This is a genomic window from uncultured Roseovarius sp., assembly GCF_913057115.1.
In the GTDB taxonomy this organism is placed as follows: domain Bacteria; phylum Pseudomonadota; class Alphaproteobacteria; order Rhodobacterales; family Rhodobacteraceae; genus Roseovarius.
In genome coordinates this window covers 1-55,543 of the sequence record NZ_CAJXNN010000005.1, presented here as the reverse complement: position 1 = coordinate 55,543, position 55,543 = coordinate 1, and the positions used below count along the sequence as shown (strand labels likewise).

The window sequence follows — 55,543 nt, the reverse complement described above, 5'->3', positions numbered from 1 at the left end:
CCCCCGATGGGCTGCAAGTGGCGCTGGCCTTCATGCGCGACAAGCTGGGTTTGTAATCACGGCGCTTTAGGCATCTTGGATGCTTAGTGACGCCTTCAGCCAGTTCGCATAGTCGGTCAATGCGGCCTCGTTGCGCGAGCAATAGGTCCATTTCTGTTGCCGCTTGGCCTGAATGAAGCCGGCCCTTTTCAAAAGCTCGATATGTCGGCTCATGGTGGGTTGGCTCACCTCGAAATGCGCCGCCAAAAGGTGAACGCAAACGCCAAACTTTACAGGGTCGGCGGATTCTTGTGCCGAGAAATATCTGGCCGGATCGGTCAGCACGCGCAGCACCTCAATCCGGGTTTCATTGGCAAGTGCCTTGACTTGGTCTTCTCTGATCGACATGAATATAGACATATAGCAAATATGCTAATTGTCAATTGGAGATTCGCCATGCTTGACTTGAACGAACGGTTTTCCTTTCGGGGCCAATCCGTGGCTTGGGGTGCGATCGGTGAGGGCGCGCCGATTGTTTTGATCCATGGCTTTCCATGGTCTTCCCAGGCGTGGCGCAATATTGCGCCCTGGCTCGCTAAAACACACAAGGTCCATTACTTTGATATGCTGGGCACGGGCCTTTCGGAAAAAGGCGAAGGGCAAAAGGTGACGGAAAGCGTGCAGAGTGACCTTCTCGAAGCGTTGATCGGCCACTGGGGCCTGACGCGGCCACAGGTTGTCGGCCATGATTTCGGCGGGCTTTGCGCCCTGCGCGGGCATTTCGTAAATGGCATCGACTATGGCAAGCTGCACTTGGTCAACGCGGTGGCGGTGCTGCCCTCGGGGTCACCGTTCTATGCCCATGTCAGGCATCACGAAGCCGCCTTCGCGGGCTTGCCCGACTATGCGCATGAAGCCCTCTTTCGGGCCTATATCCAAGCTGCGGCGCATTACCCGCTGCGCGAAGAGGCGATCCAGACCTACTTTGCCCCATGGGCGGATGAAACGGGCAAGGCGGGTTTTTACCGGCAGATTGCCCAAGCCGACCTTGGCAATATCGAAGAGGTGGAAAAGCTATATGCAAAGCCCGATTTCGATGTGCATCTGATATGGGGCCTGCGCGATACCTTTATCCCCGAACACCAAGGACGTGCGGTGAAGAAACGGCTGAAAGCTGAAAGTTTTACCCCCATCCCTGACGCGGCGCATATGGTGCACGAAGACGCGCCTGCGGCGCTCTTGGGGGCCTTGACGCAGAACCTTTAGCGCTCCCGCCCCTCGTGGATTAGGCGCGCGGTATCAGATACGTACCGCGCGCTCTTCAAGCCCTAGACGGGCTTTCATCGCGAAGAAGGCCGCAAGGCCTGATAAGCGTCAGCCCAGTTTGCGCAACCGCTTGAACAGGCTTGAGGTGTCCCAGCGACCGCCGCCCATTTTCTGCACGTCTTTGTAGTACTGGTCGACCAGCGCCGTAACCGGCAGGGAGGCGCCGTTTTCATTCGCCGTGGCAAGGCAAATTCCCAGATCCTTGCGCATCCAGTCCACCGCGAAGCCATGCTCGAATTCATCGTCCAGCATGGTCTCATAGCGGTTGGCCATTTGCCAGCTTCCGGCGGCGCCTTGGCTGATCACCTCGACCACGGCGCGGCCATCCAGCCCCGATTTTTCCGCGAAGTGCAGCGCCTCGGACAGGCCTTGGACCAGCCCGGCAATGGCAATCTGGTTGCACATCTTGGTCATTTGTCCCGCGCCCGACTCGCCGATCCGGCGGCAGAGCTTGGCATAGACCTCCATGATCGGAAGGGCGGCGTCGAACGCCTGCTGGTCGCCGCCACACATGATCGAAAGATGACCGTTTTCGGCCCCCGCCTGACCGCCCGAGATGGGCGCATCGACAAAATTCAGCCCCGCCTCCTTGGCGGCAATATACATTTCTTCGGTGACCTTGGCCGAAACCGTGGTGTGATCGACCAGCACGGCGCCCTTGCTCATCCCGCCAAAGGCCCCGTCATCGCCCGTGCACACGCTGCGCAGGTCATCGTCATTGCCCACGCAGGTCATCACGAAATCCGCGCCCTCGGCGGCCTCTCGCGGGGTCGGGGCCATGCGCCCGCCATGCTGTGATACCCAGGCCTCGGCCTTGGACGCCGTACGGTTGTAGACACAGACGTCGTGGCCTGCCGCTTGCAGGTGGCCTGCCATCGGATAGCCCATCACACCAAGGCCAAGGAATGCCAGTTTCGTCATTGTCTCTCCCCTTTTCATTGTCTCGCCTCGGATTTCTGACTATCCCACGGAAGGATGCAAGGCAAATCAAGGGCATGCGAATGGCTGGTCTTTTTCGGTGGTTGGTGCGGATCACGGGCGGATTGATCCTTTTGGGGGTCGCGACCGTTCTGGTGCTCTATTTCCTGCTGTCGCGGTCCTTGCCGGATTACGACAAGACGCTTTCGGTGACAGGCATCGGCGCGCCGGTCGAGATCGTCCGCGACAACGCCAATGTGCCGCATATTTTCGGCCAGAGCGATGCCGACAGTTTTTATGGCCTTGGCTACGCCCATGCGCAGGACCGTCTGTGGCAGATGGTCATGCTGCGCCGCACGGTGCAGGGGCGCCTGTCCGAGGTCTTTGGCCCGCGCACCCTCCAGATCGACAAGACCTTGCGCCGCTTTGGTCTGTATCGTCTGGCGCGCGAGTCGGTGGCCGCCCAGGACGATCCGACACGCGCCGCGCTCGACGCCTATGCCGCGGGTGTCAACGCCCGCCTGCAGGAGATCAATACCGAGGCCCTGGGCCGCGGCGCGCCCGAGATGTTCATCTTCAACGCCCCCGTGGCCCCGTGGCAGCCGGCCGATTCGATTGCCATAATCAAGCTCATGGCGGTGCAGCTTTCGGCGCATCTGAGCAACGAGGTGCTGTTTGCCCGCGCCTCCCTGGCGCTCGATACGCCCGACCGGCTGGATGATATCATGCCGGTCGCACCGGGCAGTGGCATCGCCGCGCTTCCCGAATATGCGCAGCTCTTTCCCGGCGCGGGCGGCATGCGGATGGCGCGGGCCTCGGACATCACCGATCACCCGCTGTCGCCCTTCAAGAAGCGTGCCTTCGCGGGGGCATCGAACGCATGGGCCGCTGCCCCCACGCGGTCGGCCTCGGGCGGCACACTTCTGGCCAATGACCCGCACCTTGGGTTTTCGGCGCCCGCGATTTGGTATCTGGCGCGCCTGGAGCTGGAAGCCGGGGGCGTGATCGGCGGCACGATCCCGGGTATCCCGGCCATCATGGCAGGACGGTCGGCCAACCTGGGCTGGGGGGTCACCTCGTCCTACATGGACGACCAGGACCTCTATATCGAGAAGCTGAACCCGGAAAACCCGCAGGAATACCTGACACCAGAGGGGTACAAGCCCTTCCGTACCGAACGGTCGATCATTCGGATCAAGGATGCCGATCCGGTGACGATGACCCTGCGCTGGACGGAAAACGGCCCCGTCCTGCCCGGCTCGCACTACGATCTGGCCGAGGTCACACCGCCTGGGCATGTCGCCTCATTGGCCTGGACCGCGCTTTCGCCGCGCGACACGACCATGTCCTCGGCCATTGCCTTGATGAATGCGGCCACGATCGACGAGGCGCTGGAGGCCGCCAGGCTTTACGTTGCGCCGTCGCAGAACCTGACCTTGGTGGACGATGAGCGGGTGGCGCTCAAGACGATTGGCGCCATGCCGCGACGCCATGCCGACCACGAAAGCCGGGGGCGTATGCCCTCGCGCGGCTGGGTCAGCGACAACCGCTGGCAGGGCGTCAGCCCGTTTTCCGCCAATCCAGAATTCCGCGATCCGGCGGGCGGCCTTCTGGGCAATACCAACAACAAGACGGTCGACCGCCCCTTCCCGCTGCATGTCAGCTATCTTTGGGGCGACACGCAGCGGGTCTATCGCTGGCGGCGGCTGATGCAAAACCGCGAGGTGCACACCCGCGACAGTTTCATCGAGGCACAGCTTGATACGGTCAGCTTCACGGCCCGGTCGCTGCTGCCGCTGATCGGGGCCGACCTGTGGTTCACCGGCGAAGCCGCGCCCGAAGGCACCCCGGAACGACAGCGCCAGCGCGCGCTTGAACTGTTGTCGGAGTGGAACGGCGAGATGAACGAACACCTGCCCGAGCCGCTGATCTATGCCGCATGGTTGCGCGCCTTGCAGGAGCGGTTGATCCGCGACGATCTCGGGCCCCTGGCCGATGAGTTCAACCACCCCAACCCGCTTTTCATCGAACGGGTCTACCGGCGGAAGGACGGGGCCGAAGCGTGGTGCGATGTCAAGCAATCCTCACCCACCGAGACCTGCACCGATATCGCGCGCATGGCGCTCGACGATGCGCTTGTCTGGATCAGTGAAAACTATGGCACGGCGCTGGAATCGCTGCGCTGGGGCGATGCACACCAAGCCACCCATGACCATCAGGTGCTGGGCGATGTGCCCGTGCTGCGCTATTTCGTCAATATCCGGCAAAGCACCTCGGGTGGTGACAACACCTTGATGCGGGGCCGAACCAGTGGGCGGGACCCCGATCCATTCCAGAACGTGCATGGCGCGGGGTATCGCGGGGTCTATGATTTCGCCGATCCCGACAGCAGCGTGTTCATCACCTCGACCGGGCAATCGGGGCATTTCCTGTCACGGCATTACGATGACATGGCACAGCTTTGGCGGCGGGGGGAGTATATCCCCATGTCGCTCGACCCCGAACTTGCGCGTGCGGCCTCCGTGGGGGTGACGGTTCTGGAGCCGGTGGAGTAGGGCGAAGGCGCGCGGCTTTGCGGGGAAGTGGCGCGCTTGTCAAACATGGGTTCGGGGTGCAGGTTTCCCCGTACCGACAGATTTGGAAGGAGAGTCCGGTGCAGCCAGAAGACGATCGTGATACGCGGAATGCAATGTTCAGGGGGTTCATGCTGAAATGCCCGTCCTGCGGCAAGGGCAAGGTCCTCTCTGGATACCTGAAGGTCAAAGACGAATGCGGCTGTTGCGGGCAGGAACTTCATCACGCGAGCGTCGATGACGGGCCCGCCTATTTTACCCTATTGGTCGTCGTGGCGATGATTTTTCCAATGTTTGCTTTGATTTATGGCTTTTTCGAACCTGAACCGCTTCTGGTGGCCCTGTCGATGATGGCGCTGGCAACGGTGCTGGCGCTGTTTATCCTGCCGCGCGTGAAAGGCGTGTTCATCGGACTTCAGTGGGCGAAACGGCTTTACGGCTTTTGAATGCTTCGGATAGCCGAGCCAGCCCCTTGCAGTAAATGATGCAGGTGAGAACCCGCAGCGGGCTCAGAGCGCAATGACCGCTCCGGGCCCACTTTGACCGCTGCTGCATGTTGCACGAATGTCGGCCTATGTGTGATGACTGCGTCTTGCAGGTTGAGGCAGCCTTCATGAAATCATAAAGCGCCGCTAAGTAGCGCTTTTTATCCAAAGGACAGCATATGGAACCCACACAAATATGGACCGGCGTAAGTTTCGCAGCAGTAGTTCTCGGAATTCACGGTGCCTACTACGGCGCGCTGGCTGATACATGCCTCAAGATCGGCACTGAATTGTCGGATGCCTCGGAAGGCACCACCGGCTTTCAGGATGCGATAACACCGCCCTCATCGACAAACTTCCGAATAATCAACTGGCTTGCCACACTGCTGCTGGCAGGTGTTTCATGGTATTATATTGGCTTCGCTGGCATTGCGGTTTTCCTTGTGGTCCGTTTTGTCGCTTCTCTCGTGTCTGGTGCGTCATTTAAAACCGATCCGCCAAGAAAATACTTTTGCCGGATGGTCTATTCCTCAATGGGCAATCGCGAAGCTGATTATGCTAAGGCGGGCGACACCATGCGTTCAGAAGCCATGAACGACTTACGGACCCGTTTCGAGCGCAGCCATTTTGCCAAATGTCTGGCACAATAAAACAGCCAAGGTCGTCTCAACCCGCCATATTCCCAGCGCGCCCCGTCGTAGTATTGCCCGAAGCAGCCGTTGGTGCATGCGCAGCGAAATGGCGCTTCGTCCCACACAGCCAACATTCATCGCGTCCAACTCCCGAAGAAATCTTCGGGAGCCGGATCTTTGTCATCGTGTTGCCCTGGGCGGCTCTGCGCGCCGTGCTGCATCATTTATTGCAAAGGGCTGGATCGCCGAGACCTGAATTTTCCGAGGTTAGAGTCGGCGACCCGCCGCCGTTCGTAAGGGGCGCAGCCATGGCAACCGGGGGCCATCCCGGCCTGTTGTGACGCAGGCGGCCCAAGGTCCTGCTTGGCGCCGCGGCTTCGCCTCGGACCGCGGCTTTTCCCTCGGCTCCGCCCGTTCACGGCTCAAACGCTCCCCCCGGAGCCTTTGCCGGACTTCGCCCGGACCGCGGCTTCCCCCGGGGCTCCGCCCGTTCGGCCCTGAAACGCTCCCCCGGAGCGTTTCCAAGACGGGCCTCACCCCAAATACGGGGTGGGGTCGACGGAGTCGAAGCCTTCGCGCACTTCGAAGTGCAGCGCGGCGGTGCCATCGCGGCGGATCTCGGCCAGCTTATCGCCGCGGCTCACGCTGTCGCCTTTCTTCACCGCCACGTTGGCGACGTTGGAATAGACCGTCAGCAAGTTATCGGGGTGTTTGACCACGATGATCGGGATGCCGTTGGTATCCTCGGTGATCGCCGCCACGACGCCCGAGGCAGCGGCCTTGACCGATGTGCCGGGGCTGGCGGCGATGTCGATGCCGTCGTTCTTGCCCTTTGCATATTCACGAATGATATCGCCCTGAACCGGCATGCTCATGCGGGCATTGCTGGAGGCGGATTGAGATTGGCTTGCCCCCAGATCAGGCGCGGCGGTGGTCTCGACCGGTTCGGCGGCTGGCGCGGTGTCCTCTTTGGGCAATGGTTGTGACGCACTGGGCGGTTCGGGCGTGGGCGAACCTGTGCCCGGTGCCGTGACGGCGGCGTTCTGCCCCTCTTCGAAGCCCTCGGTCGTCTCCCCCGGAAGGGCGACGGGGATCAGCAGGAACTGTCCCTCGCGGACCGCGAAATCGCTGCCAAGGCCGTTCCATTCCGCAAGGCTGCGGACCGAGACATCGTAAAGCCGTGCTATGGTATAGGCGGTCTCGCCGCGCTCGACCTTGTGGCGGATCGGCTCTACCCCGGTTTGCGCGGGGGGCAGGGTGCTGCTTTCGACACGCTGTGAATCGGCCTCCTCGATGGCATTGCCGGCCAGCGAGGTGATATCGACGCCCTCGGGCGGTTGGATTGGGCCGCCTGCGGGTTCGGCGACGCGCGAGGGCAGGGCGACGATCTCGCCCTTGCGCAGGCGGTCGCCGGTCTGGATGCCGTTAAAGCGGGCGATTTCCTCGGCGTTGCCGCCGATCCGGGCGGCAAGGCTGGCCACGGTATCGCCGCGCCGGGCGACGGCCACTTGGTAGCCGGGGTAGGAAATAATCCCGCGTTGGTCGGCGGCGGGGCGGTCGGCGGTGGCGGTACGCGCCGCATCGGCGGTGTCCAGACGCCCGCCAATCCCGCCGCGCAGGTCAAGGTCAAGTGGCTCGTCGCAGGCCGTCAGCAGCAGGCAGGCGGCGGTGCCGGCCAGAATCGGAACGGGGCGAAAGGAAAGGGTCATCTCGATCTGGTCCTCATCACATGCCCCTTGTTGGCCGGGGCTTTTCAAACGTTTCTGTCGCTCAGCTATCGCGCCCAAGTCCTTCGACCAGCGGCACGAACCGAACGGGGCGCAATTCGTCATAGTCAAATCCATCTTCGTGTCGTGTGACACGGATCAGGCTTTGCACGGCGTCCGACTGCCCCACCGGCACCACCATGATACCGCCGATTTTCAATTGCGCCAATAGGGGGCCGGGTGGGTCTTCGGCGGCGGCGGTCACAAGGATTCGGTCAAAAGGCGCCTGATCGGGCAGGCCGAAACTGCCGTCGGCGGTGACGGCTGTGATATTGGTCAGGTCCATGGCGCGGAAAATCTCGCCTGCTTCGCGCACCAATCGCTTGTGCCGGTCCACGGTGTAAACCCGGCGGGCCAGCTGGCTGAGAATCGCCGCCTGATAGCCCGAGCCAGTGCCGACCTCCAACACCTTGTCGCGCGGGCTGACCTTCAACGCTTGGCTCATCAGGCCGACCACAGAAGGCTGCGAAATCGTCTGCCCGCAGGCGATGGGCAGCGGCATGTCCTCGTAGGCGCGTTCGGCGAAATAGCCGCGAATGAACGGGCCACGGTCGATCTTTTCCATCGCCGTCAGCACGCGGGCATCCGTCACGCCCTTCGATCGCAGGGCGAAAAGGAACTGCATCTTGCGTTCCGCGCTATCCTCGGCCCGTTCGCTCATTCGATTGCCTTGAGGGCCTCCATCACATCATGCGCCGTCAGGTCCGCCCGCATCGGCGTGACCGAGATATAGCCCTGCAGGTTCACATCCGCGTCCGACCCGGGCGAGGTGGGCTGCTGCTGCGGTGCGCCGGTGACCCACAAGAACTGCCGCCCCGAGGGCGAGCTGACGGGTTGCACGCCAAAGCCCATGTCGCGGCGGAAGCCCTGCCGCGCGGCCTTGATCCCCTTCACCTCCGCCGATGGCACGGGTGGGAAGTTGATGTTGTAGAAGATACCGTAGTCATCCTCGGTCCAGACGCCACGCTCCAGAAGGGTGCGCATCGTGGCAAGGCCATGGCCGCGCGCCGCCTCGAACTGATCATCGAGATCCTTGTTGGCAGGCCCGTAATATTGGCTTAACGCCACGGCGCGCACACCTTGCAGGGCGGCCTCCATCGCGGCGCCCAACGTGCCGGAATATAGCGCGTTCTCGGCCGAGTTATTGCCCCGGTTCACGCCCGACAGCACCAGATCAGGGCGCGCATCCTTCATGATGTCATGCAAGGCCGCCAAGACACAGTCCGCCGGGCTGCCCTCGGCGGCATAGGTGCGCTCGGACATCTTAGAGACCATCATCGGCCGGGTGAAAGAAATGCAATGGGCCACGCCCGATTGCTCAAAGGCCGGGGCCACGGTCCAGACCTCGCCATCCGGGCCTGCCAGATCCTCGGCGATCTCGCGTAGAACGCTCAGGCCGGGGGCGTTGATCCCGTCGTCATTGGTGATGAGAATACGCAAATGTCCGCCCTTTTCCTGTCAGTCTTGATCACGATGTGTAGCCGCGCGGCCCCTTTGCGACAAGGGAAAGGGCCGCGTAGCGCGCTCAGGTGAGTTGATCCAAAAGCCGGCGCGCCTCGTCCCGCGCATCGGCCAAGCCGCTGCGATCTTCACCGGGGTGAAAGCGCGCGCGTGTTGCCGTAGGCATCGGTTTGGGTTCAAGGATATGCACCCGCGGCCCGGTTTTCTCGGTTTCGGCCTGCCAGCTGCGGGCCAATGCGATCTGTGCGGCCTTTGTGGCGCCATAGCTGCCAAAGAACTTCTCGCCCGCCTTGGGGTCATCGAAAAAGAGGGCCCGGCCCGTATCGCCCAACAGCGGCGTGATGAAAGGAATAAGCCGCCCCGTGGCGGTGACATTCATCGCCACGGATTTCTCCCAATCCTTGGGGTCCATGTGGCTGGCGGGCGAAAGGGGGGCGGCATGCACGGCCGTATGCGCCCAAAGGTCAATCCCACCCCAGCGGTCATAGATCGACCGGCACAGATGCGCCATGGCATCGGCATTGGTGATATCCATAGGGGCCAGCGTGGCCTGCCCGCCCTTGGCCTGAATGCGATCATCCAGTTCCTCAAGCGCGCCGGTGGTCCGCGCCACGGCAACAACATGATGGGTTTCGCACAGCAATTCGGCCAGCGCCGCGCCCAATCCGCGCGAGGCACCGGTGACAAGGGCGATCTGGGGGGCAATCTTGGGGGTCGGTGTATCGGTCATGTTTGGCAAATCCCACCAGACGGGGTATAAATCAAGGCCATTCGCTTGACTTTTGCCGTGGCGCAGCGAAAAAGTCGTGCTGGATACAGGAAAACCACGGAAAGGACGCGATACCATGCGCGATACAGTTCTCAGCCGGGCCGTGATCGGTCAGGAAACCCTTCTCAAGCAAGCGGCCCTCGTGATGGGCGGTTCGCTTTTCATCGCCATGGCCGCGCAAGTCAGCTTTGGCTGGCCAGTGCCGATTTCGCTGCAAACTCTGGCGATCCTCACCGTGGGCCTGACCTTCGGCTCGCGCCTTGGCGCGGTGACGCTCGTGGCCTATCTGGCGCAAGGTGCGGCAGGCCTGCCGGTTTTTGCCAATGGCGCAAGCACGCTGGCCCTTGTCGGCCCGACCGCGGGCTTCCTTTACGGTTTTGTCGGCATGGCCTTCTTGGCTGGCCTCGCCGTGGAAAAGGGCCTTGCCCGTGGCATCGTGTCGACCGCGCTGGTCGGCATGGTGATCTCGGCCGCACTCTATATCCCCGGTCTGGCGTGGCCCGCTGCCGTTCTGGGCAAATCCATGCCCGAGCTTTGGACATACTGGATGGCGCCCTTCCTGATGGGCGATGCCCTGAAGGCGGTTCTGGCGGCGATGGTCGTCTGGGGCGGCTGGAAAGCGCTTGAGGCACGCCGCGGCTAAACCGCCCGCAAGCCTTCGAAAAAGGAACGCCGCCTTATTGCAAGGCGGCGTTTTTCTTTTGCCAAGGCGCTTAGCCCGCCTTGATAAACGTCCCGTTGCGCAACTCGCGGAAGGCCTGTTGCAGCTCTTCTTGGGTGTTCATCACGATCGGGCCGTGCCACGCCACAGGCTCCTGTATCGGGCGGCCCGTCATCAGCAAGAACCGCAGCCCCTCATCCCCGGCTTCCACGGTAATCTCATCGCCTTCGCCAAAGCGAATGAGGGTGCGGTTGCCGCTCAGGTCGCGGATGTTCAACTCCTCGCCGCGATACTCCTTTTCCACCTTGATCCCCATCGGCGCACTGGCATCCCGGAACCGGCCCGAGCCTGCAAAGACATAGGCCAAGGCATTGGCGCGGGTGTCCACCGGGAAGGTCTTGCGCCGCCCCGCCGGGATGGAAATATCCAGAAGCATCGGGTTGGCGGCAATGCCATCCACCGGGCCGGTCTTGCCCCAGAACGAACCGATGATCACCTTGACGGTGGTGCCATCCTCGTCGCCCTCGATGGGAATATCGCCATTGGTGATGTCCTGATAGCGCGGGTCGGTCATTTTCAAAGACTTGGGCAGGTTCGCCCAAAGCTGAAAGCCATGCATCCGGCCCTGCGCGTCGCCCGAGGGCATCTCCTGATGCACGATGCCTGACCCCGCGGTCATCCACTGCACGCTTCCCGGCCCAAGCAGGCCGCGATTACCCAGCGAATCCGCATGCTCGACCTCACCCTCCAGAACATAGGTGATGGTCTCGATCCCGCGATGCGGATGCCACGGGAAACCCTTGGAATAAAGCCGCGGGTCGTCATTGCGGAAATCATCCATCATCAGGAACGGATCGGTCAGTGACGGGTCCTCGAAGCCGAAGACGCGGTGCAGGTGAACGCCTGCGCCTTCCATGGTGGGTTGCGCGGTGCTTGTGGCGGTGACTGGCCTGAAGGTCATGTGAAGTCTCCATGCTTGGTTCGCACTGAAAATGGGGTGTCCAGCGCGATTGGCAAAGGGCGGCATTGTCCTAGGCGCTGTGCAGGAGTGCACAGTGAGGCCGGGGCATCTTCCGTGGAAGGCCTTTCGAAAGGCCTTCCCGCAAGCGCTTTCGAAAGCGCTTGCTACGCAAATTCGAATTTGCGTGGCTCAATGCTTTTCAAAAAGCATTGGCGGCTCTGCCGGTGGCTATTGGGGAACGCAAGCACTCTGTTTCGTACGAGTCGTACGAACAGCTTTGCCAGCCTCCCGATTTTCGTACGAAAACACCCCCATGAGCGTACGACTCGTACGACAGTGCGGCCTGCTAATCCTCTTGCAGCAAATCTCTGAGCGCGGCCTCGCACAGCCCTAGGTCCAACCACTGGCAGCCCTTGCAAAGCTGGCTCAGGTCACCGGGTTTCACGCTGCTTTTCATCCGTGCCTTGGCCTGTCCCCAGGTCAGCCGATCCCCGGGGCGGAGCGAGAGGGCCTTGGCATGGCGTGTGTCGATTTCTTCAATCTTTTCCTGGGATTGGCAAAGGTTTCCGCGCCGCTTGGGGCAGGGGGCGCAGATGTCGTCCAAGCTGCCCACCACCTCGATTTCTGTGGCGTCGCCTGTCGGCGCGCGCAGGGTGTCCACCACGATCCGCGCCATGTTTTGGGTAAAGGCCTCGGAATAGCCTTTCCCCTTAAATCCTTGAGAACAAAGGAAATGATGTGGCCTGAAGCGTAGTGGCGGCATCACTCCGCCGCTTTGATCTCAAAGCCTTTTTCGACCATGTCCGAGGGCACCACCGGGTATTCTCCCGAGAAGCAGGCATCGCAGTATTGCGGGCAGTCGTTCTTGCGACCCTCGGTCTCGCCCACGGCGCGGTAGAGGCCATCCAGCGAGATGAACTTGAGGCTGTCCACCGCGAGATGCTCACGCATTTCATCCTCGCTCATGGTCGCGGCCAGAAGTTTTTCGCGCTGCGGTGTATCCACCCCGTAAAAACAAGGCCATGCCGTGGGCGGGGAGGCGATGCGGAAGTGTACCTCCTTGGCGCCGGCATCAAGGATCATCTCCTTGATTTTGCGTGATGTTGTGCCGCGCACGACGCTGTCATCGACCAAGATCACCCGCTTGCCTTCGATCAGCGCGCGGTTGACATTGAGCTTGAGGCGAACCCCCATGTTGCGGATCTGCTCGGTGGGTTCGATAAAGGTCCGGCCCATGTATTGGTTACGGATGATCCCCATGGCATAGGGGATGCCCGATTGCTGACTAAAGCCGATCGCCGCCGGTGTACCGCTATCGGGTACGGGGCAGACAAGGTCGGCGTCCACATGGCTTTCCTTTGCCAGTTCCACGCCGATCTGGCGGCGGGTTTCATAGACCGACTTGCCCCCGATGATCGAGTCCGGGCGCGAGAAATAGACGTGTTCGAAGATGCAAAAGCGCGATTTCTGGCGGCGGAAAGGGTAATGGCTTTCCACACCTTTGTCAGTGATAACAACCATTTCGCCCGGCTCAACCTCGCGCACGAAGCGCGCGCCGATGATGTCCAAAGCGCAGGTTTCCGAGCTGAGCACCCAGCCATCAGCCACTTGACCCAGAACCAGCGGGCGAACGCCAAGCGGATCGCGCACACCGATGAGCTTGGTGCGGGTCATGGCCACGACCGAAAACGCCCCTTCGACCCGGCGCAGGGCATCTTCCATGCGTTCGGGGATGGTGCGTTGCAGGGAGCGGGCCATCAGGTGAATGATGCATTCACTGTCCGACGTGGACTGAAAGATCGAGCCGCGTTCGATCAGTTCTTTGCGCAGGGCCTCGGCGTTGGTGATGTTGCCGTTATGGGCAATCGCCGCCCCGCCCATGGCGAATTCGCCAAAGAAGGGCTGCACATCGCGGATCGCGGTTTGGCCTTTCGACCCGGCAGTGGAATAGCGCACGTGCCCGATGGCCAGCGGCCCGGGCAGGGTTTCCATCAGCGATTGCTTGGTGAAATTGTCGCGCACATAGCCGAAGCGGCGGGCGCTGTTGAACCCGTGGTCGGGATGGTGGCAGACGATGCCGCCGGCCTCTTGGCCACGGTGTTGCAGGGCATGAAGGCCTAGGGCCACGAAATTCGCCGCATCGGTCACGCCGATCACGCCGAAAACGCCGCATTCTTCCTTAAGTTTGTCATCATCAAAAGGGTGTGCGGGGGGCATATGCTTGGGCAAGGGGCAGCTCCGAATCCCGGTCTCGCGATTGCCCCCTAGATAAGGGCTGTGAGGGCATATGTCACGAAACTATCACATGAAACTTCGTGCCTGATTTCTACAGGTCGTCTGACGTTGCGTCAAAAGCGCGACAGGATGACCCCGGCCAGGACAAGAGCGGCCGCAAGTACGCGATTCAGGGATATCGCCTGTGCCTCAAGACCGAAGAGGCCAAAGTGATCAATGACGAGCGCGGCCACGATCTGGCCGAGGATCAGGACGGCGACAAGTGTCAGCACGCCCAAGATAGGCACGCTGTAAAGGGCGGCCCAAACAAGAAATGCCCCCATAAGCCCGCCAGAGAGCAGGATCAATGGCGCCTGCGGCGACTGCATCACCTCGGGCCATTGGCCAAAGAGCGTTGTGGCGATCACCAGTGCGATGAGGCCCACGGCGAAACAAATGGTGGTCGCCCCAAGGCTGCTACCGATATGACGGGCAAGACCCGCGTTGATAGGGTTTTGCAAGGATATCGCAACGCCTGCTGCGGCGGCGAGCCCCAAGGCCATGACATAGGTGCTCGACATTCGGTCGTGTCCTTACTGCGGGGCGTCGCAGGCGCCGACAAGTTGTTCGTATTGCTGGGTGATCCAGCCAAGTGCCTGTTCAGGGTTGCCGTCTTCGACCTTGTCGGTGAGGCGGCTGAAGACGCGGGCCGAGCGGCTGTCGTCGATAACCTGGATGTTCTGGCTGGTGATTACGGTTTCGTAGACGAAGTAGGCGATGGCCACCAAGAGGATGCCGCGCGCCACGCCGAAGATGAAGCCAAGCCCCTGGTCCAGCCCGCCAAGGGCCGAGCGTTGCACGAGGGATGAAAAAAGCGGTGTGATAAACGAGGCCACGATCAGCGCCACGGCGAAAACGACGGTGAAGGCGGCGATCATGCTGAGTTCACAACTGTCGGCGATGAAGTCGCCAACAACCGGCACTTCCTTGACCAGCGGTTCGACCTGCGGGGCGAAGATGAAGGCCAGAAGGCCCGCCACGATCCAGCCAGCGATTGCGAGGGCCTCGCGTACAAAACCGCGCGAATAGGCCAGCAGCGCCGACAAGACGATAATCAGCGCGACAACGCCGTCGATGATGGTGAAACCTTCCATGGTCCTGTCCCTATTTCGCGCGGCGCCTTACCCTGCGCCGAAAATGTCACCTACGAATGCCGTCAGATCGCCCAGTTGGGTCAACGTGAGGCCCGATTTGCCCCCGGGTTTCCCGCCCGCTGGCACAATTGCGGACGTGAAACCAAGTTTTTGCGCTTCTTTCAACCTGTTTTCGGTCTGACCGACTGGGCGAAGCGCGCCAGAAAGGCTTATTTCCCCGAAAACCACGGTTTCGGCGGGCAGGCTGCTGTCTTCACGCGCGCTGAGAAGGGCGGCGGCGACGGCCAGATCGGCGGCGGGTTCCGAGATTTTGATGCCGCCCGCGACATTGAGGTAGACATCGAGCCCCGCAAAAGGGATGCCGCAGCGCGCTTCAAGCACGGCCAATATCATGGCAAGGCGCGCGCCATCCCAGCCTACGACCGCGCGGCGCGGTTGGCTGTGGGGCGTGGGCGCGACAAGCGCCTGCATTTCCACCAACACGGGGCGCGTGCCTTCGATGCCTGCAAAAACGACCGACCCGGGGGCGGGGTCGCCGCGTCCGGACAGGAACAACTCGGAGGGATTCGAGACCTCGGCCAATCCGCCGCCCGTCATCTCAAACACGCCGATTTCATCGGCGGGGCCAAAGCGGTTCTTGACGCTGCGCAGGATGCGAAACTGGTGGCCGCGCTCACCTTCGAAATAGAGCACTGTGTCGACCATGTGCTCGACGACGCGGGGGCCTGCGATTTGACCTTCTTTGGTGACATGGCCCACCAAGATGACGCTGGCCCCCTTGCGCTTGGCAAAGCTGGTCAGCTCATGGGCGGCGGCACGGACTTGGCTGACGCTTCCGGGTGCGCTGTCGACATTGTCGGCCCAGACGGTCTGAATCGAGTCGATCACAACGAGGTCGGGTTTTTCAGCCTCTAGGGTTGTGAGAATATCGCGCAGCGAGGTGGCGGCGGCCAGTTTCACCGGCGCGTCCCCCAGCCCAAGGCGTTGAGCGCGCATGCGGACTTGTGCGCTGGCTTCCTCGCCTGAGACATAAATCGTTTTAAGGCCCGCGCCCGAGAAGCGCGCGGCGGCTTGCAAAAGCAGGGTGGATTTGCCGATGCCCGGATCGCCACCCACCAGAATGGCACTGGCCGGGACCATGCCGCCGCCAAGTACGCGGTCCAGCTCAGTAATGCCCGATTGGGTGCGGGGGGGCGGAGTTTCCTCGGCGGAAAGATCTGTCAGGGTAAGGCTGGTGCCGCGTTTGGCCCCGAGCGATTTCGATCCGGGGCCGGTCGACAAGGGGGTATCTTCGACAATCGTATTCCATTCGCCGCAGGCATCGCAGCGACCGGACCATTTTGAATAAACCGCTCCACAGGCGGTGCAGGAAAAGGATGCTGATTTGGCCATAAGCCGCTATTGCCCCATCGGGGCAGGGGCGGTCAAACTCTATTCTGCGGCTTTCTCGGTCAGCGGGACGATTGTGCCATCTTGGCGCGCCATATCTTCGTGGCCCAATTCGGGCAGGATATCGCGCAGGTCGTCGCGCAAGCGCTGGAGTTGACTTGCCGCCACGCTTTCCTCCAGTTCCACCTCATGCGCCCAATGACGCAATTCCTGGCAGACCTGTTTGGCTTTTTCGATGCGGCTGTTGAAGGTCTCGACCTCTTGTTGTCTTTGGCTCAAGAAGGCACGGGCGCGGCTGACTTTTTCCTCGGAGTAGACATCGGCCAATTCCTTGCTGATGAACGACATCTGCGCGGCCACTTCCAGAAGCGAAGGTTCAAGGTCGCCAAGGTCTGGATGATCCCGCAGATAGGCAAGGCGTTCGCGCACGGCATCGAATTCCGAGCTTAGTTGAAAAAGACCTGCGCGATCAGCGGAATGTGCGATTGCGTAGGCACGCGCGATATCCTGCATGCCAATTTCGAAGCGTCGGTGGGAGTTCTCAAGCCGCATGATCCGGCCGTTCATCGGGATGAGAAAACACATCAAAATGACGGCAGCCGTAAGTGTGATCTGCGCGATCTGGCCAGCGTTGTCATAGTGGATACCATTGAAGTCGGCGCTGAACTGTAGCCATGGCATAACTCCCAACGCGGCCATGCCGGTCACGGTTGACAGGATAATCGCGGCAAAAACGAAAGCACCTACCGCCAAGCGCTGCATCAAGAACTGGATCAAAAGAAAAAATGAAGTTAAGTGGTTCGACATGACTTTCCCCCCAGAAAGCGATCTTACCTTAAAGCATAGGCAAGTTTATGCCGATGACCCCGAAATCCCCAAGGGGAAATTGTGCAGAATTGTGTCAAAGTCAGGAAAACCCGCAATGAGTGGCGCCTAATGTTTCTTATCAGGAAACAATCCGGTCATTGCGTGGTGGTTTCTCAGTGAAATGGCCAATGAGGATTGATGCAAGGATACATCCGGTAAAGAGATACAGGCCCCAAGCAACCTCAATCCGGCCGACTCCAACGCCCTTGGACAATGTGATGTACAACGCGATCAGGAAGACATCGGCCATGGCGAGCTTGCCCAGGATTTGCAAAACCGGGAGCACTTTTCTGCGCAATAAGCCGAAGTGAATGAGGGCAAGGCCGATGGTTTTCAGGTAAGGGGCAAAGAGCGCAAATGCGGTCACGAGCAGGGCGAGAAATACATCGCTTTCCCACAAGGATTGAAGGCCGGTGATGACGCTGATTTCTGACAGGCCGAACAGGGGCAGCAGCCCGGCGCGCATTAATGGGGCAAACCATGCGATAGGGAAGAGCACCAAAAGCGCGAGATTGGCGAATTTCAACATAAAGGCCCCTCAGGCACACCTTCAGCGGTTCGTGGGCGGAAGGGCCGAATGCAATACATCACAGGTCCGCGTGGAACTCTTCGATCAAGTGGCGCACGACGGCGCGCATCGCGTGATCTTGGTCGTCCTCGGCATGCAAAGCATCCGAATATGCCTGCCGTTGGCGGCCCGCGGATGACCCGGTGCGTAGCATTTCGCGAGCGTTTTCCAGTTCTGACGTGGATTCGAAGAAGCGTGCGTCTTCTTGCAGTATCTCGATCAATTCCTCGACGAGGTCGCCCATGGGAATAATCTCCGCCAAGCCGAAATCGATGAGTCCCTCGCGCACGCCATAGCGTTGCGCCCGCCAACGGTTCTCGGCAATGAGGAAGCGGTCGTAGATCCGCCAGCGTTGGTTTTTCACGGCCAAGCGCCATAACATTCGCGCAATCGCTTGGATGATGGCGGCAAGGGTCAGGGCATCTTCGAGCCGGGGCTGTACGTCGCAGATACGTGTTTCCAGCGTGGGAAATTGATGCGAGGGCCGCAGATCCCACCAGATTTTCGAGCTGTCCTCGATCACGTCGAGATCGACGAGCGCCTGAACCGAACGCTCGAATTCGCCGAAACTTTCCATGCGGGGTGGCAGACCGGTGCGCGGCAGGTTGTCAAAGACCGTCAGGCGATAACAGCTTAGCCCGGTGTCCTGCCCCTGCCAGAAGGGCGAGGAACACGACAGCGCCAGAAGATGCGGCAGGAAATAGCTAAGCTGGTTCATCAGGTCCACGCGCCGATCTGGCGGGTCAATGCCCACATGCACGTGCATCCCGCAGATCAGCATGCGCCGCACCACACCCGCCAAATCCCCGGCAAGGTGGTTATAGCGTTCCTTGTCGGTGTGTTTCTGGTCGCGCCAATCGGCGAAGGGATGGCAGGAGGCGGCAATCGGGGCAAGGTTATGCTTGGCCGCGCAGGCCGACACGGTGCTGCGCAATCGCTTGAGATCTTCGCGCGCCTCGGCCACGTTACGGCAGACCTTGGTGCCAATCTCGATCTGGCAATTGAGGAACTCGGGGCTGACCTGATCCTCAAGCTGCGCCTTGCACTCGTCCATAAGGGCTTCGGGGGCCTCGGCCAAGGCCATGCTGTCACGATCAACCAGCAGGTATTCTTCCTCGATACCGATGGTGAATTCGGGATGGATCAGGGCCATGGGCACCCCCTTTGCCATGTTATCGCACCATATCAGCACGGGCAGGCAGGGACGCGCAATGCAAAACGCCCGCCGAAGGGGCGGGCGTTTTCGTTGGTTCGGCTCAGGGTTAGTCCATGGCCTTGAAGTTGAACTCGCCGCCTTCCTTGATGCCCGAGGGCCAGCGGGAGGTCACGGTTTTAGTGCGGGTGTAGAACTTGAAGGCGTCGGGGCCGTGCTGGTTCAGGTCGCCGAACATGGATTTCTTCCAGCCGCCAAAGGTGTGATAGGCCAGCGGCACGGGGATCGGCACATTGACACCGACCATACCGATGTTGATGCGGTTGGCGAAATCGCGAGCGGCGTCACCATCGCGGGTGAAGATCGCCGTGCCATTGCCCATCTCGTGATCCATGGCAAGTCCGATCGCCTCTTCATAGGAGGCGGCGCGCACCGTGCTGAGGACCGGGCCGAAGATTTCCTGTTTGTAGATGTCCATATCGGGCGTCACCTTGTCAAAAAGGTGCGGACCGACAAAGAAGCCGTCTTCATAGCCTTGCAGTTGGAAGTCACGGCCATCGACAACGAGGTCTGCACCCTGGTCGATGCCCGATTGCACGAGGCCGAGGATTTTTTCCTTGGCGGCACCTGTCACTACAGGGCCGTAGTCCACGTCGTCGCCTGCGGTGTAGGGGCCGACTTTGAGCTTCTCGATACGCGGCACCAGCTTTTCGATCAGCTTGTCGGCGGTTTCATCGCCCACCGGCACGGCAACCGAAATCGCCATGCAGCGTTCGCCCGCCGCGCCGTAGCCTGCGCCGATCAGGGCGTCGGCGGCTTGGTCCATATCGGCGTCGGGCATGACGATCATGTGGTTTTTCGCACCGCCAAAGCACTGCACCCGTTTGCCGTTCGCGCAGCCACGCGAATAGATGTACTCGGCAATCGGGGTGGAGCCGACGAATCCCACCGATTGAATGACCGGGTGATCAAGGATCGCGTCAACCGCTTCCTTGTCGCCGTTGACCACTTGCAGCAGGCCTTTGGGCAGGCCCGCCTCTTCCATCAGTTCGGCCAGCATCAAGGGCACCGAGGGGTCACGCTCGGATGGTTTGAGGATGAAGGCGTTGCCGCAGGCCAGCGCCGGGGCAAACATCCACATCGGGATCATCGCGGGGAAGTTGAAGGGGGTGATGCCCGCTGTCACGCCAAGCGGCTGTTTCATCGAATACATGTCGATGCCGGGGCCGGCGCTATCGGTGAATTCACCCTTAAGGAGTTGCGGCGCGCCGATGCAGTATTCCACCACTTCAAGGCCACGCTGCACGTCGCCCTTGGCGTCGGGGAAGGTTTTGCCGTGCTCGGACGACAGCGCCTCGGCCAGCTTGTCCATGTCGCGGTTCAGCAGCTCGACGAATTTCATCATCACCCGTGCGCGGCGCTGTGGGTTGGTGGCACCCCATGCGGGTTGCGCGGCGGCGGCGATTTCGACCGCCTTGTTCAGTTCCTCGTTGCTGCCAAGCGGGCATTTGGCCTGCACCTCGCCGGTGGCGGGGTTGAAGACATCCGAAAAGCGGCCCGATGTGCCGTTGACATGGGTGCCGTCGATATAATGCGTCAGTTCTTTCATGGAATCCTCCCAATCCGAGATTTGCGCGTAGCTTAGTCTTGCAGTGATCCCCGTAAAAGAGGCAATACTCCAAAAGTGTTTTGCAAAAATGCAAATGGTACGTGATGCAGTGGGATGACCTGAAAACCTTTTTGGCCGTGGCGCGGAGCGAAAGCCTGTCGCGCGCCGGGCGGATGTTGAAGGTGGATCCGGCCACCGTGGGCCGCCGGGTGGCGCGGTTGGAGGCCGATGTGGGCGCGCCGCTTTTTGCCAAATCGCCCACCGGCTATGCCCTGACCGACGCGGGACAGCGGTTGATGAGCCACGCGGTGCGGGTGGAACAGGCCGTGGAAGGCGCGGTTGAGGAACTGGCGGGCCAATCCGGGGGCTTGACCGGGCAGATCAGGATCGGCGCGCCGGATGGCGCTGCGAATTACCTGTTGCCACAAGTCTGCGCCAAGATCGCCGAAGAAAACCCCGACCTTGAGGTGCAGATCGTGGCGCTGCCGCGCGTCTTTAACCTGACCCGCCGCGAGGCGGATATGGTGATTGCCGTGAGCCCGCCCACGGCGGGGCGGTTAAGCGTGCAAAAGATTGCCGATTACCGCCTGCATCTGGCGGCCTCGAAACGCTATCTTCGGCAGGTGGATCCGATAGAAAGGCTCGAAGACCTCAAGGGGCATCGCGTCGTGGGCTATATTCAGGACATGATTTTCGACAAAGAGCTGGATTATCTGCGCGAGGCGGGGGTGGACACGGTGAATCTGGCCTCGAACTCTGTCGCAGTGCAGCTCAACTGGGTGCGGCACGGGGCGGGAATCGGCATCTTGCATGACTTTTCGATCCCGGCGGTGCCGGATGTGGTGAAGGTCTTGCCGGGGGCGCTGAGCCTAACGCGGAGCTTTTACCTTGTTCGTCACGCCGATGACCGGCGACTCGAGCGGCAAAACCGCTTTGCCGCTGCTTTAGTGGACGGAATGCGCCAAGAAGTGGCCCGTTTGGAAAGCCTCGCTTGACAGAAACTTTATTATCGTAAACCGTGGTATGCACGCAAGAAAGATAACGGAGGGCCTCACCATGCTCGTGCAACAAATCCTTTCATCCAAAGGGGACCATAAAGTTGTCACGGTGAAGCCCGGAACGCTTGTTTCGGATGCAGCACAAACGCTTGCAGAGCGTCGGATTGGTGTTCTGATCGTTTCGCGAGACGGCGTTAAAGTGGACGGGATCATCTCGGAGCGGGACATCGTCCGCTCGTTGGGAGTGCGCGGTGCCAAGTGCCTGTCGGAAACAATCGACGAGATGATGACCACCAACCCGGTGTGCTGTTCGCGTCAGGATAGCTCGGACGCGGTTCTGTCGCGGATGACCGATGGCCGGTTCCGCCACATGCCCGTGGTCGAAGACGGCAAACTGGTGGGAATCGTGACCATCGGTGACGTGGTCAAGGCGCGGCTTCAGGAATTGTCGATGGAGAAAGATGCCCTTGAAGGCATGATCATGGGTTACTGATCACCGCGTCAGGATCAGTTTCCCGCCGCCGATTTCGACACTGGAAAATCGCTGTAGATAGTCCATCCCAAGCAAAGACCCTTGCATGGCGCCGTCATTCACCACGGCGCGCACGTCGCTGTCTTGAATCGGCCCGACCGTGAAACTGTCAAGCCGGACAGGCGCGGTGCGCACCTCGCCATTGGCGGTATAGGCGCGGCCTAGATAAACAAGCTCATCGACATTCAGGCCGACACGGCGAGCATCGGATTTTGTCAGAACGATTTGCGTGGCCCCGGTATCGACGACAAAGCGCACCGGTTCGCCGTTCACATCTGCGGTCAGGTAATAATGCCCATCGGGCGCGCGGGGCAGTTCGATTTGGCCCGATTGCGCCACCACCGTCTGTGCGGGGGCCACGCTTTGCCGGATGTCGCCCCAGAGGCCCACAACCGCGATAGCCCCGAGAAAAATAAGCCCCCAAGCTGCGGCTTGCTGCGCAAGTTTGCCAAGAGATTGGCGGTTTTGAGCGAAGAACCACAGGCCGATGGCCGACCCGAGTATGACAAGATAAACCAGACTGGCAGGATCGTTTTGCATGGGTAGGATATAGGACGGCGTCAACGCTTTTGAAAGGTCATGCCGCGAGCCCGAAACCGCGCAGCCCATCAAGCACGAATTGGACCGCCAAGGCCGCCAACAGCATGCCCAAAAGGCGGGTCACCACGTTGATACCCGTCCTGCCCAAAGCGCGCTCCAATATGCCCGAGGTCAAGAACAGTACGAAGACCATACTGACCACGCAGAGCATCACGCCAACCACCCATGCCAGACCCTCGATTCCCGGCTTTTGCCCTGCCAGCAGGATCACCGTGGTGATCGACCCCGGCCCTCCAATAAGGGGAATGGCCAACGGGAAGATTGAAGGATCATCGCTATCGTCCTCCTCCTCGGCCTCATCGGCTTGGGATTTGCGCCGTTTGCTGCGCCGCTCGAAAAGCATGTCGAGGGCCGTCAGAAACAACAATATCCCGCCCGCGATGCGGAAGGCGGGCATGGAAATGCCGATGAAGCCAAGTACCGCCTCGCCGAAACTGGCAAAGACAATAAGGATCAACGCCGCCGTGATACAGGCGCGCAGGGCGATGGCCCGGCGCTTCGCGGCGCTCATGCCTTGGGTCATGGCCACGAAAAGGGGGGTCATGCCGATGGGGTCGATAATGACGAAGAGGGTCACGAAAGCGGTGATCAGGAAGGCAGTATCGACGATCATGGGTGCTCGGCCTCCTCCAGCCGTTCAAGGGCGGCCATCCACAGGGTCTCGGCCCGGGCCAGACCGTCTTCGACCTCGGCGAATTTCTTTTGCCATTCGGCAGCCTCGTTCACGCGCGCCTCGTCATACATGCCCGGATCGGCCAGTTTGGCCGAGATACGCTCGTGCATATCGGTCAGCTTCTCAACCCGCGCTTCGCATTTGCGCACCTCTTGGCGCAGGGCGAGGATGGCATCGCGCGACGGGCGCTTGGGCTTTTCAGGTTTCGGCTTGGGCGCGGGTTTGTCCGCTTTGTCGCCCGAGAGCAGCATATCGCGGTAGGCCGACAGATCGCCCTCATAAGGCGCAACGCGCCCGCCCTTGACCAGCCAAAGCCGGTCGGCCACCAGCTCAAGCAAGTGCATGTCGTGGCTGACCAAGATCACCGCACCGCTATAGGCGGTCAGCGCCTCGACCAAGGCCTCACGGCTTTCGATATCAAGGTGGTTGGTTGGCTCGTCAAGGATCAGCAGGTGTGGCGCATCCAGCGTGGCCAGCATCAGCGACAGCCGCGCCTTCTGCCCGCCCGAAAGGCCTTTGACAAGGGTTTCGGCTTGGTCTGCCCCGATGCCGAAGCCTCCAAGCCGCGCGCGCAGTTTGGCGGGGGGCTCGTCCGGGCGAAGACGGCGGATATGGTCGATGGGTGTTTCATCAAGGTGCAACTCTTCCACCTGATGCTGCGCGAAATAACCAACGCGCAGTTTCGAGGCGCTGTGCACGCGTCCATCCATCGCCTGAAGTTTGCCCGCTAAAAGCTTGGAAAGCGTGGATTTTCCCTCACCGTTGCGGCCCAGAAGGGCGATGCGGTCATCCTGATCAATCCGCAGGTCCAGTCGGCTTAGCACGGCTTGCCCATCATAACCTACGGCGGCTCCTTCTAGTCGCAGGATGGGCGGCGAAAGCTCCTCGGGTTCAGGAAAGGTAAAGCGGCGCAGCGCGGCCTCTTGCGGTTGGGTGATCGGCTCCATCCGGGCAAGGGCCTTGATCCGGGCCTGTGCTTGTTTCGCCTTATCGGCCTTGTAGCGGAACCTGTCGACATAGGATTGCAGATGCGCGCGGCGGGCTTCTTGTTTCTTGGCCTCGGATTGTGCCGCCGCCAGACGCGCGGCGCGGGTCTTGGCAAAGGTATCATATCCGCCTTGATAGAGCGTCAGCTTGCGGTCTTCGAGATGCAGGATCGAGCCGACCGCGCGGTTGAGCAGGCCACGGTCGTGGCTGACCACCAAAACGGTATGCGGATAGCGCGCCAGATAGCTTTCCAGCCAAAGCGCGCCTTCGAGGTCAAGGTAGTTCGTCGGCTCGTCCAAAAGCAGCAGATCGGGCTGCGCAAACAGCACGGCGGCAAGCGCCACGCGCATGCGCCAGCCGCCGGAAAAGGCGCTGCATGGCATTAGTTGCTCGGCATCGGTGAAGCCAAGCCCCTTGAGGATACTGGCGGCGCGGGCCTCGGCCGACCATGCGTCGATATCGGCAAGGCGGGTTTGAATCTCGGCGATCCGCGCGCCGTCGCTTGACGTCTCAGATTCGGCCATCAGTTCGGCGCGTTCTGTATCGGCGGCCAGAACGGTGTCAATCAGCGACACCTCGTTGCCGGGCACCTCTTGGGCCACGCCGCCGATGCGGGCGCGGGTGGGCAGGGATATCTCGCCGGTTTCCAAGGCCAATTCCCCCCGGATCAGGCGGAAAAGCGTGGTCTTGCCAGTGCCATTACGGCCCACCAAACCCACCTTGTGGCCATCCGGGATGGTGGCCGAGGCATGGTCGATCAGGGGGCGGCCCGCCACCGAGTAGGAAATATCGTCAAGTCGCAGCATGGCAGGGGTGTGACGCAATCCCGGGCAGGCGTCAATCGCGGCTTTTCAAAGCGCTGACCCCATGCTATCGGAGCCGCGATCAAACACGCGCGGGAGGCTTCCGCGCCCCATTCATCAAGGAAAGAGGCTGACATGGCTGTGGAACGCACCCTGAGCATCATCAAACCCGATGCCACCAAACGCAACCTGACCGGTAAAATCAACGCCAAGTTCGAAGACGCGGGCCTGCGCATCGTGGCACAAAAGCGTATTCAACTGACCCCCGCACAGGCCGGTGAATTCTACGCCGTGCATAAAGAGCGCCCGTTCTACGGCGAGCTGTGCGAATTCATGGCCTCCGAGCCGGTTGTCGTGCAGGTGCTGGAAGGCGAAGGCGCGATTGCCAAGAACCGCGAAGTCATGGGCGCCACCAATCCCGCCGATGCGGCACCGGGTACGATCCGTGCCGAATTCGCCGAGTCGGTTGGCGAGAACTCGGTCCACGGGTCGGACGCGCCGGAAACGGCGGCGGTCGAGATCGCGTATTTCTTCTCGGGTCTGGAGCTGGTGGGCTAAGCCACACCGCTTTGACCGGAAAATACTTGGGTCGTGCCCTTAGGGGGCGCGGCCTTTTTTATGCTTCAGATGCTGGCGAAGTCGTTGAAGACCTTGCGTGGGTCACCTTGCGATGCCGATGGCTGCTGAGATGATCCACCGAGCGGTTTCTTCGGTTGGGTCCCTGGCTTTGGTGGTTTGGGTGGGGGTGTACTGGCCATCGGTCTGCTCCTGTTCTTGGATGGCAAACCAGCCGGACGGCGCCCGGCTGGCGCCTGATTATCAGCTCAGGATACAGTGTAAATGGGGCGGAAATGTGGCGGCTCTAACTTGCCATGTCGGTAATGACCGTGACGCCATGACCGGTGAATTCATTCATGTCTTCCAAAGCCTTGGCGACGCCGCTTAAAGCGATTTCCTTGGTAATGAGGCGGGATGGGTCCATACGTCCTGCCGCGATCATCTCGAAGAGTGAGGCAAAACGGTGCGCCCCTATTCCGCGCGTGCCGTGCAGGGTGATCTGGCGAGAATAGATCATATCCAAGAGGGGAATGGGTGGATTAGCATGTTGGCCAAGCGGCATGCCGATTTGCACGTGGCGTCCCATTTTGCGAAGCGATTTTAGCGAGTTATGGAAGGTTTGCGTGATCCCAAGCGCATCGACCGAGACATGCGTGCCGCCCCCTGTGGCGCCGCGTATGGCCTCGCCCAGATCGTCATGTTCGACTGCATTGAGTGTCAGATTAGCTCCCATTGCGCGGGCCGTATCAAGCGCGGAATGGTTAACATCAACAGCAACAATCCGGGCGCCAAGCGCCGCCCCGATCATGATGGCAGATAGGCCCACACCACCACAGCCATGAACGGCAAGCCATTCACCCGGTTGGATTTTTGCCCGGTCCACCACTCCGCGAAAGGCGGTCGTCACCCGGCAGCCCATGCCCGCCGCCGCCGCATAGCCAACCCCCTCGGGCAGGACCACAAGGTTAAAATCGGCGCGTGGTATCGCGATTTGTTCGGCGAAGGCGCCCCAGCCGGTGAAGCCGATGACATGCTGGTGGTTGCAGATCGTGGGTTCTCCCCCACGGCAATCAGGACAGGCCCCACAGCCCAGAATGAAAGGGGCAGTCACCCGGTCGCCTACCGAAAACCCATGGCATTCGGGCCCAACTGCGATGACGTCACCCGAGAATTCGTGGCCCATCACATGCGGCAACGCAACATCTGGGTCCGCGCCTTTCCATGCGTGATGATCGGATCGACAGACGCCACATGCACGCACCGCAACGATGACCCCGTCACGCGGGCATTCGGGATCGGGAACCTCGGTGATTTCGGGCGTGGTATCGAAGGCGGTGAGAAGGGCGGCTTTCATGCGAACCTCGAGTTGGGTCTGGCGTACGAGTCGTACGAGTTAGACCCGAGTTTCGTACGAAAATCGAGCCGTCTGCATCACGTTTCGTACGACTCGTACGAAACTTGCATTTCCGGCCCGGATTTTTCATGGTTGAGCGCCGCCGAAAAGGACCGAACATGGCCGATCAAAATCTTCGCCAAGACCCCCATAAGATTCGCGAGACCCGTGAGAAAAATCTTGAGACCGCCATCGGGCGGGAAGTGCGCGAGGTGCGCCGTGCGCGGGGTATGACAGTGGCCGACTTGGCTGAGGCCACGGGGTTGTCGGTGGGGATGCTGTCGAAGATCGAAAACGGTGTTACCTCGCCATCCTTGACCACGTTGCAAACCCTTTCCGCTGCTCTGAGCGTACCGGTCACAGGTTTTTTCCGCCGCTTCGAGGAGCGGCGTGAGGCCGTTCATGTGAAAGCTGGGGAGGCGCTGGAGATGGAGCGCGCCGGCACGCGGGCCGGACATCAGTACAACCTTCTTGGCCATCTGGGCGCGAATAACAGCGGTGTGGTGGTGGAGCCTTACCTGATTACGCTCAATGAGGCTTCAGATGTGTTCCCCACGTTCCAACATGATGGGATCGAATTGCTCTACATTCTGGAGGGCGAGGTCGGTTATCGACATGGCGACCAGAGCTTTCACCTTCGGCCCGGCGACAGCCTGTTTTTCGACGCCGACGCGCCGCATGGCCCTGATGAGTTGATAAAGCTGCCAATCCGTTATCTGTCGGTCATCTCATATCCGCAGGGTGGCAGTTGATCCTGCGCCTATAGGCGGCGGCCCCGCCCACGCACCCGCAACCACTTGAACGGGCAGGCCCTTGTTTGAACCGTGCGCCCTTGGCTGATGGAGACCTCCGGCGGGGTTGTTTTCAAAAAGAAAAAGGGGTCGGCCCGGTCTTCTTCTGTTCATAAATATCCCGGGGGAGTCGCCCGCAGGGCGGCGGGGGCAGCGCCCCCCAAACGCCCTTTGACGCAAGACTCTTTCCACAACGCGTGCGACCTGCTACACTCTTGCGATAGACCCCGAAAACGGGGCGTGTTCGAGGCAGTTTCGGCGGTTCAGATGACAGAGATGGTTTATGGCGCGGTCCCGGTACGGGATGCGGAGCCGGTCCTTCCCAAGTGGTGGCGAACGATCGACAAGTGGTCGATCTCATGTGTGCTGATCCTGTTCGGTATCGGCCTTTTGCTTGGTTTGGCCGCGTCCCCGCCCTTGGCCGAAAAGAACGGCTTCGCGCCCTTCCATTATGTTCAGCGACAAACCCTGTTTGGCGCAATGGCCTTGAGCGCGATGTTCCTGACCTCGATGATGAGCCCGAGTTTGGTACGTCGTCTGGCGGTGATCGGGTTTCTGGCGGCTTTCGTGGCTTTGATCCTTCTGCCGGTTTTCGGCACCGATTTCGGCAAAGGGGCCGTGCGGTGGTACAGCCTTGGGTTTGCAAGTGTGCAACCATCTGAATTTCTCAAGCCGGGTTTCGTTGTCGTGGCCGCTTGGATGATGGCGGCGAGCCAGGACATCAACGGGCCGCCGGGATTGACCTGGTCTTTCCTGCTGGCCATCGTGATCGTTGCGTTTCTGGCCATGCAGCCGGATTTCGGGCAGGCCTGTTTGGTGCTTTTCGGCTGGGGCGTGATGTATTTCGTGGCCGGTGCGCCGATCTTGCTTTTGCTGGCGATGGCGGTTTGCGTGATCGCGGCGGGCAGCGTGGCCTATTCCAATTCCGAACATTTCGCGCGCCGGATTGATGGCTTTCTGAGCCCAGATGTGGACCCCAACACGCAGTTGGGTTTTGCCACCAATGCCATCCGCGAGGGCGGGTTTTTCGGTGTAGGCGTAGGGGAGGGCGAGGTGAAGTGGAGCCTGCCGGATGCGCATACTGACTTCATCATCGCCGTGGCGGCCGAGGAATATGGGCTTATCCTCGTGCTTTGTATCATCTTGCTTTATGCCACCGTGCTGGTGCGCTCGCTGGCGCGTTTGATGCGCGAGCGTGACCCCTTCATTCGGCTGGCCGGGACCGGGCTTGTGGCGATGTTCGCCGTGCAGGCGATGATAAACATGGGCGTGGCCGTGCGCCTGTTGCCCGCCAAGGGCATGACCTTGCCCTTTGTCAGCTACGGGGGGTCGTCTTTGATTGCCGGGGGTATTGCGGTGGGAATGCTCTTTGCCTTCACGCGGTCGCGGCCCCAAGGCGAGATCGGCGATATCCTGCGTGGGCGGGTGCGGTGACTGGTCATTTGCGCCGGGTTGCGCCATGACGGCGCAATTCAGGCAATGAGGTGGTGCTGTGAGCGAAAGACAGCCATTACTTGTGATCGCCGCCGGGGGCACTGGCGGGCATATGTTTCCAGCCCAATCGCTGGCCGAGGTGATGTTGCGCCGGGGCTGGAGGGTGAAGCTTTCCACCGATGCGCGCGGCGCGCGGTATACCGGTGGGTTCCCGCATTCAGTTGAGATTTCCCAAGTGTCGAGCGCCACATTCGCGCGCGGCGGTCTGTTGGCCAAGGCGATAGTGCCGTTTCGTATTCTGGGCGGTGTCATCGGCGCGGCCTTTGGCATGATGCGTGACACCCCCGACGTGGTGGTGGGTTTTGGTGGTTATCCGACGATTCCCGCCCTTGGCGCGGCGTGGCTGTTGCGCAGGCCGCGAATGATCCATGAGCAGAACGGTATTCTTGGCCGGGTGAACAAGATTTTTGCCAAGCGGGTCGACCGCGTGGCTTGTGGCACATGGCCCACCGACCTGCCTGCGGGCATTGAGGGGGTGCATGTGGGCAACCCGGTGCGCGCCAGTGTTCTGGAGCGGGCGGGCGCGGGCTATATCCCGCCCGGCGACTATCCGATGTCGGTTCTGGTGATTGGTGGAAGTCAGGGGGCGCGCATCCTGTCGGATGTGATCCCGAGCGCGATTGCCAGCCTGTCAGATGATCTGCGGCGCAACATTCGCGTGGCCCATCAGGCCCGCGATGAGGATGGCCAGCGCGTGGCGCAGTTTTATGCCGAGCATGGCATCGACGCCGAGGTGGAGCCGTTTTTCCGCGATGTGCCGCGCCGGATGAGCGAGGCGCAATTGGTGATCAGCCGCGCCGGGGCCTCCTCCATCGCGGATATCAGCGTGATCGGGCGGCCCAGCATCCTGATCCCCTATGCCGCGGCGGCGGGGGATCATCAGACCGCCAATGCCAAGGGATTGTCACAGGCGGGCGGGGCAATTGTCATTCCGGAAAGAAAACTTGCGGTCGAGGTGGTTTCAGAGCAGATAGCCAGCGTTCTGACCCATCCGCAGGGGGCCACGCAGATGGCCCAAGCGGCGCTTGGGCAAGGATTGCCCGACGCGCCGGTACATTTGGCCGATATGGTGGAAGAGCTGGCGAAAGGGTGAGGGACATGAAGGATCTGGCGATCAGAGGGGAAGTCGTGATGAATGCCGCAACCAAACTGCCGGGGGACGTGGGCCCCATTCATTTCGTGGGCATTGGCGGTATCGGCATGTCGGGGATCGCCGAGGTTTTGCTGAACCATGGCTATGTGGTGCAGGGCAGCGATTTGAAATCAACGCCGATCACCCAGCGGCTTGAAGCCATGGGCGCGCATATTTTCCAAGGCCAGCGGGCCGAAAACCTTGAAGATGCCGAGGTGGTCGTCATCTCAAGCGCCATCAAACCGGGCAACCCGGAGTTGGACGAGGCGCGAACCAAGGGCCTGCCGGTGGTGCGCCGGGCCGAGATGCTGGCCGAGTTGATGCGCCTGAAATCCAACGTGGCCGTGGCGGGCACCCATGGCAAGACCACGACGACCACCATGGTCGCCGCCCTTCTGGATCATGGCAAATACGACCCCACGGTGATCAATGGCGGGATCATCCACGCCTATGGCTCGAATGCGCGGGTGGGGCAGGGCGAATGGATGGTGGTGGAGGCCGACGAAAGCGACGGCACCTTCAACCGCCTGCCCGCCACGATTGCCATCGTCACCAATATCGACCCCGAGCATATGGAGCATTGGGGCACCGAGGAGAACCTGCACCGGGGCTTTTACGACTTTGTCAGCAACATTCCTTTCTATGGTCTGGCCGTCTGCTGCACCGATGATGCGGATGTGCAGGCCTTGGTGGGCAAGCTGACTGACCGGCGGGTGGTGACCTATGGCTTCAACACTCAAGCCGATATTCGCGCCACCAACCTGCGCTATGAAAAAGGCGTGGCGCATTTCGACGTGGCGCTTCAGGCCGAGGGCAAGGTCATTGAGGGTTGCCAGTTGCCGATGCCGGGGGATCACAATGTCAGCAATGCGCTGAGTGCTGTGGCCGTGGCGCGGCATCTGGGCATGACGCGCGATGAGATTCGCGAGGCTTTGGCGAGTTTCGGCGGGGTGAACCGCCGCTTTACCCGCGTGGGCGAGGTGAATGGCGTTGCAATCATCGACGATTACGGCCACCACCCGACCGAGATTGCCGCCGTGCTGAAAGCCGCGCGGCAGGCCTGTGAGGGGCGGGTGATCGCCGTGCATCAGCCGCACCGGTATACCCGCCTGCATCACCATTTCGATGACTTCTGTGCCTGTTTCAACGAGGCTGACGTGGTGGCCATCGCCGAGGTTTACGCCGCAGGCGAAGACCCCATCGAAGGGGCCACGCGCGATGATTTGGTCGCCGGGCTTATCCGCGCGGGCCACCGCCATGCGCGCGCCATTCAGGACGAAGACGATCTGGAACGGCTGGTGCGCGAGCAGGCGAAACCGGGGGATATGGTTGTTTGTCTGGGCGCGGGCACGATCAGCACATGGGCCAATGGCCTGCCGGAGCGGTTGCGCCGGGCCTAAACATGCGTGACGCGCGGGCGGAATTTTGCAAGAATTCCGAGCCGGAAAATTTGAATTTTCCGGGCCAGTCTCAGAAGGAGGCAAGAGGGCGCGCATGACCGAACATCTCAAACGCCGGATCGGGTTTGGCCTTTTGACCGCCTATGGTGTGGGCGTCATGGTGGGGGCGGGCATCTATGTGCTGGTGGGTGCGGTGGCCGCGCAGGCCGGGGTTTGGGCGCCGCTTTCCTTCTTGATCGCAGGTTTGATCGCAGCGCCAACGGCGCTGTCCTATGCCGAGTTTACCACCCGTCTGCCGGAAGCGGCGGGCGAGGCGGTTTTCGTGGAAAAGGGGCTTAACTCAAGCCTGTTGGGCGTGGTTGTCGGCTTGGCGATCGTGGCGGCTGGCACGGTGTCGGCGGGGGCGGTCTTGCGCGGGGGCGCGGGATACCTCACCTCGATCACCGGCTGGCCCGATCAATGGGTGATTGTCATCATGGGGCTGTTTTTGGTGGGGGTGGCCATTGTCGGTGTCTTGGAAAGCCTGAGCATGGCGGCGGTGTTCACCGCCGTTGAGGTGCTTGGCCTGGGCCTTGTCGTCTGGGCCGGGGCCGGGGCGGAGCCTGTGGCCGACTATAGCGCCCCGCCCGAGATTGTCTGGTCGGGCGTGGTGGCCGCCGCCGTTCTGGCCTTTTTCGCCTTCATCGGGTTCGAGGATATCGTCAACATGGCCGAAGAGGTGCGCAACCCCGAGCGCACATTGCCGCGTGCCATTTTGCTTTCGCTTTTATTGACCAGCCTGCTCTACGGCTTGGTCAGTTGGGCCGCCGTGCGGGCGGTACCCTTGGAGCAGCTGGCGGGAAGCGAGCAGCCCTTGGCTTTGGTCTGGTCAGAGGCGCGGGGTGGGAGCGCCGGGTTTTTATCGCTGATCGCGGTGGCCGCCGCGCTGAACGGGGTTTTGGCGCAGGTGGTGATGGCGGCGCGGGTCTTGTTCGGTTTGGGCCGGCGGCATGGCAGCCTGTCGGTCTTTTACCATGCCAGCCCGCGCTTTGGCACACCGGTTCTGGCGACCTTGGTGATCGGGGTCGGGGTCTTGACCGGGGCGCTTTTGTTGCCGGTGGCGCAATTGGCCGAGGTGACCTCGGTGATCTTGTTGTCGGTTTTCGTTCTGGTCAACGCGGCGCTCATCGCCATGAAGAGGCGCGCGCCTGCTGCGCCATTCACCGTGCCTATGCTTGTTCCGGTCGTGGGGCTTTTGGCAGCACTTGTCGCTTTGGTTTTGAGTATGGGGGTGGGGACATGACCCTATCGGTTGTCTTGGCCTGTTTGTGGATCATTCTGGCCAATATTCTGGGAATGATCCCGAGCCGGGACAACCACTGGCGGCGGGCCTATATGCTGATTGCGCTTGGCATTCCGCTTTTGGTGTTTGTCATCTACCAGAATGGCCCGTGGTGGGGACTGGCCTTTTTGATTGCGGCAATGAGTGTTTTGCGCTGGCCGGTGGTGTATCTGGGCCGGTGGCTGCGTGCGCGCGTGGGATTGTGACGGCGCGCGTGGTGCTATTGGGCGCCTCCGGCGGGAGTTTTTTTCCAAGAAGAAGCGGGCGCGCTTGCGCTTTTTCAGCGGGGGGACTAATCCGCGCCTATGATTGAGATGCCTGAAGTTCGCGGGAAATTGACGCAAGATCGGTTGCTGGCCGATTTGACGTGGTTGCGTGTGGGCGGCCCGGCGGATTGGTTGTTCCAGCCTGCGGATATTGAGGATCTGGCGGCGTTTTTGCGGGCGCTGCCCGGTGATGTGCCGGTCTTTCCCATGGGGGTTGGCAGCAACCTGATTGTACGTGATGGCGGTTTGCGCGCCGTGGTGATCCGCATGGGGCGTGGCTTCAATGGCATTTCCATTGAGGGCAACCGGGTGACGGCAGGCGCGGCGGCGCTGGATGCGCATGTGGCGAAAAAGGCGGCGGAGGCCGGGGTGGACCTGACGTTCCTGCGCACCATTCCGGGGGCGATTGGTGGCGCGGTGAGAATGAACGCGGGCTGTTATGGGTCTTATGTGGCGGATCATCTGGTGGAAGCGCGGGCGGTGACCCGTGAGGGGGAAGTTGTCACGCTGACCCCTGAGCAGTTGAACTTTCGCTATCGTCGGAGCGATCTGCCCGAGGGATGGGTGATTGTCGAGGCGGTGTTCGAGGGGGAACCCGGTGACCCTGAGGCCTTGGCCGCGCATATGGCGGCGCAGCTTAAAAAGCGGGACGAGACACAGCCCACCAAGGACCGCACTGCCGGCAGCACCTTTCGCAACCCGGCGGGGTTTTCCAGCACGGGCCGGGCCGATGATGTCCATGATCTGAAGGCGTGGAAGGTGATTGATGACGCCGGTATGCGCGGGGCGCGCAGGGGTGGCGCGCAGATGAGCGAGAAGCATTCCAACTTCCTGATCAATACCGGGGATGCCACGGCGGCGGATCTGGAAGGTTTGGGCGAAGAGGTTAGAAAAAAGGTTTTCCAAAACAGTGGAATAGAGTTACACTGGGAGATCATGAGGGTCGGCGAACCGGCTCCGTAACGCCAAGGCAGGCGATTTTAATAAAAGTGAGCCGGTTAACGGTTCTGGACATTGAGGCACGAGTTGGGACTTTCGAGCAGAAAATCCCCGACAGTGGCGGTGATTATGGGTGGCCCCTCGGCTGAGCGTGAGGTGTCGCTGTCATCAGGACGTGAATGCGCCGCCGCATTGCGGGAAGCAGGGTACGAAGTGGTCGAGGTCGATGCAGGCCGCGACCTTGCCGTGCGGCTTGCCGATATGTCTCCCGATGTTGTTTTCAACGCCCTGCATGGTCGCTGGGGTGAAGATGGCTGTGTGCAGGGTTTGTTGGAATGGATGGGCTTGCCCTATACCCATTCCGGGGTTCTGGCCTCGGCCTTGGCCATGGACAAGGAGCGGACGAAGGATGCGTACCGGGCCGAGGGATTGCCAGTGGTTGATAGCGTTCTGGTGCCGCGTGAGACAGCGCGCGCGGGGCATGTCATGGCGCCGCCTTACGTGGTGAAGCCTTATAACGAGGGCTCTTCGGTTGGGGTGTACCTTGTCAATGAGGAGGCCAACGGGCCGCCGCAACTATCCGATGAGATGCCCGAGGTGGTGATGGTCGAGGCCTTCGCGCCGGGGCGCGAGTTGACCACGACGGTGGTTGGTGACCGGGCGCTGACCGTGACAGATATTCTGACCGATGGCTGGTATGACTATGACGCCAAATACAAAGAGGGCGGGTCGCGCCATGTGGTGCCTGCGGATATCCCGCAAGAGATTTTCGACGCCTGTATGGACTATGCCAAACGGGCGCATGAGGTGCTGGGCTGTCGCGGCGTGAGCCGGACGGATTTTCGCTGGGACGAGGCGCTGGGCCTTGATGGTCTGGTGCTTTTGGAGACCAATACGCAGCCCGGGATGACGCCGACGTCGCTGACGCCCGAGCAGGCGCAGGCGGTGGGCATGTCCTTCCCGGAGCTCTGCGCATGGATGGTGGAGGATGCCTCGTGCAACAGGTAAGCCGGCCTGATCCCGCGCCCTCGCGCTGGGCTTATCGTTTTGAGCGGCTGATGCTGACGCCGCTTTTCCGCAAGCTGTTGCGGGTCGGCGTGCCCTTCTGTCTGAGTTTCGCCGCCGGGACGATTTATTTGTCCGATGAAGCGCGGCGCGATGCCTTGGTGCTGAAGGTGGCCGAGATCCGGCAGGAGATCGAGACCCGCCCTGAATTCATGGTGCAGCTATTGGCCGTTGAAGGGGCCAGCACCGGGGTGGAAGAGGATATTCGCGAGATTTTCCCGTTCGACCTGCCGGTAAGCTCCTTTGATCTGGAGTTGGAGCAGGTGCGCGAGATGATCGTTGGACTGCCAGCGGTGGCCGATGCCGATGTGCGGTTGCGGCAGGGCGGTGTCTTGGTGGCCGAAGTGATCGAGCGTCAGCCGGTGGCGGTGTGGCGCACGCGCGATGGTTTGGCCGTGGTCGATGCCGAGGGCGTCAGCGTGGCGGACCTTTCGCATCGCTCGGAGCGGGCGGATTTGCCGGTGATCGCGGGCGAGGGGGCCGATAGGGCGGTTCCGCAAGCCTTGGAGATTTTGCGCGCGGCGGCGCCCTTGGCTGACGAGATGCGCGGGCTTGTGCGCATGGGCGAGCGGCGTTGGGATGTGGTGATGCAGCGCGGGCAGCGCATCATGCTGCCCGAGGCGGAGCCGGTGCGCGCTTTGGAGCGGGTGATCGTGCTGAACGACGTGCAGGACATGCTGGCGCGTGATCTGGTGGCGGTGGACATGCGGCTAGCGTCGCGGCCCACCATAAGAATGAACGAGGCAGCCACCGAGGAATGGTGGCGGATAACAAAGATAAGCTCAGGGGCAGAATAAAAACATGATCGAGCTTTATGAATCCCAACGTGCGATGCGCAATATGCGCAAGGCGGCGATGCAGCGCGGTGTTGTGGCGGTTCTGGATGTGGGCACCTCGAAGATCGCCTGTCTGGTGCTTCGCTTTGACGGCACCGAGCGGTTGCGCGAGGCCGATGGTATTGGCGCGATGGCAGGGCAGGCCGGGTTCCGGGTGATCGGGGCGGCGACCACACGCTCGCGCGGGGTGCGCTTTGGTGAGATCGACACCATGACCGAGACAGAGCGCGCCATTCGCACCGCGGTGCAGGCGGCGCAGAAGATGGCCAATATCCGTGTCGACCACGTGATCGTCTGTTTTTCGGGGGCGAGCCCGCGATCCTATGGATTGGCAGGTCAGGTAGAGCTTGAAGGCCATACCGTGAGCGAGCAGGACATCAGCCGGGTGTTGAGCGCTTGCGAGGTGCCTGATTACGGCGAGGGGCGCGAGGTGCTGCATGCCCAGCCGGTGAATTTCGCCTTGGATCATCGCACGGGGCTGAATGATCCGCGCGGGCAGATGGGCCAGGAGCTTTCGACCGATATGCATATGCTGACCGTCGACGGTGCGGCAATCCAGAATCTGGTGCATTGCGTGAAGCGCTGTGACCTGGAATTGGCCGGTTTGGCGAGTTCGGCCTACGTCAGCGGAGTTTCGGCCTTGGTCGAGGACGAACAGGAGCTTGGCGCGGCCTGTATCGACCTTGGCGGTGGCAGTGCGGGTATTTCGATCTTCATGAAGAAACACATGATTTATGCCGACAGCTTGCGCATGGGGGGGGACCATGTGACGGGTGACATTTCCATGGGGCTTCAGGTGCCGCAAGCTACCGCCGAGAGGATCAAGACCTTTTATGGCGGTGTTGTGGCCACCGGCATGGATGACCGCGAAATGATCGAGATCGGTGGCGAAACCGGCGATTGGGAACATGACCGGCGCACCGTGAGCCGTGCTGAACTGATCGGCATCATGCGCCCGCGGGTCGAGGAAATTCTGGAAGAGGTGCGGGCGCGGCTGGATGCGGCCGGGTTTGACCATCTGCCGAGCCAGCAGATTGTGCTGACGGGTGGCGGGAGCCAGATCCCGGGCCTCGACGGATTGGCGAGCAAGATTCTGGGACAACAGGTGCGGCTTGGGCGGCCCTTGCGGGTGCATGGCCTTCCGCAGGCAGCCACGGGTCCGGGCTTTGCCAGTGCGGTGGGGATGTGCCTTTTTGCGGCGAATCCTCAAGATGAATGGTGGGATTTCGAGATTCCCGTCGACAGGTACCCGGCGCGGTCCCTGAAGCGGGCGGTTAAATGGTTTAAGGACAACTGGTAGCCGCAAGATATGGTGATTTCGGCAAAATCCCGCGTGTTAGCGCAAAAACCTTGCCATATTTTGTGGTTTTATGGTGTTTTTTAGGTGACGCGCGGGTTAACGATCGGTAAGAATAGACCAATATAAGCGGAATTTACGGCCTGTCGGGACAACAGGCGCAACAGGTACAACAGCAGGCGGACAGAGCAATGACATTGAACCTCACGATGCCCGGACATGACGAACTCAAGCCCCGGATCACCGTTTTCGGTGTGGGCGGCGCGGGTGGCAATGCCGTCAACAACATGATCGAGAAGAACCTCGAAGGTGTTGATTTTGTCGTGGCGAATACGGATGCACAGGCCCTTTCCCAGAGCAACGCGGAGCATCGCGTGCAACTGGGCGTGAAAGTAACCGAAGGTCTGGGCGCGGGGGCGAAGGCGACCATTGGCGCGGCCGCCGCCGAGGAAAGCATCGAACAGATCGTCGATCATCTGGCCGGGGCGCATATGTGCTTTATCACCGCGGGTATGGGCGGTGGCACCGGGACAGGCGCCGCGCCGATCATCGCACAGGCGGCGCGTGAACTGGGTGTTCTGACCGTGGGTGTCGTGACCAAGCCGTTCCAATTCGAAGGCGGCAAGCGGATGCGTCAGGCCGAAGACGGTGTTGAGGCGCTGCAGAAGATGGTCGATACCCTGATCATCATTCCCAACCAGAACCTGTTCCGCCTTGCCAATGAAAAGACCACCTTCACCGAAGCCTTCAGCATGGCAGACGACGTGCTGTACCAAGGTGTGAAGGGTGTGACGGACCTGATGGTGCGTCCGGGCCTGATCAACCTCGACTTTGCCGATGTTCGCGCCGTGATGGACGAAATGGGCAAGGCCATGATGGGCACCGGCGAGGATGCGGGCGAGGATCGTGCGATCCAGGCCGCCGAAAAGGCCATCGCCAACCCATTGCTGGACGAGATCAGCCTGAAAGGCGCCAAAGGCGTGCTGATCAACATCACCGGCGGTCACGATCTCACCTTGTTCGAATTGGACGAGGCCGCGAACCGTATTCGCGAAGAAGTGGACGCCGATGCCAATATCATCGTGGGCTCGACACTGGACACCTCGATGGAGGGCACCATGCGGGTCAGCGTTGTTGCCACCGGCATCGACGCCAGCGACATGAGTCACGATATCCCGGTTCCACGCCGCAGCCTGGCAGAGCCGCTCAAGCCGTCCGAAGTGCAGGAAGAGGCACCGGTTGAGGAAGAGGCACCGGCCCAAGTGGCGGCCAGTGCTGTCGAGGAACAGCCCAGCATGTTCAATGACTTGGATGCACAGCGCGCTGCGGCCGAAGACCAGATGGAAGACATCTTTGAAGAGGCCCCCGGGGTAGAGGCGCAAGACGACCTGCCGCCTCCGGCATATACGCCGAGCGTTGAGCAATTCGACCCCGCCGCACGCGCGGAAGCGGCAGAGGACAACGACGCGCAACTCGATGCCTTCGTTGCCCCTAAGGCCCCTGCACCTGGCACCCCGTCGCCCGAAGCCATGGCACGCCTGCAGCACGCAGTGAGCAAAGCGCCGGGCCAACGACCTGCTCAGGCACAGCCGGCGACGCAACCGGAACAAACAGGCGAAGGCGCGCAGCAGGAGCGCTCGCGTTTCGGAATTAACTCGCTGATCAACCGTATGACGGGACACAGTCACGAAGCCGAATCCGCGCCGCGTCCGGCACGCCAGCAACCCACCATGCAGGCTCCGCAGCCGCAACAAACGGCGCAGGACGAGGAAGACGAACAGATCGAAATCCCGGCATTCTTGCGTCGGCAAGCGAACTAACGCGAGCTTACCTAGCGATAAAAGGCCGCCAAGGGGCGGCCTTTTTTATTGTAAATCAAAGGCTTATCATCTGCGCGTAAAGGCTGGGCGGAAAACCGCCAACCCGCCAGGGATGCATGTTTCATATCGTTGCAAAGATTGAGTTGAGCCGGAGTGACCTGACATCTAAACCCTTTGCTAACCTTAACAGGGCGTGGGCCGTGACCCGTAAGTCACAACGGAGAGCCCCGCGTTAGGATAAACAAGCATTCGAGGGCATCCGTGCAGACGAGCATTCAGTCATCGGTATCGTTTCAAGGCGTCGGCCTGCATAGCGGCCTTCCCGCGCGTCTGACGATTCGCCCTGCGGATGCTGATCACGGTATCGTTTTCCGGCGCGTGGACATTATTGGCAAGGCGTCTGACTTGCCTGCATGGTATGAGGGCGTGCATCAATCTCCGCTTTGCACTCGCCTTGAAAACGACGACGGCGTTTCTCTTTCGACGATTGAACATATCATGGCGGCATTGATGGGCTGCGGCATCCACAATGCCTTGATCGAGGTGGATGGCCCCGAGGTCCCGATCTTGGATGGCAGTTCCGCCGCTTTTGTCCGCGGCATTCTTTCACGCGGCATCCGGTCATTGAACCACCCGGTCAAGGCCCTACGTATCCTGCGGCCCGTTTCAGTGGCCCGCGGCGAGGCCTGGGCACGTTTGACGCCGCACGAGACGCTCTTGATCGAATTCAGCATCGAGTTCGAGGATGCAGCGATCGGAGTTCAAAAGAAGACCCTGAACATGTCGAACGGCAGCTTTGTGCGTGAATTGAGCAATAGCCGCACATTCTGCCGCAAAGCAGACGTCGATACCATGCGTGCCAACGGTTTGGCACTTGGTGGAACGCTGGAGAACGCTGTGGTCGTGGATGGTGCCGAGGTTCTCAGCCCCGGTGGTTTGCGCCACGCGGACGAGGCCGTACGCCACAAGATGCTGGATGCGCTAGGTGATCTGGCTTTGGCCGGGGCGCCGATTCTTGGCCACTACCAAGGTATGCGGGCCGGGCATGCCCTGACCAATGACTTGTTGCACGCTCTGTTTGCCGACCCCGCGAATTACGAATGGGTGGAGTGCGACGCCGAGATGGCGCAGCGCCTCCCCGGAGCAGGTGTGCACTGGGGCGAAATTCCCGAAGTGGCCTGACCCGGCAAGAATTGCGCAAAGTCATTTTGCACCGGAAATTTATGTGCTAGGACCATTCCAAGTTGGGGGTCATGGCCCTTTCATGTCGAGAAGAAGGTGAGTTCGAGCATGACGTTGCGCAAGTCCCAGGCAAAGCTGGTTTTTGTGGTCGCAATGGGCCTGATGGTGTCCGCATGCGGCGGACTGGACGGTGACATCAAGCGCGGTGAGCTCGACTATGAGAACTATACCGCAAAACAGATCTTCGAGCGCGGTGAATTCGATTTGGCCCGCAACGATCCTGATCTGGCGGCGCAGGTTTTTGGCGAGGTAGAGCGGCTTTACCCCTATTCCGAATGGGCCAAACGTGCCTTGATCATGCAGGCATATTCCTATCACCAAGACAAAGATTACGAGAACAGCCGCGCCGCCGCGCAGCGGTTCATTGATTTCTATCCTACGGATGAAGATGCCGCCTATGCTCAGTATCTTCTGGCACTCAGCTATTATGATCAGATCGACGAAGTTGGCCGCGATCAAGGGCTGACCTTCCAAGCCTTGCAGTCGTTGCGTCAGGTGATCGAGAACTATCCTGATAGCGAATACGCGCGCTCTTCGATCCTGAAATTCGATCTGGCCTTCAACCATTTGGCGGCCAAGGAAATGGAAATCGGTCGCTATTACCTGAAGCGCGATCATTTCACGGCGGCTATCAACCGGTTCCGCGTGGTTGTGGAAGACTTCCAAACCACCACCCATACGGCCGAGGCGCTGCACCGTTTGGTGGAAGCCTACCTGTCGCTAGGGCTGACGGACGAGGCGCGGACCGCCGGGGCGATCCTTGGTTATAACTTCCGTGGCACTGAATGGTACGAGGACAGCTACAAGATGCTGACCGGGCAGGGCCTGACGCTGGAGGCGGCGGGCGACAACTGGTTGCGGCAAGTGTACCGTCAGATGATTCAGGGCCGTTGGCTGTAAGGGCAGGGCGGGGCGACACCCCGCCTGACGGGTTTCACTGATGCTGCGCGCGCTGGATATTCGGGACATCCTGATCATTGATCACCTTGAGTTGGGGTTTCAGCCGGGGTTGAATGTGCTGACCGGGGAAACCGGCGCGGGGAAATCCATTTTGCTGGACAGTCTGGGGTTTGTTCTGGGTTGGCGGGGGCGCGCGGAATTGGTGCGCCAAGGGGCCGATCAGGGCGAGGTTGTGGCCGAGTTCGACCTGCCCGAAGGGCACCCGGCGCGGGCGGTTTTGGAGGAGGCGGGCCTGCCTGCCGGGGATGAGTTGATCCTGCGGCGTGTGAATACACGCGACGGGCGCAAGACCGCTTGGGTCAATGACCGGCGCTGTTCGGGCGAGGTGTTGCGGCAGTTGTCGGATACTTTGGTGGAATTGCACGGCCAGCACGATGACCGGGGGCTTTTGAACCCGCGTGGGCATCGTGATTTGCTGGATGCCTATGGCGGGTTGGAGCCGCAACGCACCAAGGTGCGCGCCGCGTGGCGGGCCATGGCCGAGGCGCGCAAGGCGTTGGAGGCGGCACAGGCGGCATTGGAAGAGGTGCGCGCCGAGGAAGAGTTCCTGCGCCATGCGGTGGGAGAGTTGGACGCGCTTGATCCGCAACCGGGTGAGGACGAGGCGCTTGATGCCCGCCGCCGGTTGATGCAGCAGGCCGAGAAGATCCGCGAAGATATTGCCCGCGCGCAAGCCGCGCTTGGCCTTGAGGGGGCCGAAGGCGCGGCGGGCGATGCCCTGCGGTGGCTGGACGGGGTGGCTGACCGGGCCGAAGGGCAGTTGGACGAGCCGATTGCCGCGATTGGCCGGGCCATGGTGGAACTGGACGAGGCCGCGCAGGGGGTGACGCGGTGTCTTGATGGGCTGACGTTCAACCCGCTGGAATTGGAAGAATGCGAAGAGCGGCTTTTTGCCATCCGCGCCATGGCGCGCAAGCATGGTGTGGCGCCGGATGATCTGGGTGAATTTGCCGAAGGCTTGCGCGGGAAACTGGCGGCCTTGGATCAGGGCGATGCGGATTTGAAGGCGCTTGAGGGCGCCGTGACCGAGGCAGAAGCCGCATATGACACCGCCGCAGCTGATTTAAGCGCCAAGCGCATCAAGGCGGCCAAGTCTTTGGACAAGGCCGTGATGGCCGAGCTTGCGCCGCTCAAGATGGAGCGGGCGGTATTTTCCACGGTGATCGAGGCGGGAGAGTCGGGGCCAGAGGGGCGCGATGCGGTGACCTTTACCGTGGCCACCAACCCCGGCGCGCCGGCGGGGCCTTTGAACAAGATCGCCTCGGGCGGGGAGTTGAGCCGCTTTTTGCTGGCGCTCAAGGTCTGCCTGACGGGCACCGACAGCGGGCTGACGATGATTTTTGACGAGATTGACCGGGGCGTTGGCGGTGCCACGGCGGATGCCGTGGGCCGCAGACTCAGGCAACTGGCCCAAGGTGGTCAGGTCTTGGTGGTCACCCATTCGCCGCAGGTGGCGGCCCAAGGCGCGCATCACTGGCGGGTGGAAAAGAAAGTGGTGGATGAGCAGACGCTTTCCACCGTCACGCCCTTGCCGGACAGCGATAGGGTAGATGAAATCGCCCGCATGCTGTCGGGGGATACGATTACGCAAGAGGCCCGCGCGGCGGCGCAGGCCTTGATGGGCTAAGCGAGCCGTAGAAGTTTGCGATATGCGCCCGGGGTCAGCCCGGTTTCTGCACGGAACACCCGCGACAGATGGCTTTGACAGGAAAACCCGCAGTCCTGCGCGATTGTGCTTAGGCTGTCGGTGCCGGTAAGCCGCGCCTTGGCGTGATCGACACGGCGCGACATGATCCATTTATGCGGGGATACCCCGCGGGTGCGGCGAAACATCCGGTGAAAATGAAACTCGGACAGGTCTGCGACGCGGGCGAGATCGGCCAACCGGATGGTTTGATCAAGGTGGGCGGCGATCCATTCGTCGCATTGGCGCAGGGTGCGCGGGGCAAGGCCGCCGCTTAGGGGGGCGGTTTCATTTGGCAGGTGTCCCAAAAGCTCAACCAGCGCGCTATCGGCCAAGAGGATATCGCCGGTTTGCGCGGCATGGGCCATGTGAAGCAAGGGGGCGGCCAGGGTGGGGGAGGTGACGAATGTGGCTTCCCGCACCGAAAGGCGGCGGGCGTCGCGGTGGGTCATTCGGGCAAATCCTGCGCGCAGGTGATCATCCGGAGCATAGAGGTGCACGAAGCGGAAGGGCGCGGTGATATGCCATTCCGAGCGGTGGCCTTCGGGCATCACGCAGATCGCGCCGGGAAAGCCCGCAACGGCCCCGGCATCCAGCCGTTTGGTGCCGCCCCCGCCCTTCAAATAAAGGCTGAAGGTGTGGCCCTGTGGCCCGTCATAGGTGATGTGCCCGCTGCTGTTTTCCCAGATCGCCACCTTGAACCCACGGCCCAGATCGAGCCCCGCGATCGGGTGGGCATCGGGCGCTTGGGCGAGGAAATCTGGAACGCGCTGTTGCATGATTATGGTTTAGCCTGTTCGAGTGCTGTGCAAAAGGCTGGCGCGCATTTCACCGCAAGATCGTGCAATCTTTATCCAGGGCGTGACGGTAGGGGTGGTGCCTCAAATGGAGGAACCGCGCCTTGCCCACATCCGCCCTTTTCATTGTCACGGTCCTGATCTGGGGGACCAGTTGGTACGCGATCAAATTGCAGATCGGGCCGGTGCCCTTGGATGTTTCGGTGTTTTACCGGATGGCACTGGCGGCTTTGATCCTGTTGGCGGGGCTTGCCGTAACGGGACGGTTGCAGCGACCGGCGCGCTGGCGGTTCGTGATCGTGCAGGCGGTTTGCCTCTTCAGCTTCAATTTTGTGGCCTTTTACCATGCGACGGCGCTGATCCCCTCGGGTTTGGTGGCGGTGATTTTTTCGCTGGCGTCGATTTTCAATGCCGTCAATGCGCGGATTTTCTTTGGCGAACGGATCACGGCGCAGGTCGGGATTGCCGGGGGCTTGGGGGTCTTGGGGGTCGGCCTGATGTTCTGGCGTGATTTGGCCGTGTTTGGTGAGGCTGAGACCCTGCAAGGTATCGGTTGGGCCTTGCTTGGAGCGATGATTTTTTCGTTGGGAAACATGGCCTCAAGGGTGAACAGCGCCTCGGGTGTGCCGCCGCTTTTGGCCAATGCATGGGGGTTGGGCATTGGGGCCTTGGCCCTTTTAATTATGCTGACCCTGAAAGCGGAGGCACTCGTCTGGCCGCAAGGCGCGCATTACTGGGGCGGGTTGCTGTACTTGGCTATCTTTGCCTCGGTCATCGGGTTTACCACCTATCTGGTGTTGGTCTGGCGCGTGGGATCGGCCAAGGCGGGCTATGCCACGGTTTTGTTCCCCGTGGTGGCTTTGGCGATGTCCACCCTGCTGGAGGGATATGAGTGGACACCGCTTGCGGGCTTGGGGGTGTTGGCGGCGCTTTTGGGCAATCTGATTATGTTTTGGCGGCGGCGTGTACCTGCGCCTGCACCAGCCGTACAATCCCCATCGCCGTAAGGCCGAGTACCCCGGCACTGACCACGGTGCGCAGGGTGTTGTAGACCTGCCATTTGCTGGAATAGGCCCGCCAGATGTCGCGGGCGGTTTCAATGTCTTCGGGGACTGTGGTGGCCAGCAAGGCGCGGTTCATCGGGACATTGACGGTGACCGTTACCAAAAAGGCCCCGACCAGATAGAGAAGCGCGGCTAAGCTGAACCATGTTGCCGCGCTCTGGTGGCCGGTTTTGAAAGACAGGCCAGCGGTGATGGCCAGAACGAGCGGTGTGCCGAAAAAGGCCGGGGCAAAGACGATGTTTCGCACGCTGTCGTTCATGCCGTTCATAGCGGTAATGGCGACGCGCGGATCAATGGCATCAAGCCCCCACATGGTGGAACAGACCCAAGCGTAGAAAAAGCCGAAGATCGCCGCACTGAGCAGCAGGGAGAGGGCGGCGAAGGTTTGAAGAGGGCGGGAAACTGTGGGCATGGAAAGTCCTCAAATGAATGCATGTCAGGGGTATACGACACAGCGCCGGACTTCCGTCGCCATCAATTCCTAGGCGGCACCAGTTTCCCGGGGTTGAGGATGTTTTGCGGGTCAAGCGCCTGTTTTATCTGGCCCATGACGGCCCAGCCGCCCCCATGCTCTTCGCTCATATAGGGGCGTTTGCCGATGCCGACGCCGTGTTCGCCGGTGGCCGTGCCGCCAAGGGCGAGGGCGCGTTTGACCATGCGGTGGTGTACCTCTTTGGCGCGTTCGGTGGCCGCCGTGTCGCCCTCATCGAACATCAGGATGGCGTGGAAATTGCCATCCCCCACATGGCCCAAAATGGGGCCGGGCAGGGCGGCCTCGGTCAGATCGGCCTGCGTTTCCTCGATCGCTTGGGCCAGTTTCGAGATCGGCACGCAGAGGTCGGTCACCACTGCGCGGCTGCCCGGTCGGCTGGCGAGGATGGCGTGGTAAGCATTGTGGCGCATGGTCCAGAGGCGGCTGCGGTCCTCGGGTTTTGTTGCCCAGTCAAAGCCGGTGGCGCCGTGTTCGGCAGCAATATCACCGAAGGTTTCTGCCTGCTCGGTCACGCCTGCATCCGAGCCGTGGAATTCCAGCAAAAGGTGCGTGGTTTCAGGCAGTTGCATTTCGGCATAGGCATTGACGGCGGCGACGCTGGCCGGATCCATCAATTCGATCCGGGCCATCGGCAGGCCCATCTGGATGGTGTCGATCACGCAGGCCACAGCGCTGCCCACATCGGGAAAGGCGCAGACCGCGCTTGAGATCGCCTCGGGCTGGCCATGCAGGCGCAGGGTGAGTTCGGTGATCAGGCCGAGGGTGCCTTCGGAGCCGGTGAAAAGCCCGGTGAGGTCATAGCCAGAGGAGGATTTGCGCGCGCGGGTGCCGGTGCGGATCACTTCGCCCGTGGCGGTGACCACCTCAAGCCCCAAGACATTGTCGCGCATCGTGCCGTATCGTACGGCGGTGGTGCCACTGGCGCGGGTGGAGGCCATGCCGCCAAGCGAGGCATTGGCGCCGGGATCGACGGGGAAGAAGAGGCCGGTGGCGCGTAGCTCGGTATTGAGCGCCTCGCGGGTGACGCCGGGTTGCAGGGTGACGTCCATATCCTCAGGATGCACCGATAATACCTTGTTCATACGTGAAAAATCCACGCAAAGCCCGCCATGCGGCGCCTGTGCCTGACCTTCAAGCGAGGTGCCGGTTCCCCAGCCGACAACGGCGCAGGAATGAGCGGCACAGATGCGCATGATCTGCGCCACCTCCTCAGTGGTCTCGGGGTAGGCCACGGCTTCGGGCGGCATTTCAGGGAAGTGACTTTCGCTACGGCCATGCAAATCGAGATCCGACTTGGACTGTGTCAGCCGTTCGCCTAGAAGGTTGGAAATCTCGGTGAATGCCGCGGAATGGCCCATGGCCTTGCCCCCCTTAACAATTTCGGCGCAAGGTAGGGCAAGGGCGCGCGCATGAAAAGGCCGCATCAGACGGTACAGGGGCCATGACGGACGGGGAACAATCTATCCTCAAGCAAAAGGCGCGGGCGGCGATTGCCGCGCTGCGCAATGGTTGGCACGTCATGCTGGACCGGGGCCCGAGCCAGATACAGTTTTGGTTCATAGCCCTGATTATCGGGATCGCCGCGGGATTCGCCGCGCTATTTTTCCGTAAGGGAATCATGGCGTTACAGGGGTTGGTTTACGGTACCGAGGATATGTCACGCATACATTCGGTGGCCGAAACCCTGCCATGGTACTGGGTTTTGATTGTGCCGATTGTGGGCGGCTTGGTGGTGGGGTTGATCCTGCATCATATGACGGATGATGCGCGGGTGCGCTCGGTCTCGGATGTGATCGAGGGCGCCGCCTTGCACGATGGACGGGTCGAAAAACGCGAAGGCGTGGCTTCGGTTCTGGCGTCGATGATCACGCTGGGCACCGGCGGCTCCTCGGGGCGCGAGGGGCCAGTGGTGCATATGGCCGGTGTGATCTCGACTTGGGTAAGTGACCGGATCAATGCCGACGGGATCACAGGGCGCGATTTGCTTGGCTGTGCCGTGGCGGCTGCGGTCTCGGCCAGTTTCAATGCGCCGATTGCCGGGGCCTTGTTCGCGCTGGAGGTGGTTTTGCGGCATTTCGCGCTGCATGCCTTTGCCCCCATCGTGATTGCCAGCGTGGCAGGAACGATCATCAACCGATTGGAATTCGGGGATATTACCGAGTTTGACTTGCCCACCACGAGCGCCTTGGAATTCTATGTCGAACTGCCTGCTTTCCTGTTGCTTGGACTGGTTTGCGGGGTGGTGGCGACGGTGCTGATGCATTCGATCTTTTTCGCCGAGGATATGGCCAGTTACGTGCAAAAACGCACGCGGGTGCCCCGGTGGCTGCGGCCCATGGTGGCGGGGGCGATGCTGGGCGGTTTGGCGATTGGCTTTCCGCATATCATCGGGGTGGGGTACGAGACCACTTCGGCGGCCTTGACCGGGCAATTGGTTTTGCACGAAGCCATTGTTTTTGCGGTATTAAAGGTCGTTGCCGTCTCGATCACCATTGGTGGGCGCATGGGCGGCGGGGTGTTCTCGCCATCGCTCATGGTGGGGGCCTTGACCGGGCTGGCCTTTGGCCTGATCGCGACGGGGATTTTCCCTGATGTGTCGGGCAAACCCACGCTATACGCGCTGGCAGGGATGGGCGCGGTGGCCGCAGCCGTGCTGGGTGCGCCAATCTCGACCACGCTGATTGTCTTTGAACTGACCGGGGACTGGCAGACCGGATTGGCGGTCATGGTGGCGGTTTCGATGTCCACGGCCTTGGGCGCGAAACTGGTTAAACGCTCGTTTTTCTTGACACAATTGGAGCGGCGGGGGACGCGACTGGCCGCCGGGCCACAGGCCTATTTGCTGGCGATGTTCCGGGTGGAGCCGTTGATGCGCCCGCCCGATCACCCGCGCGGGGCCAGCGAGGAGGCCTGTTGGGAGATGATCGAGGACGGGGTTTATATCGGCATGAATGCCACTCTGGAAGCGGCGATGCCCTTGTTCGACCGCTCGGCGGTGCCGTTTATTCCGGTGGTCGTGCTGCGCGGGGAGGGGGAGCCGCCGGAGCTTCAGGGGGCGCTGTTTCATGTGGATGCGCTCAAGGCGTACAACCGGGCCTTGGCGGCGGTGTCCGAGGAAGAGCACAGCTGAGCCTGCGAATCGGGGCTAAGGTATTGGTTAACAACGAAAACCTGATTCTGTATCGCGTCGGTAAAACGTCGGTATCGCGTCGGTATTCTTTCCCGCATACCGCAGGGTTAACAGGGCGCGCGGTGCGTTTTGTACGAAACGTACGGACGTTTCGTACGCTTGAAGAGCGTTTCGCGGCGCGGGTCGACTCTTGGGGTCTGCAATGATCAGAGGTCTGTCAGCGTGCCAAGCGCGCGTTCGGCTGAGAAGCCTATGGTTTCGGATAATGTCGGATGGGCATGGACGGTCAGAGCGATGTCCTCAAGCCGGCCGCCCATTTCCATTGCCAGCACGCATTCGGCCAGCAATTCCCCCGCATTGCGCCCAACGATCGAGGCTCCCAAAAGGCGGTGCGTGTTCGGGCAATAGACCAGCTTGGTCAGCCCGTCGCCCCCGCCCGACGCAAGGTTGCGCCCGCTGGCGGCCCAGGGAAAGCTGGCGGTTTTGTGGGCGATGCCTTGATCCTTGGCCTGCGCTTCGGTGAGGCCGGCCCAAGCCAACTCGGGGTTGGTGTAGGCGACCGACGGGATGAGATCGGTATCGAGGGCGGCGGCGTGGCCACTGGCGACCTCGGCGGCGATGTGCCCTTGATGCGTTGCGCGATGCGCGAGCATCGGGTTGCCGGTGACATCGCCGATGGCGAAAATAGTCTCGACATTCGTGCGGCAGGAGGCATCGACGTGGATAATGCCCCGGTCGTCGATCTCGACGCCTGCGGCTTCCGGCGCGACGAGGCTGCCGTTTGAACGACGGCCCACGGCCTGAATCGCCGCATCCGCCTTGATGCTGCCCTCGAACCCACCTTCGCAGGTGAGTGTCAGGGCGGTTTTGGTGGCTTTCACCTGCGACACCTTGGTGCCGGTGTGGATCGTGACGCCTTCGGCCTCAAGCGCGGCGTGCAGGACCGCCACCGCCTCGGCATCGGCGCCGGGGGCGACTTGATCCATGAATTCAATCACGGTCACATTGCTGCCCAATGCGGCATAGATCGTGGCCATTTCCAACCCGATGATCCCGCCGCCGACAATGGCCAAGCGCTTTGGGATATCGCGTAGCTCAAGCGCATCGGAGGAATCCCAGATGCGGTCGTCTTCGGGCCAGCCTGGCAGGCGCAGGGGGGCGGAACCGACGGCGATGACAGCCTGATCGAAGGTCCAGCTTTCGCCGTCGATATCGAGACTGCCCGTGCCTGTGAATTGCGCCGTGCCACGAATGGTCTGCACCTTGCGGCGTTTGGCCAGACCGGTAAGGCCTGTGGTCAGTTGCCCGACAATGCCGTCTTTCTTGGCACGAAGCTTGTCCAGATCGACCGAGACCTTACCAGTTGAAATGCCCCAGTCATTGATGTGACGGGCCTCGCGGATCACTTCGGCGGCGTGCAGCAGGGTCTTGGAGGGGATGCAGCCCACGTTGAGGCAGACCCCGCCAAGCGTGGCGCGCGGATCGACCATGACGGTTTTGCGCCCCAGATCGGCGGCACGAAAGGCGCAGGCGTAACCGCCCGGTCCGGCACCCAGAACGATGAGATCGGCGTGATTGTCAGACATGAATGCCCCCTCAGACCATGATCCGGCGCGGATCGGCGATAAGCCCGGCAAGATAGGTCACGAAGCGGGCCGCATCGGCGCCATTGATCACGCGGTGATCATAGCTGAGGTCCAGTGGGACCATCGGCACGGGGCGGGGGGTATCGCCCTCCCAGACGGTGAGGGTTTCGGTGCGGGTGATGCCGAGGATGGCCAGTTCGGGCGGATTGACGATGGGCGTGAAGCCTATGCCGCCGATCCCGCCAAGGTTGGAGATCGACATGGACGCGCCACCCATCTCATCCAGGGCGATCTTGCGGCTCTGGGCGCGGGTGGCCAGATCGGTGATCTCGGCCGCGATCTGCCACAGGCCCTTGCGGTCAACATCGCGAAGAACCGGCACCATCAGCCCGTGCGCCGTATCGACGGCGATGCCGATATGCACGTAATCCTTGAGGATCAGGGTTTTGCCATCGGCCGAGAGCGAGGCATTGAAGCGCGGAAACTCGCGCAGCGCACGGGCAAGCGCCTTGGCCTGAAACGCCAGCGCAGTCAGCTTGACGCCGCGCGCTTGCGCCTCAGGCTTGAGGTCCTTGCGCAGCGCCTCGATCGCGGTGACATCGGCGCGGTCGTGGTGTGTGACCTGCGGGATCAGCGCGTTGGCCGCGCCGAGGTTGGCGGCGGCCACTTGTGCAAAGCGGCTCATCGGCTCCTCGGTGACGGGGCCGTATTGGCTGTGGTCCACTTCCCAGTACGAGGTGTCGCCAGCAGGGCCAGCGGCGGGTTTGCCCCCCTCCAGATCTTCAAGGGCGATGCTCGTGCGGCCCAGATCCTTGGCCAGCTTTTCCAAGTCGATGCCCTTTTCAAGGGCGCGGGTACGAACCGATGGTGGTGCGATGATGTCGCTCATGTCCGCCCCCTTACCAGCTGGCCGAGATGTATTGGGTTTCCATGAACTCGAGCATGCCTTCATGCCCGCCTTCACGGCCCAAGCCCGATTGCTTCACGCCACCGAAGGGGGCGGCGGGGTCGCTGACCAAGCCACGGTTGAGGCCGACCATGCCGTATTCGAGCCGCTCGCAGACTTGCAGCGCGCGTTTCATGTCTTCGGAGAAGACATAGGCGACAAGGCCGTATTCGGTGTCATTGGCGCGGCGGATGACCTCGTCTTGGTCCTTGAAGGTCTGAATGGCCGCGACCGGGCCGAAGATTTCATCCTTCACACATTCGGCATCTTCCGAGACATTCGACAGGACCGTCGGCGGGTAGTAGAACCCCTTGCCCTCAGGCACGGTGCCGCCGCATTCTACCGATGCGCCTTTGGCCACGGCATCGGCCACGAAGTCGGCCACCTTGTCGCGCGTATCGGCATTGACCAGAGGCCCGACATCAACGGACGGGTCGGTGCCGTCGCCCAGCTTGAGCGCGCTCATCCGGTCGGTGAGGCGCTTGGTGAACGCCTCGGCGATGTCTTCATGCACGTAGATGCGGTTGGCCGCTGTACAGGCCTCGCCGAGATTGCGCATCTTGGCCAGCATGGTGCCTTCGATGGCCACGTCCATATCGGCATCGTCGAAGACCACGACCGGCGCGTTGCCGCCCAGTTCCATGGCGGGTTTCAACACCTGATCGGCCGCGCCTTTCAACAGTTTCTGACCAACGCCGGTGGAGCCGGTGAAGCTCACTACGCGCACGCGCGGGTCGTGCATGATATGGTCGACCAGCGCGCCGGTCCGCCGCGAGGGCAGGACGTTGACCAGCCCCTTGGGCACGCCCGCTTCTTCGAGAAGCGGCATGAGGGCCAACATGGTCAGCGGGGTTTCCGAGGCGGGCTTGATGATCACGCCGCAGCCCGCGGCCAGCGCCGGGGCGATTTTGCGGGTGCCCATGGCGGCGGGGTAGTTCCATGGTGTGACCAATACCGCCAGACCGGCGGGCTTGTGTTGCACCATGATGCGCGCGCCCGAGGCGGGCGCGTGGGTGATCATGCCATCGGCGCGCACCGCTTCTTCGGCGAACCAGCGGAAGAATTCGGCGGCATAGGTGGCCTCGCCCTTGGCATCGACCCCGGCCTTGCCGTTTTCCAGCGTGATCAGGTTGGCGAAGTGATCCAGCCGGGCGGTCATCAGCTCCCATGCCCTGCGCAGAACTTCGGAGCGTTCGCGGGGCGTGCGGGCGGCCCAATCCTTCATCGCGGCCTCGGCGGCATCGAGGGCGGCATCGGCATCGGCGATATCGGCGGAGGCGACGGAGGCCAGAACCTCTTCGGTGGCGGGGTTGATGACGTCAAAGCGGTCGGATGTCTTGTGCCATTCGCCATTGATATAGAGATCGGTGAATTCCATTTTGGACTCCATGTCTTAGAGCAGGTGGCGGAGCGGATGCTCCATGCGACCCGCGAATTCGGAGAGAAGGCCCGTGGCCTCGCTTGCCGTGAGGTGATGGCTTGCGCATTCCAGCGTGATGGAAAGCCCGTCGTCCGCGCGTGTCAGGGTGAGAACGGGCATGTCCTCGGCCCCGAGGGCGACGGTGCTGATCTGGCTCAGGCGCAGGTCGCGCAGGGTGAGATCGGGTGCTGCCCCTTCATCGGCAGCGGTGATATCCCCAAGCGGCCCGGCGGGCACGGCGAAGGCACGGGTTTGGCCGAAGGTCTCAATCGCGACGATGGCGTGATCCTGTCCGAGGCTGGCCCCGGCGAGGCCCGCCAGCAGCGCGGCGGCATCACCTAGCCCGGCATTGTCCGCAGCCCATGTGGCGAAGGCGGCAAAGCCATCGCTTGGCAGATCGGCGGTCAGGCGGCGCGATTGCGCGGCGGCCGCGCCCGCGGCAGGGGCCGTGGGCAGGGATTTGAGCACCTCGATATCCGCCGCGTGGTAGGGCTGTGGGTGGCCCGCCTCGACCAGCCGGTTCAGGTCAAGCCCCTGTTCGAGCGCCAAGCGCCGCGCCTTGGGCGAGGCGAGGATGCGGCCATCGGCACGCGGTTTGGCGGCGGGGGCCGGTTTTGGGGCCGCCGCTTTGGCCGGGGCCGTATCGGCGGGGCCGGGTTCGGCATCGCCATCCTGAGCCGGTTGCGGGGCGGCGGCTTTGGGGCTGGCCGCATCGGCGATGCTGCGCTGCACGGGGGCGTCGGGTTTGTCAGCCGAGATGATGGCGATCACGTCGCCCACCGGAGCCTCTTCGCCCGCTTCGGCCAGAAGCGCCGCGACAAAACCGTCTTGGCCGGCTTCGACCTCCATGGTGGATTTGTCGGTTTCGACCTCGAAGAGGATATCGCCCGAGGCGACAGCGTCGCCGGGTGATTTGTGCCAGGCCACGATCAGGCCGGTATCCTGCGCCATGCCAAGCGCGGGCATGATCACCCCGGCGCCCTCGGGCAGGGCGGTCGCTTGGGCGGGGGCCTCTGCCGGGGTGTCGGACGGGGTGTCGGCGGGCGCGGCTTTGGCCAGGGTTCCGCTGTCCTCGGCACTGTCGGAAATCAGCGCGATGACATTGCCCACGGGCACCTCGGCCCCGGCCTCGGCCTGCACATCTGTCAGGTAGCCATCGGCGGGGGCTTCGACCTCCATCGTGGCCTTGTCGGTTTCCACCTCGAAGAGCGCATCGCCGGATTTGACCGCATCGCCGGAGCTTTTGAACCAACTGACGATCAAGCCGGTATCCTGCGCCATCCCGAGGGCTGGCATGATGACCTCATGCGGCATGGATCATCTCCCCCGACATGAGTTTGCGGGCATTCTCGGCGACGGCTTCGGGGGTGGGCACGGTGATGTCCTCCAGCGCGGGGCTGAAGGGCACGGGCACATCCATCGCCCCCATGCGCAGCGCCGGGGCGTCGAGGTGGTAGAAGGCCTTTTCATTGATGCGGCTGGCGATTTCGCCGGTGATGCCAAAGCTCTGGTGACCTTCGTCCACGACGATCACGCGGCTGGTTTTCTTGGCCGATTTGAGCAGCGCGGCCTCGTCCAGCGGGACGATGGTGCGCGGGTCGATCACCTCGGCCTTGATGCCTTCTTTCGCAAGGATCTCGGCGGCGGCCTCGCAGACCTGCACCATCGACGAGGTGCCGATCAGGGTGATATCCGAACCTTCGCGTTTCACATTGGCCTCGCCGAAGGGAATGAGAAACTCCTCTTCGGGCACCGGGGCCTTGTCGTTGTACATCAGCTTGTCTTCGAAGATGACAACCGGGTTGTTGTCGCGGATCGCGGTCTTCATCAGGCCCTTGGCCTCATAGGCCGAGGAGGGCATGGCCACTTTCAGGCCGGGGATATGCGCCACCAGCGCGTGCAGCGATTGGCTGTGCTGCGCGGCGGAGCGCCGGGTGGCGCCGAGGTTGGTGCGCAGGACCAGCGGCACATTGAGCTTGCCGCCAGACATGTAATAGGCCTTGGCCGCCTGATTGCAGAGCTGATCCATGATCAGATAGATGAAGTCACCGAACATCAGGTCGACGACCGGCCGGGTGCCGGTCAAGGCCGCGCCCACCGCAAGGCCCATGAAGCCCGGCTCGGCAATCGGCGTGTCGACAACGCGCTCGGTGCCAAACTCCTCGACCAGACCGCTGAGCACCTTGAAGGGGGTGCCCGCTTCGGCGACGTCCTCGCCGATGATGAAGACGGTTTCATCCCGGCGCATTTCCTCGGCCAGCGCCTCGTTCACGGCTTGGGACAGGGTAATATTTCGCATGGGTCGTCCTCCTCAGGCCGTGTCGCGCGCGAGGGCGTGCTTGATGTCGGTGTAAACGTGCATGTCGACCTCGGATTGGTCGGGGTAGGGGGCCGCTTCGGCATAGGCGACCGCCTGTTCGGCGTCCTCCTTGATCTCGGCATTCATGGCTTCGATCTCGTCTTCACTGGCGATGCCCTGTTCGACCAGCCAACCGCGGAACTTGATGATCGGGTCCTTGTTGTCCTTCCAATCCTTCTCTTCGTCCTTGGAGCGGTAGTATTCGCGGTTGATGTCGCCCACGTGGTGGCCGTGGTAGCGGTAGGTCATCAGTTCCAAAAAGAAGGGGCCTTCGCCCTTGCGGGCGCGGGCCACGAGTTTCTGGGTCAGTTCGTTGACCGCCAGCACGTCTTGCCCGTCCACTTGATGGGCCTCGATGCCGAAGGCCTCGGCGCGGGCGGTGATCGAGCCGGCGGCGATCTCTTCGGTCTTGGTGTATTCGGAATAGCCGTTGTTTTCACAGGCGTAGATCACCGGCAGATTCCACAGCGCG

The 55,543-nt window shown here is 61.6% G+C and carries 54 protein-coding genes (1 of these 54 cut by a window edge); 25 read left to right on the top strand and 29 right to left on the bottom strand.

Features of this window, described 5'->3' with window-relative positions; all coding sequences use genetic code 11:
- Positions 1-56, top strand: partial view of an alpha/beta fold hydrolase gene (locus tag QZ498_RS03685; RefSeq protein ID WP_294620354.1) — the final stretch only. Its footprint begins 610 nt before the window's first position; only the last 56 of its 666 coding nucleotides appear in the window; its start codon lies beyond the left edge, outside the window; it ends in the stop codon at positions 54-56.
- Between the two features lie 10 nt (positions 57-66).
- On the opposite strand, the gene QZ498_RS03680 is transcribed toward QZ498_RS03685, so the two are convergent.
- Complete coding sequence (locus tag QZ498_RS03680; protein WP_294620353.1) at positions 67-387, bottom strand: ArsR family transcriptional regulator; 321 nt, start codon at positions 385-387, stop codon at positions 67-69.
- 48 nt (positions 388-435) lie between these two features.
- Here QZ498_RS03680 and QZ498_RS03675 point away from each other — a divergent pair, with 48 nt between their 5' ends.
- A complete protein-coding gene (locus QZ498_RS03675; protein WP_294620352.1) occupies positions 436-1,245 on the top strand; it encodes an alpha/beta hydrolase in 810 nt (269 codons plus the stop codon).
- A gap of 108 nt (positions 1,246-1,353) precedes the next feature.
- Here QZ498_RS03675 and QZ498_RS03670 read toward each other — a convergent pair whose 3' ends face one another.
- On the bottom strand, positions 1,354-2,226 hold the full coding sequence (locus tag QZ498_RS03670; RefSeq protein ID WP_294620351.1) for an NAD(P)-dependent oxidoreductase: 873 nt from the start codon (positions 2,224-2,226) through the stop codon (positions 1,354-1,356).
- A gap of 80 nt (positions 2,227-2,306) precedes the next feature.
- Between QZ498_RS03670 and QZ498_RS03665 the strand changes: the two genes are divergently transcribed.
- The 3 genes from QZ498_RS03665 (at position 2,307) to QZ498_RS03655 (ending at position 5,931) form a co-directional block, all read left to right on the top strand.
- Entirely contained in the window at positions 2,307-4,778 is a 2,472-nt protein-coding gene (locus QZ498_RS03665; RefSeq protein WP_294620349.1) for a penicillin acylase family protein, read from the top strand.
- A gap of 98 nt (positions 4,779-4,876) precedes the next feature.
- A complete protein-coding gene (locus QZ498_RS03660; protein WP_294620347.1) occupies positions 4,877-5,242 on the top strand; it encodes a DUF983 domain-containing protein in 366 nt (121 codons plus the stop codon).
- Between the two features lie 218 nt (positions 5,243-5,460).
- Complete coding sequence (locus tag QZ498_RS03655) at positions 5,461-5,931, top strand: hypothetical protein (RefSeq protein ID WP_294620345.1); 471 nt, start codon at positions 5,461-5,463, stop codon at positions 5,929-5,931.
- A gap of 515 nt (positions 5,932-6,446) precedes the next feature.
- On the opposite strand, the gene QZ498_RS03650 is transcribed toward QZ498_RS03655, so the two are convergent.
- The 4 genes from QZ498_RS03650 to QZ498_RS03635 all read right to left on the bottom strand — a co-directional run bounded on the left by QZ498_RS03650 (position 6,447) and on the right by QZ498_RS03635 (position 9,870).
- Complete coding sequence (locus QZ498_RS03650) at positions 6,447-7,622, bottom strand: peptidoglycan DD-metalloendopeptidase family protein (RefSeq protein ID WP_294620344.1); 1,176 nt, start codon at positions 7,620-7,622, stop codon at positions 6,447-6,449.
- Positions 7,623-7,683: 61 nt separating this feature from the next.
- Complete coding sequence (locus QZ498_RS03645; protein WP_294620343.1) at positions 7,684-8,340, bottom strand: protein-L-isoaspartate(D-aspartate) O-methyltransferase; 657 nt, start codon at positions 8,338-8,340, stop codon at positions 7,684-7,686.
- Positions 8,337-9,119 (bottom strand): 5'/3'-nucleotidase SurE, encoded by a 783-nt coding sequence (surE, locus tag QZ498_RS03640; protein WP_294620341.1) that lies wholly within the window; start codon positions 9,117-9,119, stop codon positions 8,337-8,339. Before surE ends, QZ498_RS03645 begins: the two co-directional genes overlap by 4 nt.
- Positions 9,120-9,204: 85 nt before the next feature.
- Positions 9,205-9,870, bottom strand: a complete 666-nt coding sequence (locus tag QZ498_RS03635) for an SDR family oxidoreductase (RefSeq protein ID WP_294620339.1) — start codon at positions 9,868-9,870, stop codon at positions 9,205-9,207.
- Between the two features lie 115 nt (positions 9,871-9,985).
- Between QZ498_RS03635 and QZ498_RS03630 the strand changes: the two genes are divergently transcribed.
- Positions 9,986-10,552, top strand: a complete 567-nt coding sequence (locus QZ498_RS03630; protein ID WP_294620337.1) for a biotin transporter BioY — start codon at positions 9,986-9,988, stop codon at positions 10,550-10,552.
- Between the two features lie 70 nt (positions 10,553-10,622).
- Here the strand turns inward: QZ498_RS03630 and QZ498_RS03625 are convergent, their stop codons facing one another.
- The 10 genes from QZ498_RS03625 to QZ498_RS03580 all read right to left on the bottom strand — a co-directional run bounded on the left by QZ498_RS03625 (position 10,623) and on the right by QZ498_RS03580 (position 20,485).
- On the bottom strand, positions 10,623-11,531 hold the full coding sequence (locus QZ498_RS03625) for a pirin family protein (protein WP_294620335.1): 909 nt from the start codon (positions 11,529-11,531) through the stop codon (positions 10,623-10,625).
- A gap of 346 nt (positions 11,532-11,877) precedes the next feature.
- Entirely contained in the window at positions 11,878-12,294 is a 417-nt protein-coding gene (locus tag QZ498_RS03620) for a DUF1284 domain-containing protein (RefSeq protein ID WP_294620333.1), read from the bottom strand.
- Positions 12,294-13,748, bottom strand: coding sequence for an amidophosphoribosyltransferase (purF, locus tag QZ498_RS03615; protein ID WP_294620455.1), 1,455 nt, complete (start codon positions 13,746-13,748; stop codon positions 12,294-12,296). Before purF ends, QZ498_RS03620 begins: the two co-directional genes overlap by 1 nt.
- Before the next feature lie 131 nt (positions 13,749-13,879).
- A complete protein-coding gene (locus tag QZ498_RS03610; RefSeq protein WP_294620331.1) occupies positions 13,880-14,326 on the bottom strand; it encodes a DMT family transporter in 447 nt (148 codons plus the stop codon).
- A gap of 12 nt (positions 14,327-14,338) precedes the next feature.
- Entirely contained in the window at positions 14,339-14,899 is a 561-nt protein-coding gene (locus tag QZ498_RS03605) for a CvpA family protein (protein ID WP_294620329.1), read from the bottom strand.
- A gap of 27 nt (positions 14,900-14,926) precedes the next feature.
- Positions 14,927-16,291, bottom strand: a complete 1,365-nt coding sequence (radA, locus tag QZ498_RS03600) for a DNA repair protein RadA (protein ID WP_294620327.1) — start codon at positions 16,289-16,291, stop codon at positions 14,927-14,929.
- A 39-nt stretch (positions 16,292-16,330) separates the two neighbouring features.
- A complete protein-coding gene (locus tag QZ498_RS03595) occupies positions 16,331-17,095 on the bottom strand; it encodes a DNA repair protein (RefSeq protein ID WP_294620325.1) in 765 nt (254 codons plus the stop codon).
- Between the two features lie 139 nt (positions 17,096-17,234).
- Positions 17,235-17,684, bottom strand: a complete 450-nt coding sequence (locus QZ498_RS03590; protein WP_294620323.1) for a paraquat-inducible protein A — start codon at positions 17,682-17,684, stop codon at positions 17,235-17,237.
- Positions 17,685-17,742: 58 nt separating this feature from the next.
- Complete coding sequence (locus tag QZ498_RS03585) at positions 17,743-18,876, bottom strand: carboxylate-amine ligase (protein ID WP_294620321.1); 1,134 nt, start codon at positions 18,874-18,876, stop codon at positions 17,743-17,745.
- A 109-nt stretch (positions 18,877-18,985) separates the two neighbouring features.
- The gene (locus QZ498_RS03580; RefSeq protein ID WP_294620319.1) at positions 18,986-20,485 is read right to left on the bottom strand and encodes a CoA-acylating methylmalonate-semialdehyde dehydrogenase; all 1,500 of its coding nucleotides are present in this window, start codon (positions 20,483-20,485) and stop codon (positions 18,986-18,988) included.
- 104 nt (positions 20,486-20,589) lie between these two features.
- Between QZ498_RS03580 and QZ498_RS03575 the strand changes: the two genes are divergently transcribed.
- Positions 20,590-21,480, top strand: a complete 891-nt coding sequence (locus QZ498_RS03575; RefSeq protein ID WP_294620317.1) for a LysR family transcriptional regulator — start codon at positions 20,590-20,592, stop codon at positions 21,478-21,480.
- A gap of 61 nt (positions 21,481-21,541) precedes the next feature.
- Positions 21,542-21,976 (top strand): CBS domain-containing protein, encoded by a 435-nt coding sequence (locus QZ498_RS03570; protein WP_294620315.1) that lies wholly within the window; start codon positions 21,542-21,544, stop codon positions 21,974-21,976.
- Here the strand turns inward: QZ498_RS03570 and QZ498_RS03565 are convergent, their stop codons facing one another.
- The 3 genes from QZ498_RS03565 to QZ498_RS03555 are packed head-to-tail and all read right to left on the bottom strand — an operon-like array spanning position 21,977 to position 25,081.
- Entirely contained in the window at positions 21,977-22,555 is a 579-nt protein-coding gene (locus QZ498_RS03565) for a TIGR02281 family clan AA aspartic protease (RefSeq protein ID WP_294620313.1), read from the bottom strand. It abuts the gene before it with no gap.
- A 37-nt stretch (positions 22,556-22,592) separates the two neighbouring features.
- Positions 22,593-23,228 carry a MarC family protein gene (locus QZ498_RS03560; RefSeq protein ID WP_294620311.1) on the bottom strand — a complete coding sequence of 212 codons (636 nt, stop codon included), beginning with the start codon at positions 23,226-23,228 and terminating at the stop codon, positions 22,593-22,595.
- Positions 23,225-25,081: an ABC-F family ATP-binding cassette domain-containing protein gene (locus tag QZ498_RS03555; RefSeq protein WP_294620309.1), complete on the bottom strand. Its 1,857-nt coding sequence runs from the start codon at positions 25,079-25,081 to the stop codon at positions 23,225-23,227. The genes QZ498_RS03560 and QZ498_RS03555 overlap by 4 nt, the downstream gene beginning before the upstream one ends.
- Positions 25,082-25,213: 132 nt before the next feature.
- Between QZ498_RS03555 and ndk the strand changes: the two genes are divergently transcribed.
- Positions 25,214-25,636 carry a nucleoside-diphosphate kinase gene (gene ndk / locus QZ498_RS03550; RefSeq protein WP_294620308.1) on the top strand — a complete coding sequence of 141 codons (423 nt, stop codon included), beginning with the start codon at positions 25,214-25,216 and terminating at the stop codon, positions 25,634-25,636.
- A gap of 304 nt (positions 25,637-25,940) precedes the next feature.
- Here ndk and QZ498_RS03545 read toward each other — a convergent pair whose 3' ends face one another.
- Positions 25,941-26,990: a zinc-dependent alcohol dehydrogenase family protein gene (locus QZ498_RS03545; RefSeq protein ID WP_294620307.1), complete on the bottom strand. Its 1,050-nt coding sequence runs from the start codon at positions 26,988-26,990 to the stop codon at positions 25,941-25,943.
- A gap of 158 nt (positions 26,991-27,148) precedes the next feature.
- On the opposite strand from QZ498_RS03545, the gene QZ498_RS03540 reads away from it, so the two are divergent.
- The 14 genes from QZ498_RS03540 (at position 27,149) to recN (ending at position 43,219) form a co-directional block, all read left to right on the top strand.
- The gene (locus QZ498_RS03540; RefSeq protein WP_294620306.1) at positions 27,149-27,781 is read left to right on the top strand and encodes an XRE family transcriptional regulator; all 633 of its coding nucleotides are present in this window, start codon (positions 27,149-27,151) and stop codon (positions 27,779-27,781) included.
- Positions 27,782-28,087: 306 nt separating this feature from the next.
- On the top strand, positions 28,088-29,254 hold the full coding sequence (gene ftsW / locus QZ498_RS03535) for a putative lipid II flippase FtsW (protein WP_294620305.1): 1,167 nt from the start codon (positions 28,088-28,090) through the stop codon (positions 29,252-29,254).
- Positions 29,255-29,312: 58 nt separating this feature from the next.
- Positions 29,313-30,407 carry a UDP-N-acetylglucosamine--N-acetylmuramyl-(pentapeptide) pyrophosphoryl-undecaprenol N-acetylglucosamine transferase gene (locus tag QZ498_RS03530; RefSeq protein WP_294620302.1) on the top strand — a complete coding sequence of 365 codons (1,095 nt, stop codon included), beginning with the start codon at positions 29,313-29,315 and terminating at the stop codon, positions 30,405-30,407.
- Positions 30,408-30,445: 38 nt separating this feature from the next.
- Positions 30,446-31,846 carry a UDP-N-acetylmuramate--L-alanine ligase gene (gene murC / locus QZ498_RS03525; RefSeq protein ID WP_294620454.1) on the top strand — a complete coding sequence of 467 codons (1,401 nt, stop codon included), beginning with the start codon at positions 30,446-30,448 and terminating at the stop codon, positions 31,844-31,846.
- A gap of 94 nt (positions 31,847-31,940) precedes the next feature.
- Positions 31,941-33,128: an APC family permease gene (locus tag QZ498_RS03520; RefSeq protein WP_294620300.1), complete on the top strand. Its 1,188-nt coding sequence runs from the start codon at positions 31,941-31,943 to the stop codon at positions 33,126-33,128.
- Complete coding sequence (locus tag QZ498_RS03515; protein WP_294620298.1) at positions 33,125-33,373, top strand: DUF2484 family protein; 249 nt, start codon at positions 33,125-33,127, stop codon at positions 33,371-33,373. Before QZ498_RS03520 ends, QZ498_RS03515 begins: the two co-directional genes overlap by 4 nt.
- Positions 33,374-33,472: 99 nt before the next feature.
- Positions 33,473-34,396 carry a UDP-N-acetylmuramate dehydrogenase gene (murB, locus tag QZ498_RS03510; RefSeq protein ID WP_294620295.1) on the top strand — a complete coding sequence of 308 codons (924 nt, stop codon included), beginning with the start codon at positions 33,473-33,475 and terminating at the stop codon, positions 34,394-34,396.
- 105 nt (positions 34,397-34,501) lie between these two features.
- On the top strand, positions 34,502-35,380 hold the full coding sequence (locus QZ498_RS03505; protein WP_294620293.1) for a D-alanine--D-alanine ligase: 879 nt from the start codon (positions 34,502-34,504) through the stop codon (positions 35,378-35,380).
- On the top strand, positions 35,368-36,234 hold the full coding sequence (locus tag QZ498_RS03500; protein WP_294620291.1) for a cell division protein FtsQ/DivIB: 867 nt from the start codon (positions 35,368-35,370) through the stop codon (positions 36,232-36,234). The genes QZ498_RS03505 and QZ498_RS03500 overlap by 13 nt, the downstream gene beginning before the upstream one ends.
- Before the next feature lie 4 nt (positions 36,235-36,238).
- Positions 36,239-37,573, top strand: coding sequence for a cell division protein FtsA (gene ftsA, locus QZ498_RS03495; RefSeq protein WP_294620289.1), 1,335 nt, complete (start codon positions 36,239-36,241; stop codon positions 37,571-37,573).
- 188 nt (positions 37,574-37,761) lie between these two features.
- Complete coding sequence (gene ftsZ / locus QZ498_RS03490; RefSeq protein WP_294620287.1) at positions 37,762-39,390, top strand: cell division protein FtsZ; 1,629 nt, start codon at positions 37,762-37,764, stop codon at positions 39,388-39,390.
- 261 nt (positions 39,391-39,651) lie between these two features.
- Complete coding sequence (lpxC, locus tag QZ498_RS03485; protein ID WP_294620285.1) at positions 39,652-40,572, top strand: UDP-3-O-acyl-N-acetylglucosamine deacetylase; 921 nt, start codon at positions 39,652-39,654, stop codon at positions 40,570-40,572.
- A 108-nt stretch (positions 40,573-40,680) separates the two neighbouring features.
- Complete coding sequence (locus QZ498_RS03480) at positions 40,681-41,532, top strand: outer membrane protein assembly factor BamD (protein ID WP_294620283.1); 852 nt, start codon at positions 40,681-40,683, stop codon at positions 41,530-41,532.
- A gap of 40 nt (positions 41,533-41,572) precedes the next feature.
- Entirely contained in the window at positions 41,573-43,219 is a 1,647-nt protein-coding gene (gene recN / locus QZ498_RS03475) for a DNA repair protein RecN (RefSeq protein WP_294620281.1), read from the top strand.
- Here the strand turns inward: recN and QZ498_RS03470 are convergent.
- Positions 43,216-44,055 (bottom strand): AraC family transcriptional regulator, encoded by an 840-nt coding sequence (locus QZ498_RS03470; protein WP_294620279.1) that lies wholly within the window; start codon positions 44,053-44,055, stop codon positions 43,216-43,218. The genes recN and QZ498_RS03470 overlap by 4 nt on opposite strands.
- 122 nt (positions 44,056-44,177) lie before the next feature.
- On the opposite strand from QZ498_RS03470, the gene QZ498_RS03465 reads away from it, so the two are divergent.
- The gene (locus tag QZ498_RS03465) at positions 44,178-45,080 is read left to right on the top strand and encodes a DMT family transporter (protein ID WP_294620277.1); all 903 of its coding nucleotides are present in this window, start codon (positions 44,178-44,180) and stop codon (positions 45,078-45,080) included.
- Here QZ498_RS03465 and QZ498_RS03460 read toward each other — a convergent pair.
- A complete protein-coding gene (locus QZ498_RS03460; protein ID WP_294620275.1) occupies positions 45,019-45,549 on the bottom strand; it encodes an anthrone oxygenase family protein in 531 nt (176 codons plus the stop codon). The two genes, QZ498_RS03465 and QZ498_RS03460, sit on opposite strands and share 62 nt — an antisense overlap.
- Positions 45,550-45,611: 62 nt before the next feature.
- Positions 45,612-46,988 carry an FAD-linked oxidase C-terminal domain-containing protein gene (locus QZ498_RS03455; protein ID WP_294620272.1) on the bottom strand — a complete coding sequence of 459 codons (1,377 nt, stop codon included), beginning with the start codon at positions 46,986-46,988 and terminating at the stop codon, positions 45,612-45,614.
- Between the two features lie 83 nt (positions 46,989-47,071).
- Here QZ498_RS03455 and QZ498_RS03450 point away from each other — a divergent pair, with 83 nt between their 5' ends.
- Positions 47,072-48,760, top strand: a complete 1,689-nt coding sequence (locus tag QZ498_RS03450) for a chloride channel protein (protein ID WP_294620270.1) — start codon at positions 47,072-47,074, stop codon at positions 48,758-48,760.
- A gap of 206 nt (positions 48,761-48,966) precedes the next feature.
- On the opposite strand, the gene lpdA is transcribed toward QZ498_RS03450, so the two are convergent.
- The 6 genes from lpdA to QZ498_RS03420 form a co-directional block, all read right to left on the bottom strand.
- Positions 48,967-50,346 (bottom strand): dihydrolipoyl dehydrogenase, encoded by a 1,380-nt coding sequence (lpdA, locus tag QZ498_RS03445; RefSeq protein ID WP_294620268.1) that lies wholly within the window; start codon positions 50,344-50,346, stop codon positions 48,967-48,969.
- Between the two features lie 10 nt (positions 50,347-50,356).
- Positions 50,357-51,235 carry a 2-oxo acid dehydrogenase subunit E2 gene (locus QZ498_RS03440; RefSeq protein ID WP_294620266.1) on the bottom strand — a complete coding sequence of 293 codons (879 nt, stop codon included), beginning with the start codon at positions 51,233-51,235 and terminating at the stop codon, positions 50,357-50,359.
- Between the two features lie 10 nt (positions 51,236-51,245).
- Entirely contained in the window at positions 51,246-52,670 is a 1,425-nt protein-coding gene (locus QZ498_RS03435; RefSeq protein ID WP_294620264.1) for an NAD-dependent succinate-semialdehyde dehydrogenase, read from the bottom strand.
- A 15-nt stretch (positions 52,671-52,685) separates the two neighbouring features.
- Complete coding sequence (locus QZ498_RS03430) at positions 52,686-54,026, bottom strand: biotin/lipoyl-containing protein (protein ID WP_294620262.1); 1,341 nt, start codon at positions 54,024-54,026, stop codon at positions 52,686-52,688.
- Positions 54,016-55,011 (bottom strand): alpha-ketoacid dehydrogenase subunit beta, encoded by a 996-nt coding sequence (locus QZ498_RS03425; protein WP_294620260.1) that lies wholly within the window; start codon positions 55,009-55,011, stop codon positions 54,016-54,018. The genes QZ498_RS03430 and QZ498_RS03425 overlap by 11 nt, the downstream gene beginning before the upstream one ends.
- Before the next feature lie 12 nt (positions 55,012-55,023).
- Positions 55,024-55,543, bottom strand: a 520-nt coding sequence (locus tag QZ498_RS03420) for a thiamine pyrophosphate-dependent enzyme (protein ID WP_294620258.1), incomplete at its 5' end; no start/stop codon positions are given.

What these genes read in the sequence shown, in the direction of transcription:
- QZ498_RS03670 (WP_294620351.1), bottom strand. Translation starts at nt 2,226, where the DNA reads ATGACGAAACTGGCATTCCTTGGCCTTGGTGTGATGGGCTATCCGATG.
- QZ498_RS03520 (WP_294620300.1), top strand. Translation starts at nt 31,941, where the DNA reads ATGACCGAACATCTCAAACGCCGGATCGGGTTTGGCCTTTTGACCGCC.
- ftsA (WP_294620289.1), top strand. Translation starts at nt 36,239, where the DNA reads ATGATCGAGCTTTATGAATCCCAACGTGCGATGCGCAATATGCGCAAG.
- QZ498_RS03665 (WP_294620349.1), top strand. Translation starts at nt 2,307, where the DNA reads ATGGCTGGTCTTTTTCGGTGGTTGGTGCGGATCACGGGCGGATTGATC.
- QZ498_RS03585 (WP_294620321.1), bottom strand. Translation starts at nt 18,876, where the DNA reads ATGGCCCTGATCCATCCCGAATTCACCATCGGTATCGAGGAAGAATAC.
- QZ498_RS03620 (WP_294620333.1), bottom strand. Translation starts at nt 12,294, where the DNA reads ATGCCGCCACTACGCTTCAGGCCACATCATTTCCTTTGTTCTCAAGGA.
- QZ498_RS03645 (WP_294620343.1), bottom strand. Translation starts at nt 8,340, where the DNA reads ATGAGCGAACGGGCCGAGGATAGCGCGGAACGCAAGATGCAGTTCCTT.
- QZ498_RS03450 (WP_294620270.1), top strand. Translation starts at nt 47,072, where the DNA reads ATGACGGACGGGGAACAATCTATCCTCAAGCAAAAGGCGCGGGCGGCG.
- QZ498_RS03675 (WP_294620352.1), top strand. Translation starts at nt 436, where the DNA reads ATGCTTGACTTGAACGAACGGTTTTCCTTTCGGGGCCAATCCGTGGCT.
- murC (WP_294620454.1), top strand. Translation starts at nt 30,446, where the DNA reads ATGAATGCCGCAACCAAACTGCCGGGGGACGTGGGCCCCATTCATTTC.
- QZ498_RS03650 (WP_294620344.1), bottom strand. Translation starts at nt 7,622, where the DNA reads ATGACCCTTTCCTTTCGCCCCGTTCCGATTCTGGCCGGCACCGCCGCC.
- QZ498_RS03605 (WP_294620329.1), bottom strand. Translation starts at nt 14,899, where the DNA reads ATGGAAGGTTTCACCATCATCGACGGCGTTGTCGCGCTGATTATCGTC.
- QZ498_RS03625 (WP_294620335.1), bottom strand. Translation starts at nt 11,531, where the DNA reads ATGACCTTCAGGCCAGTCACCGCCACAAGCACCGCGCAACCCACCATG.
- QZ498_RS03680 (WP_294620353.1), bottom strand. Translation starts at nt 387, where the DNA reads ATGTCGATCAGAGAAGACCAAGTCAAGGCACTTGCCAATGAAACCCGG.
- QZ498_RS03515 (WP_294620298.1), top strand. Translation starts at nt 33,125, where the DNA reads ATGACCCTATCGGTTGTCTTGGCCTGTTTGTGGATCATTCTGGCCAAT.
- QZ498_RS03440 (WP_294620266.1), bottom strand. Translation starts at nt 51,235, where the DNA reads ATGAGCGACATCATCGCACCACCATCGGTTCGTACCCGCGCCCTTGAA.
- QZ498_RS03630 (WP_294620337.1), top strand. Translation starts at nt 9,986, where the DNA reads ATGCGCGATACAGTTCTCAGCCGGGCCGTGATCGGTCAGGAAACCCTT.
- QZ498_RS03590 (WP_294620323.1), bottom strand. Translation starts at nt 17,684, where the DNA reads ATGTTGAAATTCGCCAATCTCGCGCTTTTGGTGCTCTTCCCTATCGCA.
- QZ498_RS03455 (WP_294620272.1), bottom strand. Translation starts at nt 46,988, where the DNA reads ATGGGCCATTCCGCGGCATTCACCGAGATTTCCAACCTTCTAGGCGAA.
- recN (WP_294620281.1), top strand. Translation starts at nt 41,573, where the DNA reads ATGCTGCGCGCGCTGGATATTCGGGACATCCTGATCATTGATCACCTT.
- QZ498_RS03545 (WP_294620307.1), bottom strand. Translation starts at nt 26,990, where the DNA reads ATGAAAGCCGCCCTTCTCACCGCCTTCGATACCACGCCCGAAATCACC.
- QZ498_RS03565 (WP_294620313.1), bottom strand. Translation starts at nt 22,555, where the DNA reads ATGCAAAACGATCCTGCCAGTCTGGTTTATCTTGTCATACTCGGGTCG.
- QZ498_RS03505 (WP_294620293.1), top strand. Translation starts at nt 34,502, where the DNA reads ATGGGTGGCCCCTCGGCTGAGCGTGAGGTGTCGCTGTCATCAGGACGT.
- lpdA (WP_294620268.1), bottom strand. Translation starts at nt 50,346, where the DNA reads ATGTCTGACAATCACGCCGATCTCATCGTTCTGGGTGCCGGACCGGGC.
- QZ498_RS03460 (WP_294620275.1), bottom strand. Translation starts at nt 45,549, where the DNA reads ATGCCCACAGTTTCCCGCCCTCTTCAAACCTTCGCCGCCCTCTCCCTG.
- murB (WP_294620295.1), top strand. Translation starts at nt 33,473, where the DNA reads ATGATTGAGATGCCTGAAGTTCGCGGGAAATTGACGCAAGATCGGTTG.
- QZ498_RS03480 (WP_294620283.1), top strand. Translation starts at nt 40,681, where the DNA reads ATGACGTTGCGCAAGTCCCAGGCAAAGCTGGTTTTTGTGGTCGCAATG.
- QZ498_RS03655 (WP_294620345.1), top strand. Translation starts at nt 5,461, where the DNA reads ATGGAACCCACACAAATATGGACCGGCGTAAGTTTCGCAGCAGTAGTT.
- QZ498_RS03595 (WP_294620325.1), bottom strand. Translation starts at nt 17,095, where the DNA reads ATGTCGAACCACTTAACTTCATTTTTTCTTTTGATCCAGTTCTTGATG.
- QZ498_RS03610 (WP_294620331.1), bottom strand. Translation starts at nt 14,326, where the DNA reads ATGTCGAGCACCTATGTCATGGCCTTGGGGCTCGCCGCCGCAGCAGGC.
- QZ498_RS03560 (WP_294620311.1), bottom strand. Translation starts at nt 23,228, where the DNA reads ATGATCGTCGATACTGCCTTCCTGATCACCGCTTTCGTGACCCTCTTC.
- QZ498_RS03430 (WP_294620262.1), bottom strand. Translation starts at nt 54,026, where the DNA reads ATGCCGCATGAGGTCATCATGCCAGCCCTCGGGATGGCGCAGGATACC.
- QZ498_RS03425 (WP_294620260.1), bottom strand. Translation starts at nt 55,011, where the DNA reads ATGCGAAATATTACCCTGTCCCAAGCCGTGAACGAGGCGCTGGCCGAG.
- QZ498_RS03575 (WP_294620317.1), top strand. Translation starts at nt 20,590, where the DNA reads ATGCAGTGGGATGACCTGAAAACCTTTTTGGCCGTGGCGCGGAGCGAA.
- ftsW (WP_294620305.1), top strand. Translation starts at nt 28,088, where the DNA reads ATGACAGAGATGGTTTATGGCGCGGTCCCGGTACGGGATGCGGAGCCG.
- QZ498_RS03580 (WP_294620319.1), bottom strand. Translation starts at nt 20,485, where the DNA reads ATGAAAGAACTGACGCATTATATCGACGGCACCCATGTCAACGGCACA.
- purF (WP_294620455.1), bottom strand. Translation starts at nt 13,748, where the DNA reads ATGCCCCCCGCACACCCTTTTGATGATGACAAACTTAAGGAAGAATGC.
- QZ498_RS03635 (WP_294620339.1), bottom strand. Translation starts at nt 9,870, where the DNA reads ATGACCGATACACCGACCCCCAAGATTGCCCCCCAGATCGCCCTTGTC.
- ndk (WP_294620308.1), top strand. Translation starts at nt 25,214, where the DNA reads ATGGCTGTGGAACGCACCCTGAGCATCATCAAACCCGATGCCACCAAA.
- QZ498_RS03555 (WP_294620309.1), bottom strand. Translation starts at nt 25,081, where the DNA reads ATGCTGCGACTTGACGATATTTCCTACTCGGTGGCGGGCCGCCCCCTG.
- QZ498_RS03435 (WP_294620264.1), bottom strand. Translation starts at nt 52,670, where the DNA reads ATGGAATTCACCGATCTCTATATCAATGGCGAATGGCACAAGACATCC.
- QZ498_RS03540 (WP_294620306.1), top strand. Translation starts at nt 27,149, where the DNA reads ATGGCCGATCAAAATCTTCGCCAAGACCCCCATAAGATTCGCGAGACC.
- radA (WP_294620327.1), bottom strand. Translation starts at nt 16,291, where the DNA reads ATGGCCAAATCAGCATCCTTTTCCTGCACCGCCTGTGGAGCGGTTTAT.
- QZ498_RS03470 (WP_294620279.1), bottom strand. Translation starts at nt 44,055, where the DNA reads ATGCAACAGCGCGTTCCAGATTTCCTCGCCCAAGCGCCCGATGCCCAC.
- QZ498_RS03570 (WP_294620315.1), top strand. Translation starts at nt 21,542, where the DNA reads ATGCTCGTGCAACAAATCCTTTCATCCAAAGGGGACCATAAAGTTGTC.
- ftsZ (WP_294620287.1), top strand. Translation starts at nt 37,762, where the DNA reads ATGACATTGAACCTCACGATGCCCGGACATGACGAACTCAAGCCCCGG.